At 28.6% G+C, this 40,555-nt stretch carries 34 protein-coding genes (1 of these 34 cut by a window edge); 30 read left to right on the top strand and 4 right to left on the bottom strand.

Annotated elements, in window-relative coordinates:
* From cutD to I4V51_RS01475, 27 genes are all read left to right on the top strand, one after another.
* A protein-coding gene (gene cutD, locus I4V51_RS01345; RefSeq protein WP_195986529.1) for a choline TMA-lyase-activating enzyme crosses the window boundary here: on the top strand, positions 1-776 show its 3' portion. It extends 178 nt beyond the left edge of the window; 776 of the gene's 954 nt are visible here — the last part of the coding sequence; its start codon lies beyond the left edge, outside the window; the stop codon is at positions 774-776.
* A gap of 14 nt (positions 777-790) precedes the next feature.
* Positions 791-1,144: a BMC domain-containing protein gene (locus tag I4V51_RS01350; protein WP_195986530.1), complete on the top strand. Its 354-nt coding sequence runs from the start codon at positions 791-793 to the stop codon at positions 1,142-1,144.
* Positions 1,141-1,578 carry a EutP/PduV family microcompartment system protein gene (locus I4V51_RS01355; protein WP_195986531.1) on the top strand — a complete coding sequence of 146 codons (438 nt, stop codon included), beginning with the start codon at positions 1,141-1,143 and terminating at the stop codon, positions 1,576-1,578. Before I4V51_RS01350 ends, I4V51_RS01355 begins: the two co-directional genes overlap by 4 nt.
* 13 nt (positions 1,579-1,591) lie before the next feature.
* A complete protein-coding gene (locus I4V51_RS01360; protein WP_195986532.1) occupies positions 1,592-2,221 on the top strand; it encodes a cobalamin adenosyltransferase in 630 nt (209 codons plus the stop codon).
* Position 2,222: 1 nt separating this feature from the next.
* On the top strand, positions 2,223-3,068 hold the full coding sequence (gene eutJ / locus I4V51_RS01365) for an ethanolamine utilization protein EutJ (RefSeq protein WP_195986533.1): 846 nt from the start codon (positions 2,223-2,225) through the stop codon (positions 3,066-3,068).
* Positions 3,069-3,084: 16 nt separating this feature from the next.
* Entirely contained in the window at positions 3,085-3,387 is a 303-nt protein-coding gene (locus I4V51_RS01370) for a BMC domain-containing protein (protein WP_195986534.1), read from the top strand.
* Positions 3,384-3,647, top strand: coding sequence for a EutN/CcmL family microcompartment protein (locus I4V51_RS01375; protein WP_195986535.1), 264 nt, complete (start codon positions 3,384-3,386; stop codon positions 3,645-3,647). The genes I4V51_RS01370 and I4V51_RS01375 overlap by 4 nt, the downstream gene beginning before the upstream one ends.
* Positions 3,648-3,678: 31 nt before the next feature.
* Positions 3,679-4,335, top strand: a complete 657-nt coding sequence (locus tag I4V51_RS01380) for a cupin domain-containing protein (RefSeq protein WP_195986536.1) — start codon at positions 3,679-3,681, stop codon at positions 4,333-4,335.
* A gap of 20 nt (positions 4,336-4,355) precedes the next feature.
* Positions 4,356-5,078: a BMC domain-containing protein gene (locus I4V51_RS21315; protein WP_195986537.1), complete on the top strand. Its 723-nt coding sequence runs from the start codon at positions 4,356-4,358 to the stop codon at positions 5,076-5,078.
* A 25-nt stretch (positions 5,079-5,103) separates the two neighbouring features.
* Positions 5,104-6,702: an acetaldehyde dehydrogenase (acetylating) gene (locus I4V51_RS01390; protein ID WP_195986538.1), complete on the top strand. Its 1,599-nt coding sequence runs from the start codon at positions 5,104-5,106 to the stop codon at positions 6,700-6,702.
* 53 nt (positions 6,703-6,755) lie between these two features.
* On the top strand, positions 6,756-7,412 hold the full coding sequence (locus I4V51_RS01395; RefSeq protein ID WP_195986539.1) for a phosphate propanoyltransferase: 657 nt from the start codon (positions 6,756-6,758) through the stop codon (positions 7,410-7,412).
* A gap of 59 nt (positions 7,413-7,471) precedes the next feature.
* Complete coding sequence (eutM, locus tag I4V51_RS01400; protein ID WP_195986540.1) at positions 7,472-7,759, top strand: ethanolamine utilization microcompartment protein EutM; 288 nt, start codon at positions 7,472-7,474, stop codon at positions 7,757-7,759.
* A 151-nt stretch (positions 7,760-7,910) separates the two neighbouring features.
* The gene (locus I4V51_RS01405) at positions 7,911-9,350 is read left to right on the top strand and encodes an FAD-dependent oxidoreductase (RefSeq protein ID WP_195986541.1); all 1,440 of its coding nucleotides are present in this window, start codon (positions 7,911-7,913) and stop codon (positions 9,348-9,350) included.
* Between the two features lie 122 nt (positions 9,351-9,472).
* The gene (locus I4V51_RS01410) at positions 9,473-11,398 is read left to right on the top strand and encodes an oligopeptide transporter, OPT family (protein WP_195986542.1); all 1,926 of its coding nucleotides are present in this window, start codon (positions 9,473-9,475) and stop codon (positions 11,396-11,398) included.
* The gene (locus I4V51_RS01415; protein WP_195986543.1) at positions 11,388-11,729 is read left to right on the top strand and encodes a PqqD family peptide modification chaperone; all 342 of its coding nucleotides are present in this window, start codon (positions 11,388-11,390) and stop codon (positions 11,727-11,729) included. The genes I4V51_RS01410 and I4V51_RS01415 overlap by 11 nt, the downstream gene beginning before the upstream one ends.
* A 161-nt stretch (positions 11,730-11,890) precedes the next feature.
* Positions 11,891-12,292 carry a hypothetical protein gene (locus I4V51_RS01420; protein ID WP_195986544.1) on the top strand — a complete coding sequence of 134 codons (402 nt, stop codon included), beginning with the start codon at positions 11,891-11,893 and terminating at the stop codon, positions 12,290-12,292.
* A 20-nt stretch (positions 12,293-12,312) separates the two neighbouring features.
* Positions 12,313-13,245, top strand: a complete 933-nt coding sequence (locus I4V51_RS01425) for an ABC transporter ATP-binding protein (RefSeq protein WP_195986545.1) — start codon at positions 12,313-12,315, stop codon at positions 13,243-13,245.
* 9 nt (positions 13,246-13,254) lie between these two features.
* Complete coding sequence (locus I4V51_RS01430) at positions 13,255-14,943, top strand: ABC transporter permease subunit (protein WP_243281348.1); 1,689 nt, start codon at positions 13,255-13,257, stop codon at positions 14,941-14,943.
* A 105-nt stretch (positions 14,944-15,048) separates the two neighbouring features.
* Positions 15,049-15,717 carry an ABC transporter ATP-binding protein gene (locus tag I4V51_RS01435; RefSeq protein ID WP_195986546.1) on the top strand — a complete coding sequence of 223 codons (669 nt, stop codon included), beginning with the start codon at positions 15,049-15,051 and terminating at the stop codon, positions 15,715-15,717.
* A gap of 198 nt (positions 15,718-15,915) precedes the next feature.
* On the top strand, positions 15,916-18,207 hold the full coding sequence (locus tag I4V51_RS01440) for an ABC transporter permease (RefSeq protein ID WP_195986547.1): 2,292 nt from the start codon (positions 15,916-15,918) through the stop codon (positions 18,205-18,207).
* Positions 18,208-18,224: 17 nt separating this feature from the next.
* Complete coding sequence (locus I4V51_RS01445) at positions 18,225-18,923, top strand: response regulator transcription factor (protein WP_195986548.1); 699 nt, start codon at positions 18,225-18,227, stop codon at positions 18,921-18,923.
* Positions 18,924-20,183: a HAMP domain-containing sensor histidine kinase gene (locus I4V51_RS01450; RefSeq protein WP_195986549.1), complete on the top strand. Its 1,260-nt coding sequence runs from the start codon at positions 18,924-18,926 to the stop codon at positions 20,181-20,183.
* A 176-nt stretch (positions 20,184-20,359) separates the two neighbouring features.
* Positions 20,360-21,766, top strand: coding sequence for a PTS system trehalose-specific EIIBC component (gene treP, locus I4V51_RS01455; protein ID WP_195986550.1), 1,407 nt, complete (start codon positions 20,360-20,362; stop codon positions 21,764-21,766).
* A gap of 88 nt (positions 21,767-21,854) precedes the next feature.
* Positions 21,855-23,516: an alpha,alpha-phosphotrehalase gene (gene treC / locus I4V51_RS01460; protein ID WP_195986551.1), complete on the top strand. Its 1,662-nt coding sequence runs from the start codon at positions 21,855-21,857 to the stop codon at positions 23,514-23,516.
* Positions 23,517-23,552: 36 nt separating this feature from the next.
* Positions 23,553-24,263: a trehalose operon repressor gene (gene treR / locus I4V51_RS01465; RefSeq protein ID WP_195986552.1), complete on the top strand. Its 711-nt coding sequence runs from the start codon at positions 23,553-23,555 to the stop codon at positions 24,261-24,263.
* Between the two features lie 127 nt (positions 24,264-24,390).
* Positions 24,391-25,755: an MATE family efflux transporter gene (locus I4V51_RS01470; protein ID WP_195986553.1), complete on the top strand. Its 1,365-nt coding sequence runs from the start codon at positions 24,391-24,393 to the stop codon at positions 25,753-25,755.
* 203 nt (positions 25,756-25,958) lie between these two features.
* Positions 25,959-30,830: a discoidin domain-containing protein gene (locus I4V51_RS01475; protein ID WP_195986554.1), complete on the top strand. Its 4,872-nt coding sequence runs from the start codon at positions 25,959-25,961 to the stop codon at positions 30,828-30,830.
* Between the two features lie 119 nt (positions 30,831-30,949).
* On the opposite strand, the gene I4V51_RS01480 is transcribed toward I4V51_RS01475, so the two are convergent.
* Positions 30,950-31,306 (bottom strand): hypothetical protein, encoded by a 357-nt coding sequence (locus I4V51_RS01480; RefSeq protein ID WP_195986555.1) that lies wholly within the window; start codon positions 31,304-31,306, stop codon positions 30,950-30,952.
* A gap of 206 nt (positions 31,307-31,512) precedes the next feature.
* Between I4V51_RS01480 and I4V51_RS01485 the strand changes: the two genes are divergently transcribed.
* The gene (locus I4V51_RS01485; protein ID WP_195986556.1) at positions 31,513-33,297 is read left to right on the top strand and encodes a S8 family peptidase; all 1,785 of its coding nucleotides are present in this window, start codon (positions 31,513-31,515) and stop codon (positions 33,295-33,297) included.
* Between the two features lie 26 nt (positions 33,298-33,323).
* The gene (locus I4V51_RS01490) at positions 33,324-35,102 is read left to right on the top strand and encodes a S8 family peptidase (RefSeq protein ID WP_195986557.1); all 1,779 of its coding nucleotides are present in this window, start codon (positions 33,324-33,326) and stop codon (positions 35,100-35,102) included.
* Between the two features lie 73 nt (positions 35,103-35,175).
* On the opposite strand, the gene I4V51_RS01495 is transcribed toward I4V51_RS01490, so the two are convergent.
* Positions 35,176-36,810, bottom strand: coding sequence for a M20/M25/M40 family metallo-hydrolase (locus I4V51_RS01495; RefSeq protein ID WP_195986558.1), 1,635 nt, complete (start codon positions 36,808-36,810; stop codon positions 35,176-35,178).
* 243 nt (positions 36,811-37,053) lie between these two features.
* Here I4V51_RS01495 and I4V51_RS01500 point away from each other — a divergent pair, with 243 nt between their 5' ends.
* Entirely contained in the window at positions 37,054-37,863 is an 810-nt protein-coding gene (locus I4V51_RS01500; protein WP_195986559.1) for an MBL fold metallo-hydrolase, read from the top strand.
* 94 nt (positions 37,864-37,957) lie between these two features.
* Here the strand turns inward: I4V51_RS01500 and I4V51_RS01505 are convergent, their stop codons facing one another.
* Positions 37,958-38,584, bottom strand: coding sequence for a biliverdin-producing heme oxygenase (locus I4V51_RS01505; protein WP_195986560.1), 627 nt, complete (start codon positions 38,582-38,584; stop codon positions 37,958-37,960).
* Positions 38,585-38,963: 379 nt separating this feature from the next.
* Positions 38,964-40,157: an ROK family transcriptional regulator gene (locus I4V51_RS01510; protein ID WP_195986561.1), complete on the bottom strand. Its 1,194-nt coding sequence runs from the start codon at positions 40,155-40,157 to the stop codon at positions 38,964-38,966.
* Between the last annotated feature and the right edge of the window lie 398 nt (positions 40,158-40,555).

The raw sequence follows: 40,555 nt of genomic DNA on the forward strand, positions 1-40,555 counted from the left end.
AGAGCAATCTTTGCTTAGATTGTGGAGAATGTACAGAAGTTTGTCCAGTTGGAATTCACACAATAAACAGTTTAACTAATAAGCATGAGATTAATAGGAGTATTGATTGTTTAGGATGTAAAAGATGTGCAGATATTTGTACTCAATCAGCAATTGATATTTTAGGTGAAGAAAAAACTATATCAGAGCTTTTAGAAGTAATTGAAGAGGATAGAACTTTTTATGAGATGTCTGGTGGTGGAGTTACATTAGGTGGAGGAGAAGTTTTAATGCAGCCTGAAGCTGCAAGAAGTCTACTTATGGCATGTAAAAATGCAGGAATAAATACTGCAATAGAAACATCAGGTTATACAACTACTGAAAATATCTTAAAAGTTGCAGAATATACTGATTTATTCTTATTTGATATTAAACATATGAACTCAGATGAGCATCTTAAATGGACAGGTGTTAGAAACGAGCAGATTTTAGAAAATTTAAAAACATTACTTCAAAATAAGTATAACGTACAAATACGTATGCCATTATTAAAGGGAGTTAATGATTATGAAAAGGCTATAAAAAAAGCTATGGAATTTCTAGCACCGTATAAAGATTACAAAAACTTTAAGGGAATTGATCTTTTACCTTATCACAAGATGGGTGTAAATAAATATAACCAATTAGGTATTGAATATCCAGTTTATGATGATCCAAGTCTGTCAAATGAGGATTTAGATAGAATAGAATCTTATATTAAAGAGTATGATATGCCAGCTAGGGTAGTTAGGCATTAAAGAAGGTTTAAAGTATGGAAGATTTAAAGGATAGAAATATCCAAAGAGTAATACAGGAATCAGTACCAGGAAAGCAAATTACAATATCTCATATTATAGCGTCACCTATGCCAGATATATATGAAAGACTAGGAGTAGATGAAAAAGGAGCAATAGGAATCTTAACCTTAACACCTTATGAAACTGCAATAATAGCAGCAGACATTGCGACTAAGATAGCGGATGTTGAAATTGGATTCTTAGATAGGTTTACAGGATCTGTATTGATAAATGGCGATGTTGATAGCGTTTATACAGCACTTGAGGGAGTAAATGAAACATTTAAAAATATGTTAGGTTTTACAGTATGTCCTATAACTAGAACATGAGAAAGAAAAGAATAATGGTTGTTGGACCTAGTAGGTCAGGGAAAACTACAATTGTTAACTATTTAAATAATTATAATGGACCTTTAAAGAGAACAGCTGATGTTATTTATGGTGAAAATACTATGGATATTCCAAGTTCATACATTGAAAATACAGGGATGTATAAGCATATAATTGCCTTAGCACAGGATGCTTCTAAAATAGTAATTATTGTAGATTATGAAAATCCAAATGAAGTTTATTCAGATGGATTTGGACTTTCATTTAATAATGAGATTATAGGAGTCATTAATAAAGTAGATAATGATTTTAATAATCTTGAAAAGTGCAAAAAACAATTAAAAAGAATCGGTGTTAAAGAACCTTACTTTTTAATTAGTAAAAATGATGAAGTAGGTATTAAGGAGCTAAAAGAATACCTGCTAAATAGGTAGGTGAATAAAGAACATGCTTAAGTTTATTACTGAAGAGTATTTGAAGGATTTATATAGAAAAGAGCCCTTTACAAATTTTGATTTAAAAACTGATGAGAGACTTACGCCTGGTGGGAGACAGTATTTATTAGATAAAGGGATAAAAATGAATAGTAATTTGCCTACAGATAACCAAGAAGCTTTAAAAAAACAAGACGTTAAAGCTGAAAAAATAAAAAGTGATGAAAATTTAAAGGAAAAAAAGTTACTTTATAAATTAAAGGCTTTAGAAGCATTGTTCTTAAGCTCAGCTAGTGAAATGTTAAATCAGGATATTAAATTAACTCAAAAAATAATTGATTTGGGAAGACATATTAAAGGTATCAGAGAGTTTATAGAAGGAACCTGTGAATTAGAAATTACAACTCCTAAAAATAGTAATAAAAATTTTACTGATATTGAGGTTACAGATGTTTATATACATCTAGAAAATAGTAAAGAGTTATTAAACTTATACTATTTGTTTTGTAAACTTGAAGAATTTAAATATGAAGTTATCCTTGATTTTGAGGGAGCTGAGGCTTTAGAAGGTATATTAAAAAATATCTATGAAATAGAGGCAACATTATCTGGAATGATTAAAAAAGAAGCAGGTGAAATATAAAGTGGCAGAAAATAAAAATATATTTGAGTATTGTGATGAATTAGTAGATCAGTTTGAAAAAGTTATAGAAAAGCCAATCTTAGAGAAGTCTAAAATATATTACACTGGAGTGGATCTCGGAACAGCATGTGTAGTACTAGCAGTTTTAGATGAAAATAAAAGACCAGTTGCAGGTGCTTATAGATATGCCGATGTAGTAAAAGATGGAATGGTAGTTGATTATATAGGAGCTATAAGAATTGTAAGAGAATTAAAAAACGAAATAGAAGAAAAGCTTGGAGAAGAGCTTTTATATGCGGCAGCAGCAATACCACCTGGTACAGAATCAATTGATGGTGGAGCTATTAAAAATGTAGTACAAGCAGCAGGATTTGAATTAACAAATCTTTTAGATGAGCCGACAGCAGCAAATGAAGTGTTAAAGATTCAAAATGGAGCTGTGGTTGATATTGGAGGTGGTACTACTGGAACATCGATAATAAAAGATGGAAAGGTAGTTTATGTTGCTGATGAACCAACAGGTGGAACTCATTTTTCATTAGTTGTAGCTGGTGCTTATGGAATAAACTTTGATGATGCAGATAAGTTTAAAAGAAATAAAAAGAATCATAAAGAGTTGCTTCCAATATTAAAACCAGTAATTGAAAAGGTTGGATCTATTATAAATATTCATGTTAAAGATCATGATGTTAAAGAAATTTCATTGGTAGGTGGAACAGCTTGTCTTGAAGGAATTGAGGAAGTAATTGAAAAGCAAACTAAAATATATACCTATAAGCCAAAGAACCCTATGTTTGTAACTCCTCTAGGTATAGCCCTTAGTTGTACTGATAAGATTATTGATTAGATGGAGATGATGATGTATGGATTTTAAATTAATAAAATCACCAACAGATGGAGTAAAGCGTGCTCTCAGCAAGAGAATGGGAGCAGAGGGAAGAGCTGTATTAGAAGAAGTTTCAGCAATTGGACTTATGCAAGGTAAATTAATAGAAATGATTTATGCAATAGATATAGCCGAAAAATCAGCGGGTGTAATAGTTGAAGATATTAAGGGAGTCTGCCCTCAGCATATGACTTCAATCGCTATCTTAGGAGATACATCATCAGTGCAGTCTGCAATAGAGGAGATTAAATTAAAGATGAAAGAAGGAAATAGCTTATGATAACTGCTAGGTTAATTGATAGTATTTGGGCAACTAGAAAAGCAGATAGTCTTCAAGGCTTAAAGTTTATGTTAGCAGAGGAAATAGGTGGAAGCTCACAAGGGAGAAGACTTATAGTGGTAGATAATATTGGCGCTGGGATCGGAGATAGAGTTATTGTAAGTACAGGCTCAGCAGCTAGGAGGATGCTTGGAAATGATGATATACCAGTTGATGCAGCGGTAATTGGAATCATAGATGAGGATTGTAACTTTAGGTAAGGTTTTAAATCAATTGAAAGGATGTGAGAGTGTGAAGAAACTAATTTGTGCTAAAGACATGGAAGAATTTTTGGAGACTAATGAAAAAGTATTCTTTATTGAAGGAAATACTATTTTAACACCATCTGCTAAAGATATAGCAAAAAATAATGGAATAGAGATTACTACAAATAAGATTACTGAGAAAAAAGAAGTAGCTACTTCTAATATTACTGAAAATTTAGATAGCCAAAAATTACTTCAAATGTTTAAGACTATTATAAATGAAGGATTACTTCAAGAGATGCTACAAATATTAGCAAATTCCAATATGGCTAAGTTTAACGCAGAGTGTGATGAAAGTGGATTAAAGGTTGTTAGAGGAAATACCGTGAAGATGGATTACTTTGATACTGGAAATCCCGATAACAAGGTCTACTTTCAAGAGTTAGTTAATAAAGATGAATCTAAAATGAGTGCTGGATTTTTAACTATTGAAAACTCAAATTTTGAATGGGAATTAACATATGAAGAAATTGATTATGTTATTGAAGGAACTGTAACTGTTGAAATTAATGGTAAAACTTATACAGCTAATGAAGGCGACGTTTTATTTGTTCCAAAGAACTCAAAAGTAGTTTGGGGATCACCTAATAAGGCAAGATTATTCTATGCAACTTATCCAGCAAATTGGGCAGATTTACTTTAATACTTAAGGAGGTCGTATAGATGCAAGCTATAGGAATGATAGAAACTAAAGGATTACTAGCGTCAATTGAGGCAGCAGATGCAATGGTCAAGTCTGCAAATGTTAATATCCTTGAAAAAGTCTATATAGGTGGTGGATATGTTTCAATTACTATAACTGGTGATATTGGTGCTGTTAAATCAGCTGTTGATGCTGGAGTATCAGCAGTAAATAGGTTAAATGAAAAGAGCTTAGTTTCACATCATGTAATTGCAAGACCACATTACGATTTAGAGAGCATAATAGAAACTACACCGGCAATAGACAGAAAAGAAAAAGATTCTAAACAAGTAATTCCTGAGGAAATAGCTTCAGAAGATAGTTATGATAAGGGAAAATTACCTATAGAAGAAATTGATAAGATTGATAAGAATCTAGAAGAAAAATCTTTAGTAAATATGGTTGAAAAAGCAGTAAATGAAGTATTACAAAATGAAATAATTGAAGATTTAGAAATTGAATCTTTAGATAATGAAGATAATGGCGAAGAGCTTGAGGCTGATTTAAATAAAGAAGAAATAGATAAGATGGTAGATGAAAAGGGATTAGAAGAAGCCATAGGACTACTGAATAACTTAAAAATTTCTAAGGTCAGAAAATTAGTAAGAGAGTATAAAGAGCTTGAATTAACTAATAAGACGATTTCTAAAATGGATAAAAAAACATTAATTAGTAAGTTAAAAGAAAATTATAAAAAGAAATGATTCTAGCTAAAGGGGAGAGTTATTAATGGAAAGTTTTGACAAGGACTTACAATCAATACAACAAGCGAGAAATTTAGCAAGGCGTGGAAAAGTGGCAGCTAATAAAATTGCTAATTTCACAGAAGAACAAATTGATAAAATTATAAGAAATATGGTTAAGGTTGCAAGTGAGCATGAAGTTTGCCTTGCTGAAATGGCAGTAGAGGAAACTGGATTTGGAAAAGTTTGTGATAAAACTGTTAAAAATAATTTAGCATCTACAGTCTTATATGAAGAAATAAAAAATATGAAAACTATAGATGTTATTAATGAAGATAAGGAAAAAAAATTAATATCAATAGCAGAGCCAGTAGGTTTAGTAATGGGGATAGTTCCATCAACTAATCCAACATCAACTGCAATATTCAAATCAATAATTGCAATAAAATCAAGAAATGCAATAGTATTTTCACCACATCCATCAGCAGTAAAATGTACATCTACTGCTGCAAAGTTAATGCACGATGCAGCTGTAGAAGCAGGTGCACCAGAAGATATAATAACTTGTGTTGAATTAACTTCAATAGGAGCTACAAATGAATTGATGAAATCTCAAGAAGTTTCATTGATTATTGCGACTGGAGGACCAGGAATGGTTAAAGCTGCTTATAGCTCAGGAAAACCAGCACTTGGAGTTGGAGCTGGAAATTCACCAGCTTATATAGAAAGAACTGCTGATGTTAAAAAAGCTATAAGAAATATTATAGCAAGTAAAACATTTGATAATGGTACAATATGTGCTTCTGAACAATCAATTATTTGTGAATACTGTAATGAAAAAGAAGTTATAGAGGAATTAAAGAATAATGGTGGATACTTCATGACAGAAGAGGAAACAGATAAAGTTTGTAAGCTTCTATTTAAGCAAGGACATGCTATGAATGCTGCATTTGTTGGAAGAGCAGCAGAAGTAATTGCAGAAGCGGCAGGATTTTATGTTCCTGCAGGAACTAAGGTGCTTATAGGAAGACAGGGTGGAGTTGGACCAAAATATCCACTTTCATATGAGAAACTTACAACAGTTCTTGGTTTCTATGTTGTTAATGATTGGCAAGAGGCTTGTGAATTAAGTATTGAACTTCTTCAAAATGGAATAGGTCATACAATGAGTATTCATACAGAAGATGTTGAAATAGTTAAAAAATTTGCTAAAAAGCCAGCATCAAGAATATTAGTTAATACAGGTGGATCTTTTGGAGGAACAGGAGCTTCAACAGGACTTATGCCTTCATTTACTTTAGGATGTGGAACTTGGGGTGGAAGTTCAGTATCTGAAAATGTTACTCCAATGCATCTTTTAAACATAAAGAAGGTTGCTTATGGATTAATAGATTGCGATAAAATTGTTAAAACTGATTGTGCTGTTGGAAATAAGGTTACTGAAAAGTGCAATACAGACAATGAAAAAGGTATAAGCAAAAAGGTAGAGGAATGTTTAAAATCTATTTTAGATTTAAGTCCAGCTGAGATTCAAAAGAAATCAACTTCAAATTGTGAAATTAAATCTGAAGTAAATACAGATGACTTAGATAATAAAGAAGTAGTAGATTTAGTAAGTCAAATTATAGCAGCTATGAAAAAATAGAGTGTGTAATTTGTTTAATTGAAATATATATACTATGAAAAGGGAAAATAGACATGGATAATTTACAAGAAGTATTAAAACTTTTACTTAAGGCCGTTAAAGAAAACGAAGAGAAGGAAAAAGTGGTTGAAGAATCTTATGAAATACCAGTAGGAATTTCAAATAGGCATATACATCTTTCAAGAAAGCATGTTGATATTCTTTTTGGTGAAGGATATGAGCTAACAAAAATAAAAGATCTTTCACAAAAGGGACAATATGCATGTAAAGAAACCATAACAATATGTGGACCAAAGGGAGCTCTTGAAAAAGTAAGAGTTTTGGGACCTATAAGAAGTAAGTCTCAAGTTGAATTATCACTTGGAGATTGTAGAAAGACAGGGGTTTCACCTTGTGTGAAATTATCTGGAGATTTAAAAGAAACTCCAGGGGTAACTTTAATTGGACCTAAAGGAAGTGTTCAATTAGAGGAGGGAGTAATTGTTGCTCAAAGACATATCCATATGACATCTAAACATGCTGAGCATTTTGGTGTAAGTGATGGTGATCTTGTAGAAATTAGAGTTGAAGGTTTAAGAGGTGGAATCTTAAATAATGTAAGTATTAGAACTAATGATTTATTCACTCTTGAATGTCACTTAGATGTAGAAGAAGCAAATTCAATGGGAATTACCCCAAAAACAAAAATTAAAATTGTTAAATCTATTTAATAAATGCCATAAAATAATAAATTAATATAAAAAATAAAAATTTTTAGGAGGATTTTAATATGAAATACGATGCTTTAGGAATGATTGAAACAAAAGGGTTAATAGGATCAATAGAGGCTGCAGACGCAATGGTTAAGGCTGCTAATGTTTATTTAATAGGAAAAGAATATGTTGGAGGTGGACTTGTAACTGTAATGGTTAGAGGAGATGTTGGAGCTGTTAAAGCTGCTACAGATGCTGGAGCTGCTGCTGCACAAAGAGTTGGAGAATTAATTTCTGTACATGTTATTCCAAGACCACACTCAGAGGTTGAAGTTATTTTACCAACTGCAAAAGAAGTAAAATAGTAGTTTTTATTTAGAATAGATATTAAAAAATGGTACTCTAAATTGAATTTTATTCAGTTTAGAGTATCATTTTTAATTTTATGAAGAAATTTATTAGAATAATTTGTATATATAAACTTTAAATAGAAAAAATATAAGAGAGGTGATATATATGAAATCAATATGGAGCGAAAATTGTAAATTTAATAGAAGAGATGAATTAAATGGTGATGTAAAAACTGATATTTTAATTATCGGAGCAGGAATAGCTGGAATATTAGTAGGGTATTTATTGAATAAAAGTGGCAGAGAAGTAGTATTAATTGATAAGTCTCAAATTGCTAGCGGAAATACAGGAAATACTACTGCTAAAATAACATCACAGCACGACTTAATTTATCATAAATTAATAGAAGAGTTTGGAGAAGAAAAAGCTAGTCAGTATGCTAAGGCAAATGAACTAGCTATAAAAATGTATAAAGAAATTATTAAAGAAAGAAAAATAAAATGTGATTTTGAAGAGGTTCCAGCCTATATTTATTCTTTAAATAACACGGAATTAATTAAGAAGGAAGTAGAAGCAGCTAAAAATTTAGGAATAGAAGCAGAGTTTGTAGAGAATGTTAATATTCCATTAGATGTTAAAGGTGCTGTTAAATTTAATAATCAGGGGCAGTTTAATCCACTAAAGTTTATAGAAGATATTTCAAAGGAATTAGTTATATATGAAAATACCAGAGCAATAAAAATAGAAGAAAATTTAGTAAGTACTAATAAGGGGAAAATAACTGCCGATCATATAGTGATAGCTACACATTATCCGATAATGAATGCACCAGGATATTATTTTATGAAAATGCATCAGGAAAGATCTTATGTTATAGCTTTAGAAAATGCAGATAATATTCAAGGCATGTATATAGATTATGAGAAACAAGGTTATTCATTTAGAAATTATCAGGAGTTACTATTATTAGGAGGTGTAAGTCAAAGAACAGGTGAGAATGAGAAGGGTGGAAGTTATAATAAATTAAGGGAATTTGCAAAAGAAATATATCCAAATGCAAGAGAAAAGTATCATTGGTCAGCACAAGATTGTATGACTATTGATGGTATACCTTATATAGGAAAGTATTCAGAGAGTACACCTAATATATATGTAGCTACTGGCTTTAATAAATGGGGAATGACTAGTGCCATGGTATCAGCTATGATAATATCGGATTTAATATTAGGAAAAGAAAATGATTTTTCAGATATATTTTCTCCAAAAAGGTTTGATTTATCATTATCGATTAGTAATATAGCGAAAGACTTAGCTACAACAACTAAGAATTTTATTGCACAAAAAATATATATTCCAAGTAGTGAGATAGAACATATTAAAGATGGGCATGCAGGGGTTGTTGAGTACGAAGGAGAAAAGGTGGGAGTATATAAAAATGAAGAAGGAAAAGAATTTATAGTATCAACTAAATGTCCACATTTAGGATGTGAACTTCATTGGAATGCAGATGAGTTAACATGGGATTGTCCATGTCATGGTTCAAGATTTAATTACAAGGGAAAGTTGATAGACAGTCCATCAGTTAAAGACATTATAGAAAGTTAATAGCTCTAATAAGAAATCATAGAAATATTTATAATAAAAAAATATAATCTCCAATTATGTAATTTAATAAAATGCATATACTAACAATATTGCAGTAGTAAACAAAGGAAGGAGATTATATTATGAAGAATAAATTACCTAAGGAAGCTTATGGCGGCGTACATGGAAAAGACTATGTTCCGTATATAACTGATAAAGCTAAGACGGGAACTAATATTGCTGTAATGATAATTGGAATAATATTAGCAACTATATTTGCAGCATCTACTGCTTATTCAGGAATGAAATCAGGTTTAACAGTAGCAGCAGGGATACCAGGGGCAATAATAGGGTCAATGTTTATAGGACTATTTGCTAAAAGTAAAGGTATCTTAGGGAAAAATATAACACAGGGTATGTCAAGTGGAGGAGAATCTATCGCTAGTGGTATGATTTATGTTTTACCAGCAATAATTTTAATAGGAAGTGATTTTACTTTTTTAGAAGGAATAAGTGTAGGGATAGGTGGAGCTTTATTTGGAATTGGGGCTTTATCATTAGTTTATAATTATTTAATAGTTGAAGAGCATGGAAAGCTTATGTATCCAGAATCGATGGCAATATCTGAGACATTAGTTGCTTCAGAGGGTGGAGGAGATGCCATTAAATTTATGGGAATTGGATTTGGAATAAGTGGTATTATAAATGTTTTAACTGGATCTTTTTTAAATTTAATAAATAATACTGTAACTTATATAGGAAGTAAGTTTTACAAATGGAAGTTTTCTATAGAAGTAAATCCATTATTATTAGGAATAGGTTTTATAGTTGGATTAGAAGTATCTTTAACTATGCTTGCAGGATCAATATTATCTAATTTCGGTATTGCACCATTAATAGGTTATTTTACTGACATGGTAGAAAAAAGTGCAAAATCTTGGAATGATACAACATTACTTATTCATCAAATGGATGTAAATGCTATAACAGGAAGTTATGTTAAGTATATAGGAGCAGGAATGATGCTTTGTGGTGGTATAATTGGAGCATTAAAGCTTATACCAACAATAATTATTTCAATAAAAGAAACCCTAAAGGCAAAGTCAAGTAATGATGGTAATGGAGAAAAAAGTTCAGGTGAAATGATAATACTTTTAGCTGGTGTGATAATTGCATTCGTAGCAGGATTCTTTATTTCCCAAAGTATATTAATGGCTATAGTATCAGCAATTGTTTCATTAATATTATCTTTATTGTTTGTAATTGTTGCAGGGCGTTTAACAGGAACAATAGGAACTTCTAACCTTCCAGTTTCAGGAATGACAATTGCATCATTAGTAATTTTAACATTAGTATTTGTAATAATGGGATGGAAAGGTCAAGCTGATAATAAATCATTACTTTTATTTGCTGCATTTATGGTTGTAGCAATATCAGTAGCAGGGGGATATAGCCAATCACAAAAGGTAACATACGTAATTGGTGGAAGTAAAAAAGAAATGCAAAATTACTTTGCAATAGCAAGTATAATAGGAGTGCTTGTTACTACAGGAACTATATTAGTACTTTCTAGTCAATTAATAATAACTGGAGCAGATGCACCATTTGCTCTTCCACAAGCAAATTTAATGTCTACGTTAACTTCTGGAATTATGTCAGGTAATTTACCTTGGCCAATGATTATAGTAGGAGTTGTTATGGCATTATTCTTATTTTTATTAGATTTACCAATAATGACAATAGCAATAGGTTTTTATTTACCTATAGCAACAACAACTATTATTTTAGTTGGAGCGTTAATACGTGTGTTTATTGAAAAAATGAGTAAAAGTGAAGAAGAGAAAGAAGTTAAAGTTGCAAATGGAATTAGTCTTTCTTCAGGGCTTGTTGCAGGAGGATCAATTATAGGATTAGTAGGAATTATATTGCAAGTAACAGGAATTATAAAGCCAAGAACTCCATCTGGCTTTGCTGCTAGCAATATGATGGGAATAATATTATTAATTATTTTAGTTATAGCAACAACAATTCCAATTATGATGTCAAAGGTGAAAAATAATGGAGAGTAATGAGGAAGTTCTAAATTTAAAATTTAAGGTTTGTGATAATATTGAGTATAAAGTTGATGAGAACAGAATAGTAACAATTCTTGAAAAACAAGATCATAAAATACAAAGATTTTTTAGAAAGTTAAAATTTAAAATACCACTATATAAAGAAATAGATTTTGATGAAATTAGTAGTGAAGTATTTTTACAAATAGATGGTGATAAAACTGTTAAAGAAATTGGTGATAATTTAGAGAAAAAGTATGGAGAGAAAGTAAATCCATTGTATGAACGATTATTAATTTTTCTAAATCATATCTATATAAATTGCAATTATATTGAGAAAGTATAATAAAAACTTATATTTACTTTATTAAGTGTGACCATATCAAAGAAAATTTGATATGGTCACTTTTTGTTATGAAAAAGTAAGATTTGAATAAGAAAGGTGTAAGTTATAAGAAATATACTAGAAAATGTCCTAAGGACAATAAAAGTTAATGAGGTGTAGGTATGAGAAAAATAAAAAATATTTCTTTTGTAATAATAGTATTTTCAGTAATTTTAATTTTAGGTGGATGTGGTAATGACAAAACGCAAGAAGAGTCAGGAAGTAATTTTGTTTTAAAATATGAAGCTGATAAAGGTGTAGATAGAGTAAGATGCTTAATTGGTGATTTCGAAATAGGAATGGAGCCGATGTTTGAAGCTACTAAAGTAGAAAAAGGGGCAACTTCGCAGGTCGTATTGACAGAGGAAGAAGAAGTTGAATTTTTAATACAAATATATAATGGTGAAAAAGTTGTTTATGAAAAAGATGACTTTAAAGTGGATTTAAGTGAAGGAAAAAAAGCTAATATATCTATTATTGATAAAGAGGATGGAACATTTGATATAGAAATTGAAAATAAATAAAAAGAAGGGGAATTAGAAAAATGAAGGCTGTTTTAGAATTAAAAAATGTCAGTAAAATTATGAATGGAAAAGCATTAGTTGAAGATATTAATTTTACTGTAAGTAAAGGTGAGATATTTGGATTTTTAGGTCCTAATGGAGCTGGGAAGACTACTACAATTAAAATGATTACGGGACTTTACAGCATAAGTAAAGGTGAAATATATATAGATGGGAAAAGTGTAAAGAATCAATTTGAAAAAGCTTTAAATAGAGTAGGTGGAATTATTGAAAATCCTGAAATGTATGGTTATTTAAGTGGAAAAGATAATTTAAAGCTTTATGCTAGGATGCATGGGGGAATAACAAAGGAAAGAATTGATGAGGTAGTTAACTTAGTTAAGCTTGGGAACAGAATAAATGATAAGGTAAGTAAGTATTCATTAGGGATGCGTCAAAGGTTAGGTGTAGCGCAAGCATTATTACACAATCCAAGTTTACTTATATTAGACGAGCCTACAAATGGGTTAGATCCAATGGGGATAAAAGAATTAAGAGAAACATTAAGGGATTTAGCTGAAAAAGAAGGACTAGCTGTAGTGGTTTCAAGTCATCTTTTATCTGAAATGGAGCTTATGTGTGATAGGTTTGGAATTATCGATTCTGGAAAGATTATTGATATTAAAACATTAAGTGATATAAGAAAAGAAGAATCAAAAACAATTAAGTCTTTTAATATAGATGTAGATAATAAAGAAAATGCTTTAAAAGTTATAAAAGATAATTTTAAAGAATTAAAATCAGAAATAATAGAAGAGGGAATTAAAATAAATTGTGAAAAAGAAGATTTAGCAGAAATTAATAAGCAATTAGTTTTAAATAATATATCGGTATTTTTAATTACTCAAGTTAGTAAAACTTTAGAAGAAGAATTTATGGAAGTAACTAAAGGTTCAAAAGATCAAATTAGATAGGGGGAATTAATGATGAAAATATTTAGATTAACATATAATGAATTAGTAAAACAGTTTAAAAAGCCAAGTATTAAAATTATATTTGCTTTAATATTAATATCAGCAATGATATTACCGGCAGTGATAAATAAAATACCACAAAATTATCAGTATTCTAATGCTTTAGAAAGTAATAAGTATATGCTTCAACAGGCAGAGCAAAATGTTGAAGAATTTTCTAAGGATAAAACTGAAAAAGGGAAGATTCAGCTAAAGTACGCTATAATAGAAAAAGAGTGTATGCAATTATTTGTAGATTATGAAATTGGATTTGATGATTGGAGAAAGAATGAAGTTGAGGCTTATAGAAATGCAGCTTATGAATTAGCAGCAATTGAATTTGTATTAAATGGATACAATCAAGAGGTAATTATAGAAAAACTTCAATGTGTAGATCCCAATAAAATACAAGAATATAATAAGATGACTTTAGAAAAGAAGAAAGAAGTAGAAGCTAAGTATACAGCATTAAAGCAACGTGCCTTAGATATAATTGCTAACAATGATAATTTAGCTCATACAGAAGATGAGATAAAAAGAAAAAATGAATATATAGCACTTAATCAAAAATATATTGATGAATATGAAAAGTTAAAAGCTAAGAATCCTACAAAAAAGGAAGATATAGAAAAGCTTGAAGCATTAGAAAAAGAGGCTATAAACGCAGCAGAAAGTATAAAATACTTTAATATTGATAATGCAATAATGCAATTTAGATTAGATAATAAAATTAATTATGATTCAAGTAACTGGAAAAATAATTCTATTAAAACAGTTGAAGAAGAAGTATCAGAATTAAGAATGAAATTATTAACTGAAAAAGAATATGCAGCTTCAGCAAATCAGTTAGAATATTCAATGACTTATGATGAGTACGTTAAAAATTATAATGAAACAAATAATAAAAGAGTAAATAAAATAAAAGAAGTATGGTATGGATTAGAAAATAATATTCCAGATTTAAATGACATAAGAGATGCTAGAAGTGTTTTAGATAGCACATATGAAATATATATTATACTTGCAGTTATAATGGTTATTATAATTGGTGGTGGAATTGTAGCAACAGAGTTTTCTAAGGGAACTATTAGATTACTTCTTATTAGACCAGTATCAAGATGGAAAATATTATTATCAAAACTATTAGCAGTATTAATTGTTGGATTTTCAATAGTAATATTAGGAATAGGAATACTCTATGTTTCTACAGGAGTTGTGTTTGGAATGGATACTTACAATACACCACTTTTAGAAACAGTAGGTATAAATATTGAACAAGTAAGTTTTATGAGTTATTTGATACCAAAAATATTATTATCTTGTTCAAGTTTGGTATTTATAATATCTTTAGTATTTGCAGTTTCAACTTTAGCTAAAAACACTGCTTTAGCGGTAGCTATTAGTATGGTTCTTTATTTAGGTATAGCACCAGCAACAGATTTATTAATAAGTATGAAGCAAACTTGGATAGTGAATACTTTATTGCCGTATATTAATAGTTCATATTTAAGATTAATGCCAAGTGGTCAGCAGATGTTATCAGAAAGTTTTGGAATGTCTATGAACTTTGAAAGTGGAGCAGTTCAATTATTAATTGTATCCGCTGTATTGTTAATAGGAACATTTATAGTGTTTATTAAGAAGGATGTTAAAAGCTAAATTTAGAGAGGATTATATTTATTAAAATATAATCCTTTTTTTGTTATGGAAATGTAAGAAAATACGAATATTATATAATATATAGTAATTATTTAGGAGAGAAAAATGAGTGTTATAAGTGTAAAAAAAGTAAGTAAAATTTATGGTAAGGATGAGAATAAGATAGAAGCTTTAAAGGATATAAACTTAACTATAGAAAAAGGAGAATTTGTAGCAATAGTAGGGGCTTCTGGTTCAGGAAAATCTACATTATTACATATTATAGGGGGAATAGATAGGGCAACTAAAGGAGATGTATTTATAGATAATATTAACTTAAATTCATTATCAGAAGAGGAAATATCATTGCTTAGGCTTCGCAAAGTAGGATTTGTATTTCAGATGTATAATTTAATTCCGGTATTAACAGTAGAAGAAAATATAGAAATGCCAGTTCTATTAGATGATGGTGTTATTGATGAATCATATAAGAATGAATTAATAAAAATGTTAGCCTTAGAAGACAGAAGGAATCATATGCCATCACAATTATCAGGTGGTCAGCAACAAAGAGTTGCAATTGGGAGAGCACTGGCAAATAAACCATCAATAATATTAGCTGATGAACCTACAGGAAATTTAGACTCTAAAACTGCAATGGATATAATGGAGCTTTTAAAGTTTAGTACAAGAAAATATAATCAAACTTTAGTTTTAATAACACATGATGAAAAAATATCTAAAATGGCTGATAGAGTTATAACTATTAAAGATGGAATGTTAATAGAACTGTAAAGTAAAGAGGTGAGAAAAATTAAGAAATATGGAGATATAGTAAATAAACAATTTACAGTGAATAGAAGAAGAAATTTATTAACTATACTAGGTATAATTTTGAGCATTATTTTATTTACGTCAGTAGGATATATACAGAATTACTCTAGGGATTTGAACATTTTAGAAACCAAGTCTAATAGTGGAGATTATGAGGCTATGTTTAAAGATATTTCAGAGGAACAACTAAAAATGCTTACCAATAATGTTAATGTGCGTAATGTTGGTTCTTATGGTGAAATTTATAGTGAAAGGGTTAGCATAAATGGAATCGAAAAAAATATTAATATTTATTCGCTAGATAGGGTGGCACTGCAAGAAATATTTTCTCCAATTATAAAGTTAGAGAGTGGAAATATACCAAAAGAAGAAGGAGAAATAATATTAGATGAAGTTGGGAAAAATCTTTTAAATAATAAAATTGGAGATTTAATAACTTTTGTAGGAAAAGAATATAAAATTACAGGTTTTTTTGATAAAAATAGTCCATTTAATTCATATAGTATTGAAGGTATAACATATTCTGAATATGAAAATACAAATGCAATTTTTAATACAATACATACAGATAGAGATGAAATATATAAAATAGCAGATAACTTAGAAATAAAAAGAAATAATGTATTCACTAACGAAATGTTATTTTATAGTTATGGAGACGGAAATAACTATAAAATAGTTGAAGCGTCTTTATATATAGTAATATTGATACTTACAATTTTTCTTACTTATGGCGCTATTAATGTTTCAGTGAAAGAAAGAGTAAATCAATTTTCAATATTAAGATGCATTGGTGCAACGCCTAACAAATTAAGAAGAATGTTAATAAGGGAAAGTTGTTTTTTACTAATTTTATCTATAATACCTGGTATAATTCTAGGTCAGTTAGTATGCTTTTTCATCTCAGATATAGTATTAAGCAAGTTTATTGGAATGGAAAGTTATGGATTAGGATATAAAATATATCCTAATGTATTAATAATGGTAATTATTTTAACTATTATTAATATAGTAGTTTCAACTATTGTACCTTTAGTTAATATTGGAAAACTATCACCTATAGAGGGCGTAAAAGGCATAGCTAATATTAAAAGAAGAAATCCCAATATTATAGCAAGGTTATTTGGATATAATGGTGAAATAGCATATAAAAATATTAGAGCTGATGATAAAAATTTTATTATTACTACAGTAGTATCGATTATTATATTAACTGTATTTATTGTATTTTCTGCATATAATGAAAATTTAATTACTGTTAATTCTAGTGAATATACTAAAGATATTGCATTAGATATTACACCGAAAAGTGAAAATGTTTCAGATGAAATCTTATATCACAAAAATCAAATTTCGCAGTTAGGTGTAGCAGAAAAAATTTATTCTAGAGTAAATTATTCAGCTGATGGAATTTTTAAAGATGTAAAATTAAATAAATATATTCCAGAAATAAAAGAAGAATATGGATACGGTGAAAAAAGTATTAATTTCGAAGGAAAGCAATCAACATATAGTAATATGATTAGAATTTTAGTATCAGATGATAATACCTTAGAAGAGATGCTACCGTATGTAGATGAACAGTTATCATTAGAGGATTTTAAAGATAATGGAGTAGTAATTATTAATAGAGTAGTTATTAAAAATTTTATTGATGTATGTAGGGAAAATTTATTTGATTTAAATTTAAAAGATAAGTTTACTTTAGCTATAAAAGATATTAATGATGGAATAAGGATACCAGTTTCAGAAGACATAGATTATATTATGAAAAATAATAGAGAGATAGAATTTAAATATTTAGGTTCTATAGATGGAGATAAAGTTTTAGACGGAAAGAGATATGGATATCCCAATAGTATAACTTTAATAGTAAGTGAAGATTTTGTTAATAGAGAGGGGTTAAAGTTTAATCAAATTAATTTAATGATTGATGCTACTGATGATGATAGATCAATAGGAATTATTAAAGAATATTCAAATGTTATAGATGGGTATTATTTTGAAAATTATGATTGGAAGGATTATATTGGAAAATATTATTTGATGATGGGAATCGTTATGTATATAATATTAGTCTTAACTATTATTGTGGGAGCTATGAATATCATAAATAATAAGACTATAAATATAAAGCTAAGAAGCAAGGAAATAGGAGTATTTCTTGCTATTGGAATGACTAAGAAAAGATTAAGAAAAATATTAATGTTAGAAGGAATAATTCAATGGATTATAGCATCAGCTATATCTTTAGGGTTATCAATTGTAATACTAAAAATAATTAATGAAATTATATATTATACTTCAGAAGTAGAGATTACAAATATGCCTATAGAAGCTATGTTATTTGGGGTATCAGTATTATTAATTATTAATATATTAGCAAGTTATTTACCAATAAGAAAACTTAAGACAATGGATACAACAAAGCTAATTAGAAATAATGAATAAGGATGGTTAAGTAAAATATGAAAAATATATTATTAGTAGAAGATGATAGAGCAGTTGCTTTAGCTGTAATATACAGTTTAAAAAAGGAAGGGTTTATGGTAGATCATGCTATGAATTTAAAAACAGCAAGAACTATGATAAATGACAATATTGATATAATACTTTTAGATTTAATGTTGCCAGATGGTGATGGATATGAGCTTTGTAGTGAGATAAGGGAAAATGGAAATGAAGTTCCTATAATATTTATGACAGCTTGTGATGAAGAATCAAATATAGTAACAGGATTAGACTTAGGAGCAGATGATTATGTTACTAAACCTGTAAAAATTAGAGAGCTTACTTCAAGGATAAATGCTGTTTTAAGAAGAAAAGGAAATTTAATAAAAGATACTAATAAAGAAGTAATGACTAGTGAAGGGATTGAGATTAATAATGGAGCTCATATTGTAAGGAAAAATGGAGAAGAGTTATCTCTAACATTAAATGAATTTAAGCTATTAAAAATTCTTATGGAAAATGCTCCAAATGTATTAACTAGAAATATAATTTTAGAGAAGCTTTGGGACATTGATGGTAACTTTATTGATGATAATGCTTTAAGTGTATATATGAAGAGATTGAGAGAAAAAATAGAAAATGATAGTAAAAATCCAACTTTAATAATAACAGTAAGAGGTGTAGGTTATAAATGGGCAGCTAAGGTGGTGAAATAATTGATAGCATTTCAAAATAAAGATGAAAGGTTAAAGATTATAACATATGTATTTATAGCACTACTGATTCAAGGAATAGTATTTTATATTATTTTTTATAGTTCAATAAAATCAATTAACAGTAGAATAATAAATCAAAACTTTTCTATTTTATCATTTGTAAATAATAAGGATAGTAATCTTGCAAGGGATATAGTGCCAATTATAACAGGAAAAATCATTAGTGATTCAAATAGTATAAGTAATGGAGAAGAAATATTATCTAAATATTCATATGATGATAGTTTAAATTATAAAAATAACCCATTGATTGGAACCTCTATAAATAGATATATGAGTTTAATTGGAGGAGTTTGTATTATAACATTATTAATAATAAGCGGAGGAATAATTTGGTTAATAAATCCTTTATATAAAGAGATTAAATATTTAACTTATAGAGCAGAAACTATTCTTGAAAATAAGAATATAGAAGATGAAATGAATTTTAAATATAGAGGTAGTCTAGATAAATTCATTCTTAAATTTTCTATGATGGAGGAAAGAATACATAATAGTATGTCTTTGCTTAATGAAGAAAAGATAAACTTAAAAAATATAATTAATGATATCTCTCATCAACTTAAGACACCATTAATGGCTCTTTCTATGTACAATGAAATTTTAACAGATCATAGAAATATGGAATATGAAGATATAGATAATTTTATTGATTCAAGCAATGAACAGTTAGATAGAATGGAATGGCTGGTTAAAACCTTATTAAAATACGCAAGACTTGAAAGTAATGTTGTTGAATATCATAAAGAAAGTTTTAGTTTAAATAATACTATAGAAGAAAGTATATCTCCGTTAAAAGTAAAAGCAAGTGAAAAAAAACAAGAGTTGAGTTTTAAATATGATAAACAAATTAATTTTTATCATGATAGAAAATGGATAGCAGAAGCTTTAAGTAATATTATTAAAAATGCTATAGAGCATACAGATGTTAATGGAAAAATAGAAGTTGGAGTTGAGGAGACTCCAATTACTATAAGAGTATATGTTAAGGATAATGGAGAAGGTATTGATAAGGATGAGATAAAGAAAATCTTTAATAGGTTTTATAAAGGTGAAAATTCAATTAATCCTACAAGTATAGGAATAGGACTTTGTTTAAGTAAAGCTATAGTAAAAGCACATAATGGCGATATAACTGTAGAGAGTGAAGTAGGAAAAGGAAGTATTTTTTATATTACTTTTATAAAATCTATTTATTAAAATAATTATGCCCTAGATGAGAGGAGTGTATCTCCTTTTGTTTAGGGTATATTTTTATAGGATAAAATTAACAGTGAAAACTATTTCAAAATATTATTGACAAACATATACGTACAAGTTATTATTAAAGCATAACATGAGATGTACGTACAAGTTTTAAATAAGGAGGAAAAGCGATGGGAAAGTATATTGATGAATCAAAAAGATTGCTTGAATGTGTAGGAGGAAGAGAAAATATTGCTGCAGTTACACACTGTGTAACACGTATGAGATTTGTATTAAAAGATACAGCTAAAGCAAATAAAGAAGAGATTGAAAAAATAAAGTCTGTAAAAGGTACATTTATTCAAGCTGGACAATTCCAAGTAATTATAGGAAATACAGTAACAGATTTTTATAATGATTTTGTAAAGGTGTCTGGAGTAGAAGGAACGAGTAAAGAAGATGCAAAAGATGCAGCAAAATCAAATATGTCTTTTATACAAAGATTGATGGCAAATTTAGCAGAAATTTTTTCACCACTTATACCAGCAATTATTGTTGGAGGTTTAATATTAGGATTTAGAAATATAATTGGAGATGTTAAGTTCTTTGAAGATGGAACAAAGAGTTTAATTGAAATATCACAGTTTTGGGCAGGGACACATAGTTTCTTATGGTTAATAGGTGAAGCTATATTCCACTTCTTACCTGTAGGAATTACATGGGCAATAACTAAGAAGATGGGAACAACTCAAATACTAGGTATAGTATTAGGTATTACTTTAGTATCACCACAGCTTTTAAATGCTTATGCAGTTTCAGGTGGAACAGTAGCTCCAGTATGGGACTTTGGATTTGCACAAGTTAATATGATTGGATATCAAGCACAAGTTATTCCAGCTATACTTGCAGGATTTGTACTTGTATATTTAGAAAGATTCTTTAGAAAGATTTCACCAGCATCAATATCAATGATTATAGTTCCATTCTTTGCTTTAGTACCAGCTGTACTTATTGCACATACAGTATTAGGTCCAATTGGTTGGACTATAGGATCATGGATTTCAACTATAGTTTATTCAGGATTAACATCATCATTTAGTTGGTTATTTGCAGGTGTATTTGGATTTGTATATGCACCACTAGTTATTACTGGATTACATCATATGACAAATGCAATAGATCTTCAATTAATGGCACAAGTAGGTGGAACATTACTATGGCCAATGATAGCTTTATCTAATATAGCTCAAGGGTCAGCAGTTCTTGCAATGATATATTTACAAAGAAAAAATGAAGAAGAAAAACAAGTTTCAATACCAGCATGTATTTCAGCATACTTAGGTGTAACTGAACCGGCATTATTTGGTGTTAACTTAAAATATGGATTCCCATTTATTTGTGGGATGATAGGTTCAGGTATAGCAGCAGTTATCTCTGTTGCAAGTGGAGTTATGGCAAATGCGATAGGTATTGGAGGTATTCCTGGAATCCTTTCAATTCAACCACAGCACATGATAATGTTTGCTGTAGCAATGGTAGTAGCAATAGTTGTACCATTTGTATTAACAGTTGTAGTAGGTAAAAAGAAATTAGGTTAAAAATTGATTGAAATGGATGATATAGATAAGTAATTTTAAGTTGCTTATCATATTGTCCTTTCTTGTTAAGAAAAAGGAGATAAATAAAATGAAAGATTTTAAAGAAAGTGTAGTTTATCAAATATATCCTAAATCATTTAATGATTCAAATGGGGATGGTATTGGAGATTTAAGAGGGATAATAGAAAAATTAGATTATTTAAAAGAGTTAGGTATTGATTACATATGGATGACACCATTTTATACTTCTCCACAAAATGATAATGGTTATGATATTGCAGATTATTATAATATAGATCCACGATTTGGTGATATGGATGACTTTGAGGAGCTTGTAGAGGAAGCTAAAAAAAGAAACATAGATATAATGTTAGACATGGTATTTAATCATACTTCAACAGAACATCAATGGTTTAAAAATGCATTAAATGGAGAGGAAAAATATAAAGATTTCTACATTTTTAAAGAAGGTAAAGATGGAAAAGAGCCAACAAATTGGATTTCTAAGTTTGGTGGATCAGCATGGAAGTATGTAGAAGAATTTAATGAATATTATTTACATTTATTTGATGTAACTCAAGGTGATTTAAATTGGGATAATGAAGAAGTAAGAAACGAAATATTTAAGGTAGCTAATTTTTGGTTAGATAAGGGAGTAAAGGGATTTAGATTAGATGTTATAAACCTTATATCAAAACCAGAAAACTTTGAAGATGATAATATAGGAGATGGTAGAAGGTTTTATACTGATGGGCCTAATATTCATATGTATTTAAAGGAGCTTAATAAAAATACCTTTGGTAAATATAAAGGTGTAGTGACAGTTGGTGAAATGTCATCCACATCAATAGATAATTGTATTAAGTATTCAAATCCAGAAGAAAAAGAGCTTTCAATGGTATTTAACTTTCATCATTTAAAAGTTGACTATGAGAATGGTGATAAATGGACTTTGATGGATTTTGATTTTATGATGCTTAAAAATATATTTAAAGATTGGCAAGAAGGCATGGAAAAAGGAAATGGATGGAGTGCCGTATTTTGGTGCAATCATGACCAACCAAGAGCTTTATCTAGATTTGGTGATGATAAAAAATATCCCAATGAAAGCGCAAAGATGTTAGCTACTACTATTCATATGATGAGAGGAACACCTTATATTTATCAAGGTGAAGAGTTTGGTATGACTAATCCTTACTTTAATAGTATAAATGATTATAGAGATATTGAATCAATAAATTATTATAATATTTTAAAAGAACAAGGAGTGTCTGAAGATAGAATTTTAGAGATATTAAAAGCTAAATCTAGAGATAATTCAAGAACTCCGATTCAATGGAATAATAGTGAAAATGCTGGATTTACAACTGGTACTCCATGGATACCAGTAAGTAAGTCTTATAAAGATATAAATGCAGAAAATGCACTTAAGGATAATGAATCTATATTTTATTATTATAAAAAATTGATAGCATTAAGAAAAGAATATGATGTTATTTCAAAAGGTTCTTTTAATATGATATTAGAAGATAATAATAAGGTACTTGGATATACTAGGAAGTATGAAAATAAGTTTTTAATAGTATTAAATAATTTTTATGGAGAAGATGTGAAGATAGATATTTCATCTAAATTAATAAAAGATAATAAGTATAAGGTATTAATATCAAACTATTCTAATGAAAATAAATTGAATGAGGAAATAACTCTTAGACCATATGAATCAGTAGTTTATTATATTGAGGAATAGTATACTTATATGATAGAATTACTATGGTGATATAAAATGGATAAAAAATATTTAAATATATATAACATTATAGTAAATAAAATAGAGAGCAAAGAGTATCAAACTAATGATAAATTGCCTTCAGAAAAAGAATTAATGGATCAATATAATGTATCAAGAGATACTGTTAGAAAATCATTAAATATGTTAGAGCAAAATGGATATATACAAAAAACTAAAGGTAAAGGATCTTTTGTTTTAGATATAAATAAGTTTAATTTTCCAGTATCAGGAGTAGTTAGCTTTAAGGAACTTTCGCAGAAGTATGGTGGCAATATAGAAACTTTTGTTGAATTTTTAGAGTGCATATCTCCTGAAAAAAATATAGCAAGAGGATTAGAAATAACTGAGGATGATAAGGTTTGGAAGGTTGTTAGAACAAGGGCTTTTGATGGAGAAAAAGTAATATTAGATAAAGATTATATACTGGAAAAGTTTGTTGATAATATTACATATGATGTATGTAAGGATTCTTTATATGAATATATAGAAAATATATTAGGATTAAAAATTGCATATGCAAAAAAAGAAATAACAGTACAAAATGCAACCGAAGAAGATAGAAAGTATTTAGATATGAAAGGCTTTGAAATGATAGTAGTAGTAAAAAGCTATACATATTTAGATGATACAAGTTTATTTCAATATACTGAATCAAGACATAGACCAGATAAATTTGTATTTGTAGATTTTGCAAGAAGGCATTAAAGTTTGTATTACAGATGAAATTAAAAATAATATTTAATTTCATCTGTTTTTTATTTATATATTGACTTTTAGTAAGCTTTAAGTTGTATACTTATAAGTGGAAAAAAATTCTATAGGGGTATGTTGGATGATAAATACAAAGGTAAATTTATTAAAAGGAAATATTTTGAAATCGTTAATAGTTTTTGCAATACCATTGTTTATTTCTAATTTGTTTCAACAATTATATAATACAGTAGATATAATGATTGTTGGAAATTATTTAGGTGATACATCCTTAGCAGCAATAGGGGCTAGTACAGCTGTATATGATTTACTAGTAGGCTTTGCTTTAGGAATAGGAAATGGTCTTAGTATTGTTGTTGCAAGAAGTTATGGAGCTGATGATACAAAGGTATTAAGAAAGTCTGTTGCAGGTTCAATTATTATAGGAATTTTTATTACTATAATAATTATGGTTATATCAAAAGTTCTTTTAATGCCATTATTACGAATGTTAAATACACCAGTAAATATAATAGAAGAATCATATTCTTATATATCAATGATTACCTTATTTGTTGGGGTTATGTTTGCATATAACTTATGTGCAGGATTGTTAAGAGCTATAGGCAATAGTTTCATGCCTCTAATATTTCTTATAATATCATCCTTATTAAATATAGTTTTAGATATACTATTTATTACAAAGTTTAATATGGGAATTAAAGGAGCTGCAGTTGCAACAATTATAGCACAGGGAATTTCTGTTATATTATGTATAATTTATATTTGCTTAAAAACTAAAATCCTTATTCCTGATAAGAGGCATTTTAATGTAGGAAAAGAATTATATAAAGAGTTATTAGGGCAAGGGCTTTCTATGGGACTTATGATGGCTATTGTATCTAGTGGTACTGTTATATTACAAACTGCAATAAATGGATTAGGGTATTTAACTATAGCTGGACATACTGCAGCACGAAAGTTAAATAGCTTCTGTATTATGCCAATTGTGGCAATGTCTCAATCAGTGTCAACATTTGTTTCTCAAAATAAGGGGGCAAATCAGGGGGAGAGAATTAGAAAATCAATATACTACTCTAATTTACTTGCTATTAGTTGGGGAATTGTTATTACAGTTGTTTTATTTTTTATAGCACCATTATTAGTTAAAATTCTATCAGGTTCAAGTGAAGCTATAGTGATTAATAATGGAGCAAGGTATTTAAGAATAAATTCACCTTTTTATGGTGTTTTAGGAATATTACTTAATTTAAGGTATTCATTGCAGGGATTAGGCAAAAAAATACTTCCGCTTATATCTAGTATTATAGAATTTGTTGGAAAAATTATATTTGTTATATTAGTTATTCCAAGAATGAATTATTTAGGTGTAATTCTATGTGAGCCAATTATTTGGTGCTTTATGACAGCTCAACTTATATATTCATTTTATAATAATCCTTATATTAAAAAGTTTAAACATAATAAGGCTTTTAATATTGCATAAAAATAAAGTGTAAAAACCTTTACAATACATAATATTGATAATATAATATTAATTGTAAAATATTATAAATTATGTTTGTTGTTGCATGTAACCTTCGGGGCATTAGCTAATCTATATATTAATATATAGATTAGCTTTTTTGCGTTTTCAGTTTTTTTATAGTTATAAACATAGATTTATAATTAAAAAAGGGGGAAAAATCTATGAAAAAGAGGAACCAAAAGATAGCTATATTAGCGTTAAGTACAATGCTTTTAAGTAATTCTTTTACGTATGTTAAAGCAGCTGAGGCTTTAAAAACAAATTTAGCTTTAGGGGATGGAGTAGTTGCAACATCTTCTGATAATGAAGCAGGTACTTTAGCTGCTGATAAAGCTATTGATGGAATTGTAGATTATCAAAAGGCAAATGGACAATCAAGATGGGCTAGTAATACAACATCACCAACACAAGAAAACAAAAAATGGTTACAAGTAGACTTAGGGGAAGTAAAGACATTCAATGAAGTTGCTATTGAATGGGAAAGAAAGAATGCAACGAATTATATAATAGAACTTAGTGATAATGGTGAAGAGTGGAGAACTGTTAAGGAGTTTACAGCTACACCAAGTGATTATAGACAAGTTATTTCATTTGATGAAGCACAAAGTGCTCGTTATGTACGTCTATCTATTGCAAGTTATAATGCTCAATCGGCAGTAAGGAATACTGATGGTAGTGAGAAAACTATAACTTGGAATACAGTATCTGTCTTTGAATTAGAAGTAAATCAATATAAGAATATAGAAAATATTGCTCGTACAGGGACTGCAACAGCTAATGCATTTGAAGGAGGCGCATTAACTGCAAACAAGGTTAATGATGGTAATAAAGAAACAAGATGGGCAAGTGAAGTAAGAAGTGCAACAGCATCTAATCCTCATTGGGTTCAAATTGAATTGCCAGAGCCTAAAACAGTAGCTAGCTTTGCTATAGATTGGGAAAGAGATAATGTAATAAATTATGAAATTCAAGCTTCACAAGACGGAAGAGAATGGGAAACAGTTTGGTCAAGAAGTTCAAGAACTGAAGAAGTTAGAGAAAAGGGGAATTTTGCAGAACCAAAAACAGCTAAATATTTTAGAGTTAAAATAAATGATTTTAGTCAAACTGGTACAAATGCTTCAGGAACTACTAATACATGGAATACTGTTTCTATTTATGAGTTTGAATTATTTGGTGAAAAGTTAGCCATGCCTGAACATACACTTGAATCAGTTACAAGTGGAATAGCAGTTACACCGATAAATAAGGGTGACACTCATATGGCTATGCCGGAAGTTCCAGAAGGATATGAAATAGAATTTGTTGGTGCTGATTATGAACAAATAATAGGGGCTGATAGAACTATACATCAACCTTTGATTGATACTGTAGTTGAAGTTAACTTTACTGTAAAGAAAGGTGAGCAAAGTAAAACAACAGCACCAATAAGAGTTACAGTACCAGGAAAATATCAAGCAAATGTAGGAAATGAAAAACCAAAAGTTATTCCAGAACTAGCTGAATGGTATGGAACAGAAGGAGACTTTACAATTACAGATTCAACTAAAATTATAGTTGATAGTGCTTATACAGAACAGTTAAATGAAACAGCTAAAAAGTTCGCAGTAGATTATAAAGATATAGTAGGAAAAGACATAGTTATAGAGCAAGGAAGTGAAGCTGGTAATAATAATTTTTTCCTTACATTAGCAACCGATGATACTGGACTTTGTAATGAAGGTAACATAATAATAGTAGATAATTCTATTAAGATTGAAGCTAAGGCGGCACAAGGTGCTTACTATGCAACTCGTTCAATACTACAAATTTTAAAGCAAACTGAGACAACAATTCCACAAGGTATTGTTAGAGACTATCCAAAGTATAAGGTTAGAGGGTTTGTTCTAGATGTTGCAAGAAAATCTTATGAACTAGAGTCTTTGAAGGCGTTAGCTGAAACAATGGCATGGTATAAGCTAAATGACCTACAAGTTCACTTAAATGATAACTATATATTCTTAGAAGAATACATTAATTCTGATAAATCTAATATGGAAGATGCTTATAATGCATATGAAGCCTTTAGATTAGAATCAGGTGTTAGAAATGAACAAGGAGAAGGAATAACAGCTAAAGATTTATATTATACAAAGGATGATTTTAGAAGCTTTATTCAAGAATCAAGAGAGATAGGAGTAAATATAGTTCCAGAAATAGATACTCCTGCTCATGCTATGTCTATAACTAAAGTGTTTAAGAATTTAGCTCTTGAAGGATGGAATCCTAGAATAAATAGACGTCCAACAATAGATCATTTAGACTTAGGTAATCCAGAATCATTAGAATTTGTTAAGAATTTATTTAATGAATATATGGAAGGTGAAAATCCAGTATTTGATTTAGGTACTACAGTTCATGTTGGTACTGATGAATATGAAGCAAATGCAGAGCACTATAGAGTATTTACAGATGCTATGCTTGGACATGTTCAAGATACTGGTAGAACAGTTCGTATGTGGGGAGGATTAACTTGGCTTAGAGGAGAAACTCCTGTTAGATCTAATGATGTTCAAATAAATGTTTGGTCAAGAGATTGGGCAAATCCAAAGGAAATGTTTGAAGCAGGATATGATTTAATTAATACGCTTGATTCAGATGTATATATAGTTCCAACAGCAGGATATTATGCAAACTACTTAAATGCTCAAAGATTATATAATAACTGGGAGCCAAATAGTATTGGTGGCACTTATATTCCAGCAGGTGATGACCAAATGTTAGGTGGAGCTTATGCTATATGGAATGATGCTATAGATAAGAGAGATGCTAAGGTTTCAGAGTATGATGTATTTGATCGCTTCTTTAAACCACTTCCTGCTTTAGCTGAAAAGATGTGGGGAGATGGAGAAGATAAGACTTTTAATGAATTAAATGAATTATCTGCAATTACAGGTACTGCTCCAAATACTAATCCATATTATACTGTAGATTCAGTAGGATCAGAATATATAAAATATGATTTTGAAGAAGAAACTATAGGGGATAAATCAGGAAATGGATATGATTCAATTTCAAAAGAGAATGTTTCATTTGAAAAAGGTAAAGTAGGTAAAGCTTTAAGACTTAATGGTGGAACTAGTTATGTAGAAACACCAATTAAGAAGGTTGGATTACCAAATTCAGTTTCATTCTGGATTAAGAAGGATGCAAATGCTCCAGAAGGAGAGCAAATAATATTTGAATCTAAATCATTATCACAATTTGATGATTACGCTATAAAAGCTGTAGATAAGAATGGTAAAGTAGGATTTACGAGAGAAAGACAAGATTTCTCGTTTAATTATGAATTACCAGAAAATGAGTGGGTTCATTTAACATTTGCAAGTAAAAATGAAAAAGCTATGTTATATGTAAATAATGAATTAGTTGATACTATAGGTAGTCGTCCAGCAGTAGGAACTATGTTAATACCTTTAGAAAAGATAGGAAGTGCTACAAATTCATTTAAAGGATTAATAGATGAAATAATAGTTGGAAATGGTACTTTACCAGAAGATGAAACAGTTGTAGATTCTAGTAACTTTACAGTAACTACAGATAATGAAAATGCATTAGCAGGTGGAGGAATTGAAGGGCCGATAAGATTAGCATTTGATAATAATCCAGATACATGGTGGCATACAAACTATAGTCCACATCAAGCTTTACCAGCAACAGTTGAAGTTGATATGAAGGAAGTAAAAAATATTAATAAGATTACTTACATGCCAAGGCAAGATGGTAATGCAAATGGAAGAATTACAGATTGTGATATTTATGTAAAAGCTAGCGAAGGTGATGAATATAAGCTTATTAGCAAATTCACTTGGGAAAATAATATATCCAATAAATATGCTAAATTTGATGAAGTTGAGGCTAGATATATTAAGATAGTAGCAAATGCAGGAGCTGGAAATTTTGCAACTGCATCAGAATTCTTTATACATGAAGCTAAAGATATACCTGTTTTACCAGAAGTTGATAAATCAGCTTTAAATGAATATTTAGCTGGACTTGAAAATATAGTTGAAGATAGTTATACAGCAGAATCATTTGAAGTATTTAGATTAGCTAAGGAAGCAGCACAAGCTGTAGCAGCAAGTTCAGAAGCAACTCAAGATGATGTTAATGCAGCACTTGAAGATTTAAAAGTAGCTTTTGAAGCTTTAGAAGAAAAACCATCAACACCAGATGTAGAATTGAATAAGAAACATTTAGAAATAGCTGTATCTATAGCTGAGGGAATAACAGAAGAAGAACTTTCAAGTGTTGTACCAGTAGTTGTTAATGAATTTAAGGCTGCATTACAAGAAGCTAAGGAATTATTAAGTAATGAAAATGCTACACAAGATCAAATAGATGCTTCATTTAATAGATTAAGTGAAGTAATGCATATGTTATCTTTTGAAAAGGGGGATAAGAAAGCATTAGAATCTTTAGTATCTAAAGTTGAAGCTTTAGATAAATCAGAATATATAAGTTCTACTTGGGATAAATTAGCTATTGTATTAGAAAAAGCTAATAATGTTTTAGCTAATGAAAATGCAATGGAAGAAGAAGTTTCTAAAACTTATAATGAGTTATTAAGATCATTCTTAGAGCTAAGACTAAAACCAAATAAGGACAAATTACAAGATTTAATAAATAAGGTAGAAAGTTTAGATAAAAATAAGTATACTAAAGAATCTTGGGCTAAATTAGAAGAAAAACTGGCTGTGGCTAAAGCAATTATATCAAATGAAGATGTAGAAATGGATGAAGTTAATAAAGCTAGAGCTGAATTAGAAACTGCTTTAGGTGAATTGGTTGCAAGTGCAGATAACTCAAATAATAATACAAATGGATCTGAAAATGGTAATGGAGGTAATAACGGAGCTAATAAGCCAGGAAATAATAATGGAAAAGGCGATGGAAGTTTACCTAAAACAGGAGGAACTTCAGCTGTAGCAGTAGGATTGTTAGGTTTAACTGCAATAGGCGGAGGGCTTATATTAAGAAGAAAAAAGAAGTAAAATAACAAATATGTTTGCCATTAGATATTACAATTTAGATAAAAGAATTGTAGTGAAAAAATAGAAAAATTATTAGGAAGAGCTACTTTATTCATTAAAATGAATAAAGTAGCTCTATGTTATTTTATAGGTTCAATATAAAATTCCCCATCTCCATAAACAATTATAATATCTCCCTCTAATAGAGTTCCTGAATTAAATAATGCATCTTTTTCATTTTCTAAATCTTTAGAATCATATCTTTTGGAATATCTTTGAATATTATCTTTATCAATTATATAGACATAACAAGTAGAATCCTTTGATATAAATCTAAAATTATATTGTCCAGGCTCAAAGTCGCCATGGTTTAATGATACTTTATAAGTTCCTTGAGTAAAAATATTGTTTAGTGGAGCAGAAAATACTCTTTTTGTGTTTATAGAAAACAGTATAACTACAATAAAAAATATAATAAAAAGTGCTGATGTTTTCATAATATAATATTCTCCTTAAAAAATTATCAAAGTTAGTTTATGCTAGTTTAATCTGTTCTATTATTATTTTTTTGTAGATGTAATTTATTTATAACTATTTTAAGGTTGATTTATTATATACATTTATAAAAATACCTATTAAATATCATTTAGATTATAAGATAATCATATAAATCTAATAAGTGAAATATTTAGGAGGATTATTAGTGAATGAAAGTAGGTTTTGTAATGAGTATTTAGATGAAAACTATTTGCATTATGTAATTGAGTATAGAGGGAATTTTCAAGAAAAGGTAGATAAATTGGATTATGTATGTGGATTTGCTATTACTGATACTCTAGGAGTAGTAGCTGTACAAGAAAAAGATTTATCTAAATTAAGAGAAGATGTTCCAGAGATTATATTCGTTGAAGCGAGAAGTGTTTATACCTTACAAGATATAGATCCGTCTAATGTTGATAATATTAATAGCGTTAAGGTAAATCCATACTTAAATCTAACTGGAAAAGGTATATTGGTTGGTATGGTTGATAGTGGTATAAATTATTTAAATCAAGAGTTTATAAGAGAAGATGATACGTCTAGAATAATTAGTATATGGGATCAAAATATAGATACAGAAAAAAGTGAGTTTAAATATGGGGTTGTATATAATAATGAAAAAATAAATGAAGCAATTAAAGTATATAGATCTGGGGGAGATCCATATAGCATAGTAAATACTAAGGATGAAATAGATCATGGAACTAAAATGGCAGGAATAATTGGTGCTAGAGGCTATAATGGCAAAATGCAAGGAATAGCAAAAGATTGTGATTTTTTGGTAGTTAAATTATTACAGTCACCTAATTATAAAAAGATTTTAAAAGATAATAATCTTCCTGAAGTACCGGTATATAGTAATGCAGAAGTTCTATCGGCAATTAACTTTTTGAGGGAATCAGCAAAAGAACTACAAAGACCTCTAATAGTATTTATTGGAGTAGGGAGTCAAGAGGGAAGTCATGATGGATATAACATAACAGCAAGATTTATAAGTTCTCTTGCAAGTAGAGAAGGAATAATTTTTGTAAGTGGTACTGGAAATTTAGGCAGTGCAGAAGGACATGCTTCAAATTACATTAAGAATGTAGGAGAAGTAGATACTGTAGAATTAAGTGTATCTAAAAATATGAATATTTTGGAATTTTATGTGTGGGTTCAAAAACCAGATGAGATGTCAATAAGTGTAATAGACCCAGCTGGAGAAGATACAGGATTTTATAATCCTAAAATATATTCTTTAGAAAGAAAAGATTTTTATTTATTAAATACACAACTTGAGATAAAGTGTTATAACCCTGAAAATTTTACTGGACATCAAGTTTTTATTTTAAGTTTTAACAATATTAAAAGTGGAGTATGGAAAATTAGATTAAAAGGAGAGTATATTACTAGGGGAAGATATGATATATGGTTACCGGATAAAAAATTATTACCAGAAGGAACTAAATTTTTAAAGGTAGACCCATATACGACATTAACAATACCTTCTACGGCAAGAAGTGTTGTTACAGTAGCTTATTATGATAGCAACAATAATTCTATTGTAGCATCTTCTGGAAAGGGATATAATTCAAATTATTTAATTAATCCAGATTTAGCTGTAGGTGGAATAAATATTTTAACAACATCAGGAACAGATAATAAGATAGTTGCAGTTAGTGGAAGCTCTCCAGCAACGGCCATAATATCAGGAGCTGTTTGTCTTTTGGCTCAATGGCAATTCTCAGATATTAAATATGCTGGACTTTATTCAACTAAACTAAGAAGTTTATTAATTTATAGTGCTACAAGAGAGAGGAATTATGTTTATCCAAATGAAGATTTAGGATATGGAAAATTAAATTTATTAGATGTATTTACTATATTGGGGGGGCGTTATAGAGGAGAGGAAGAATATATTGAGTATTTTGTTGGAAGGTTATTTGTAAGATATCCAATTAATTAAATAGCTTGAGAATAAGAGGGGATTTAATGGATAGTAAGATAGATAAAAATAATGAATATATTTTCAATAGCCCTAATTATGTTCATATAATGATTGAATATTTAGGGAAGGTTACTGGTGATAAAAAAAATGAAGAGGGTGTGTTTATAACATTTATAAATAATGAATATGCTATTGCATCTATTAAACTTGATATTTTAAGGGAAAATAATAAGGTTGACGAGAGTAATCAAGATATTAATTACATAAGAGGAATAATAACTACATATATTAATTCAAGTGATTTTAGAATAATCTATGTAGTTCCAACACAACTATATACACTACAGGAAATATCAGCTATTGAAGCTGCTCAAGTAAATCTTTTAGAATCTAATCCTCAGTTGAATTTAAATGGAGAGGGAGTAATAATTGGAATAATTGATACAGGAATAGATTATTTAAATGAGGAGTTTAGGGATAATAATGGGAAAAGTAGAATACTTTATATCTGGGATCAAACAATTAATTCTGATAGTAATAATAATTATCAAGTTCCATTTGGAACACTATATACAAATGAACAAATTAATAAAGCCATAGAAGTATATAATTCAGGAGGAAATCCATATGATATAGTTCCTAGTAAGGATAATTATGGACATGGTACTGGAATGGCTGGGATTGTTGGTGCTATAGGAAAGAATAAGGATATTAAGGGGATAGCACCAGCATGTAAGTTCGTTATAGTAAAATTAAGTGAAGCAAAATATACACAGAAAAGTTTAGGAGTTAATACTCCTATATTTTCACTAACATCTATTTTCCCAGTAATAGAATATTTTAGAAAGGTTTTGTTTAATGAGAAGAAACCGATAGTTATATTACTACCTTTAGGTACTAATAATGGTAATCATAAGGGTAATAATATATTTGATAATTTTCTAGAAAATATATCTAGTAATGTTGGAGTTGTAATAGTTACTGGAGCTGGAAATCAAGGAAATGTAGATGGACATGTATCGGGTACTATTAGAGATAAAGATACTATAGAAGTTATTGAAATGTTGATTGCAGATAATCAAAAGTATATGGCGTTAGAAATGTGGGTGGATTTACCAGACATTGTTGAGGTGAATTTGATATCACCGTCTGGAGAAGAAACAGGATTTATTCAAGCAGGAGCAAATGTAGATAAGTTAAGTAATTTTATTTTTGAAAAAACTATAGCAAAAATAAGTTATTTTATACCGGAAGCATATACTGGAGAAGAAAAGGTGAGCATATACTTCTCCAATTTGGTACCTGGAATATGGCAATTAAAATTAAGAATTAGGGAGGGAGAAATGGCCAAGTATAATGCTTGGTTATGGCAATCAGGATTAGCGCTTCCGGGAACAAGGCTTACACCAAGTAATCCGTATGGAACTTTAACAGTACCAGGAGATTCAGATTTTGTTGTTACAGTTGCTGCTTATAATCAAAATAATAATAATTTAGTAAGTTATTCAGGGGTATCATTTAGGAATGAATATATTGATAAAATAGATATTGCAGCAGGGGGGGCTAATACTTTAACAGTTGGGTTAAATAACTCTACACAAGTTATTAGTGGAACTAGTTTAGCAGCAGCTATTGGAGCAGGGGCTTGTGTTTTGCTTTTTCAATGGGGAATTGTTCAAGGAAATTATCCATATATGTATTCTCAAAGTATAAAGACTTTTTTAAGAAGAGGTGTTATTAAGAGAGGAAAAGATAATTATCCTAATCCGCAATGGGGATACGGAATAATAAATTTTTATAAAATATTTGAAAAAATGCTCTAACTTTATTAAGAAATAAAATAAGACCATTAAAAACTGTAAAAATATTTTTAATGGTCTTTGGTTTTATTTAAAGTTAATTAATAGATTTTATACCTGTTAAGATTGATATATATGCTATCATAACAAAGAAAATATTAGCTGCTAATGCACCAAATGTTAATGCACAGTTAAATAAATAAATCATAGGAACATATAAAATAATTATTAAAGCTATAGGTAGTAATATTATAAACCATATAGATTTAATATTTTTAAATATTTCTTTAATAGCTATAAATAATGATAGAAGTATTGAAGGAATTACCGTTAAATAGCTTGCACCTGGTAAAACAATAGTAAAAATAATAGATAATATTAATAGTAATACTAATGATCCTAATATAAATTCATTTTTTTCATCAAGACTTCTTGTGAATTTCTTTATTGTAAGAATAAATGCAATAAATACACCTATAAGTATTGTTATAAAAATAACTCCTTCAAATTTAATAAGAGGTAAATAAGTAAGTTTAAACTCTCTTCCGTTTAAAATTGCAACTATTCTACTAATTATGTAGCCAATAGCCATAGCCATTACTGTAAATAGTATATTTATAAGTGCAAATTTAAATATATTCTTTATAATTTTTACATTAAACTTTTTATATAAATATATTATTAATGTAAATAGTGAAATTAAGAATATAAAGTTTAGTGTTTTTGAATATTCTATAAATTGGTTGCCTAACACGAAGAATATTGAATCGTTTTTGCCTTTAAAATTTTCGGCATTAGAATACTTTTCATTAGTAACAAATTCAGTTACTATAGGTAATACTTGATCTCCATAGTGTTGCATAGATTCTTCACTTAGATTTTTAGGATTATCATAAGGTGTATGATAATTTTCTAATCCGTCTAAAACAGCTATATTAATTCCAGTTAAATTATTTTCTAAAAACACTGTAAAATCAGTCCAGTTAGGTAATAATCTATATATTTCAGGTGTTATAGAATATGAAAATGGACTAATACTAGATTTATATAAATCTAACACAGCATCATTATTGGGGCTTGTCTCAAACATTACAGCAGGGCCTTCAGTTCCTCTTGCCTCTATGTTTATTACATAATTAACCCCATCTAAAATTTCATTTTCTTTAACAGCTTCTTTTGCACCTAAAAGACCATATTCTTCACCGTCAGTAAATAAAATTTTAATTCCATTTTCAAGCTCAATATTTTGCTCTTGTATTACTCTTAATGTTTCTAAAATAGTAGAAAGTGCATAGCCGGCATCAGCAGCACCTAAAGAGCCATCTATTTCAGCATAACGTTCTGTTTTTGCATGGGAACTATCGTAATGTGTAGCTAGTAAAATATAAGAATCTGATTTACCTTTGATTTCGGCATAAATATTTTCAACAGATACAAGGCTATCGCTTCTTTTTTCATATAAATTATCATATTTGTATAGTTTAGATTCTATTCCTAATTCGGAAAGTTCTGATACTAAATAATCTCGTACCTTTTCTTTTGCTTCAATATCAAAAATTGAGTGTGGTTCTTGAGCAATATTTTTTATATGTTCCATTTGATTGTTAACATTAGTTTTAGCCTTATCAGTATAATTAGGTCTAGATGGACTTAATGATTTAAATCCTATAAAGCATGATAGAAATATAACCAATACTATAATCATATACTTTGTTTTCTTCTGTAAATGCATATATTTATCCCCCTTATTATATGTAGTTAATTATGGTTACATTGAGGATATAATATCACAAATCAAATATTTTGTAAATCAAAATACATTGTTAGGTAATAAAAATTATTTAAATATAACTTAAAAGAATTGCATAGATTATTAATATTATAAAAAGTGAAAATAAAAAATATACTTTAGGTTTATTTCATATTTATGTAAGATATATATAAGAAAATTATATTAAAAAAGGGGTACATAAATATGAATATAGAATTAATTATGCTAGGAACAGGATCAGCTATGGTTACAAAATGCTATAATACTTGTTTTGCTTTAAGGAATAGCCAAAAATATTTTTTGGTAGATGCTGGTGGTGGAAATGGAATATTATCACAATTAGAAAAAGCTGAAATTGATTATAAAAATATTAAGGGGATGTTTGTTACCCATGGACATACAGATCACATATTAGGTGCAATATGGATAATGAGAAAGTATGCATCATTAATGCATGAGGGAAAATTTGAAGGTGAATTTATTATTTATGGACATAATGAAGTTGTTAATATTTTAAAGGCTTTAAGTAATATGATGTTAACTAAAAAGTTGTTAAAATTTATAGGTAATGGAATTAAGATTTGCGAAGTGTGCCATGGTGAAAGAGTAAATATAATAGGGATGAATATAGAGTTCTTCGATATTGAATCTACTAAAGATAAACAATTTGGATTTAAAGCAATACTTCCAAATGAAAAAAAATTAGTATGTCTTGGAGATGAATCTTATAATGTGGTTAATAAAGAATATGTAGAAAATTGCAATTGGTTACTTTCAGAAGCGTTTTGTTTATATGCAGATAGAGAAATATTTAAGCCTTATGAAAAAAATCATAGCACACCTATTGAAGCTGGAAAGCTAGCTAAGGAGCTTAATGTTGAGAATTTAGTTTTATATCACACAGAAGATAAAAAACTTCCTGAGAGAAAGAAACTTTATAGTGAAGAAGCAAATTCAGTCTATGATGGACAAGTATTTGTTCCATATGATTTAGAAAGAATAGAACTTAAATAATAGGATAAAAATATGATTCTCTAATTTTTAGAGAATCATATTTTTATTGTTTTGTTATATTTGAGTTATAATAAATATGGATTTATATGATAAATTATTTTAATTTAGATTCTAATTCGTTTGAAATTGCAAGGTTATAAATATAAGCATTGTTAACTTCGTTAATAAAATCTTTTTTTAGTTCATCTGATAAATTAATTTCTGCTAACATGTTATGATATTTCATAACATATCCTCTTAAATCAGTAATATCAGGGAATTGATAATAGTTTAATCCATCATTAGATATTTTATAGCTTGTACTTAACAATGATAAGAATGTTCTTCCACCAAATAAATCAGCTAAAAATCTTGTATACGCATAAGCAACAACAAGCTCAGGTTTGTTTTCTGATAACTCTTCTATTTTTGCAACACAAGCTTCAGTAGAAGCTAATAATTTCATAGAAGCTAATTTATCACCTAATAAGAACTCTAAATCCTTTCTCATAAGCTCTGAACGATATAATTCTTTTGTTACAAAAGGTTTAACAACAGAATTACTCTCGTTTTTATCTAGTGCATCTTCAATAGCTTTATACATTTTCTCTAAGTTATAAATATATTCAGCATATCCTTCAACTGATGCAGTTCCATCAACTAATTTTTTTATATAGCCTGTATTTTCTGCAGCACTATGTAATAAAGATGTTTTTTCTCTTATATCCATCATAAATTTCATTTTCTTCACCTCAATAATTTAATAATTAATTTAATGATAATATATATCAACAGATAATAATTATCAAGAAGTAAGTGGGGTGAAATTCATCAATTCATAGTTAAATACTCTGATATGCTCTTGTTTTCTTAATATTTTATAATATTCTATTTTTTATAAAGTTTTTTGATATTTATAAATAAAGTATAAGGGAAAGAGGTATAGATAATAATATTATTGAATTTGAGGTTTGCTTATAATAAATATGTTAATGATTAAATTTAGAATAAGTAAAAATACAAATAGAAAAAGGTGGATAAGGGATTATTAGCAAGGAGGTATCTTTTTTTTGAACTAAGTATTATTGTACTTAGTTCAAAAAAAGTGTGTCTGCGGTTTTTTATTCTAATTCAATTAAACGTTTTAATACACAAAGAGCAGCAGCAGATAAAGCACCATTATAATTATTATAATTTTTAACTGTAATATTTTGAGGTGTATGTATAGACAAGAGTCTAACATTTTGGTCTAAGTATTCCTTTAATAAGTTTATAAGCAAAGGTTCATTAAATAATTCGCCATGAATTATGCTTTTATTAGAATCGATCATCATAGATAAATTATTTATAGTAATTGAAAGATATTTAATTGCGGAATGAAGGATGTTTATTATACCCTCATCACCTAATTTATAAGCTTTTAAGATTGTTTCCATTTTTATCTTATCTTTATCTGTAACTAATTGTTTAAGATATGTAGTTTCAGAACTATCAAAAAGTATTTGGGACTTTTTAATTATCCAAGCCTCGCTTCCATAGGTTTGAAGACAACCTCTTTTACCACATTCACACAACTCACCATCAGGATGAACAATTATATGGCCTATTTCTCCAACTAGGAAATTATCTTTAGCATATAATTCTCCATTATACATATAAGAACAAAACATTCCTCTACCAACATGGAAGAAAATGAAATTATCATCGGTACCGTTAAAGCTAAATAATCTTTCAGCTAAAGTCATACATTTAACATTATTCTCAAAATAAATAGGCATATTGATGTTGTCTAACAAGATTTTAATGTTAAAAGTTTTCCAAAAAGGATTATTAGTAATGATTGAGTTGTTAGTTTTATCAAAATGACCAGGAAGAGCAATACCAATTGCTTTTGGGGAATAGTCTTTACATAATTCTATGAATTCATTTAATTGATCCATATAAAAATCTTCTGTTAAGGAAATATTTAAATTATTATTTTCTAATTGGATAGTTTTTTCTTTTATAATTTTACCAATATTATCAGTTAGACAAAAAGAAATGTATTTTAAAGATAATTCACTACCAATATAAAAACTATGATTTGGGGATACCCCTAATATTATTTTTTTTCTTCCAGATTTACCTTCGTTAGGAGTAACTTCTCCAAGTTCATAAATAAGCTTTTCTTGAATCATCTGATTAGTAATTTCACTAACTGTTGCAGGTGTTATACCAGTTTCTTTTGAGATATCAATTCTAGAAATAGGTCCCTTAGCGTATATTTTATTTAAAATTTTAAAGTGTAACTTTTGCTGGGTTCTTGTAAGTTTCATAACGTTCCTCCTTGTTTATTAACAATATTATATAACATTAACTATAAATTACAAACTGGCACATTTTTAATATTGGTTATAAAATATAATCAAACTAACAAGCGATTAATTATAATTTATAAATAATTATGTAAAAAATATCGAAAAAATGGTATTGACTAATTATAAATAATAATATATTATTTAGTTAACAGGTAATAATTGCTAAACTAAACCAAAATGAAAAGGTTTAGAAGGGGTATAAATTATTTTTTATAATCAACTATACGAGGAGAGATAAAAATGAAAAAGCTTAATGAAGTTATTGAAGAAAAACTGCTGCCAGTTGCAGCAAAGTTGGGGTCAAACAAAATATTAATTTCAATACGTGATGGTATCACGTTGAGTATGCCATTAAT

Origin of the sequence: Clostridium sp. D53t1_180928_C8, assembly GCF_015667795.1 — a bacterium.
Taxonomy (GTDB): domain Bacteria; phylum Bacillota; class Clostridia; order Clostridiales; family Clostridiaceae; genus Clostridium.

What these genes read in the sequence shown, in the direction of transcription:
- I4V51_RS01350 (WP_195986530.1), top strand. Translation starts at nt 791, where the DNA reads ATGGAAGATTTAAAGGATAGAAATATCCAAAGAGTAATACAGGAATCA.
- I4V51_RS01355 (WP_195986531.1), top strand. Translation starts at nt 1,141, where the DNA reads ATGAGAAAGAAAAGAATAATGGTTGTTGGACCTAGTAGGTCAGGGAAA.
- I4V51_RS01360 (WP_195986532.1), top strand. Translation starts at nt 1,592, where the DNA reads ATGCTTAAGTTTATTACTGAAGAGTATTTGAAGGATTTATATAGAAAA.
- I4V51_RS01370 (WP_195986534.1), top strand. Translation starts at nt 3,085, where the DNA reads ATGGATTTTAAATTAATAAAATCACCAACAGATGGAGTAAAGCGTGCT.
- I4V51_RS01375 (WP_195986535.1), top strand. Translation starts at nt 3,384, where the DNA reads ATGATAACTGCTAGGTTAATTGATAGTATTTGGGCAACTAGAAAAGCA.
- I4V51_RS21315 (WP_195986537.1), top strand. Translation starts at nt 4,356, where the DNA reads ATGCAAGCTATAGGAATGATAGAAACTAAAGGATTACTAGCGTCAATT.
- I4V51_RS01390 (WP_195986538.1), top strand. Translation starts at nt 5,104, where the DNA reads ATGGAAAGTTTTGACAAGGACTTACAATCAATACAACAAGCGAGAAAT.
- I4V51_RS01395 (WP_195986539.1), top strand. Translation starts at nt 6,756, where the DNA reads ATGGATAATTTACAAGAAGTATTAAAACTTTTACTTAAGGCCGTTAAA.
- eutM (WP_195986540.1), top strand. Translation starts at nt 7,472, where the DNA reads ATGAAATACGATGCTTTAGGAATGATTGAAACAAAAGGGTTAATAGGA.
- I4V51_RS01405 (WP_195986541.1), top strand. Translation starts at nt 7,911, where the DNA reads ATGAAATCAATATGGAGCGAAAATTGTAAATTTAATAGAAGAGATGAA.
- I4V51_RS01410 (WP_195986542.1), top strand. Translation starts at nt 9,473, where the DNA reads ATGAAGAATAAATTACCTAAGGAAGCTTATGGCGGCGTACATGGAAAA.
- I4V51_RS01415 (WP_195986543.1), top strand. Translation starts at nt 11,388, where the DNA reads ATGGAGAGTAATGAGGAAGTTCTAAATTTAAAATTTAAGGTTTGTGAT.
- I4V51_RS01420 (WP_195986544.1), top strand. Translation starts at nt 11,891, where the DNA reads ATGAGAAAAATAAAAAATATTTCTTTTGTAATAATAGTATTTTCAGTA.
- I4V51_RS01425 (WP_195986545.1), top strand. Translation starts at nt 12,313, where the DNA reads ATGAAGGCTGTTTTAGAATTAAAAAATGTCAGTAAAATTATGAATGGA.
- I4V51_RS01430 (WP_243281348.1), top strand. Translation starts at nt 13,255, where the DNA reads ATGATGAAAATATTTAGATTAACATATAATGAATTAGTAAAACAGTTT.
- I4V51_RS01435 (WP_195986546.1), top strand. Translation starts at nt 15,049, where the DNA reads ATGAGTGTTATAAGTGTAAAAAAAGTAAGTAAAATTTATGGTAAGGAT.
- I4V51_RS01440 (WP_195986547.1), top strand. Translation starts at nt 15,916, where the DNA reads ATGTTTAAAGATATTTCAGAGGAACAACTAAAAATGCTTACCAATAAT.
- I4V51_RS01445 (WP_195986548.1), top strand. Translation starts at nt 18,225, where the DNA reads ATGAAAAATATATTATTAGTAGAAGATGATAGAGCAGTTGCTTTAGCT.
- treP (WP_195986550.1), top strand. Translation starts at nt 20,360, where the DNA reads ATGGGAAAGTATATTGATGAATCAAAAAGATTGCTTGAATGTGTAGGA.
- treC (WP_195986551.1), top strand. Translation starts at nt 21,855, where the DNA reads ATGAAAGATTTTAAAGAAAGTGTAGTTTATCAAATATATCCTAAATCA.
- treR (WP_195986552.1), top strand. Translation starts at nt 23,553, where the DNA reads ATGGATAAAAAATATTTAAATATATATAACATTATAGTAAATAAAATA.
- I4V51_RS01470 (WP_195986553.1), top strand. Translation starts at nt 24,391, where the DNA reads ATGATAAATACAAAGGTAAATTTATTAAAAGGAAATATTTTGAAATCG.
- I4V51_RS01475 (WP_195986554.1), top strand. Translation starts at nt 25,959, where the DNA reads ATGAAAAAGAGGAACCAAAAGATAGCTATATTAGCGTTAAGTACAATG.
- I4V51_RS01480 (WP_195986555.1), bottom strand. Translation starts at nt 31,306, where the DNA reads ATGAAAACATCAGCACTTTTTATTATATTTTTTATTGTAGTTATACTG.
- I4V51_RS01490 (WP_195986557.1), top strand. Translation starts at nt 33,324, where the DNA reads ATGGATAGTAAGATAGATAAAAATAATGAATATATTTTCAATAGCCCT.
- I4V51_RS01495 (WP_195986558.1), bottom strand. Translation starts at nt 36,810, where the DNA reads ATGCATTTACAGAAGAAAACAAAGTATATGATTATAGTATTGGTTATA.
- I4V51_RS01500 (WP_195986559.1), top strand. Translation starts at nt 37,054, where the DNA reads ATGAATATAGAATTAATTATGCTAGGAACAGGATCAGCTATGGTTACA.
- I4V51_RS01505 (WP_195986560.1), bottom strand. Translation starts at nt 38,584, where the DNA reads ATGAAATTTATGATGGATATAAGAGAAAAAACATCTTTATTACATAGT.
- I4V51_RS01510 (WP_195986561.1), bottom strand. Translation starts at nt 40,157, where the DNA reads ATGAAACTTACAAGAACCCAGCAAAAGTTACACTTTAAAATTTTAAAT.